Source organism: Nocardia brasiliensis IFM 10847, from assembly GCF_000710915.1.
Taxonomy (GTDB): domain Bacteria; phylum Actinomycetota; class Actinomycetes; order Mycobacteriales; family Mycobacteriaceae; genus Nocardia; species Nocardia brasiliensis_A.
In genome coordinates, this window is record NZ_BAUA01000009.1 from 57672 (window position 1) to 104557 (window position 46886).

The 46886-nt window shown below is 67.7% G+C and carries 43 protein-coding genes (1 of these 43 only partly in view); 12 read left to right on the forward strand and 31 right to left on the reverse strand.

Features of this window, described 5'->3' with window-relative positions; translation table 11 throughout:
• From NBRGI_RS02190 to NBRGI_RS02215, 6 genes are all read right to left on the reverse strand, one after another.
• On the reverse strand, positions 1-2637 hold the 5' portion of the coding sequence (locus tag NBRGI_RS02190) for a non-ribosomal peptide synthetase (RefSeq protein ID WP_029892560.1). It extends 1683 nt beyond the left edge of the window; the window shows 2637 of its 4320 coding nt (coding positions 1-2637); the start codon lies at positions 2635-2637; its stop codon lies off the left edge, out of view.
• Positions 2634-4307, reverse strand: coding sequence for a condensation domain-containing protein (locus NBRGI_RS02195; protein WP_029892561.1), 1674 nt, complete (start codon positions 4305-4307; stop codon positions 2634-2636). The genes NBRGI_RS02190 and NBRGI_RS02195 overlap by 4 nt, the downstream gene beginning before the upstream one ends.
• 155 nt (positions 4308-4462) lie before the next feature.
• Entirely contained in the window at positions 4463-5470 is a 1008-nt protein-coding gene (locus tag NBRGI_RS02200; protein ID WP_235210823.1) for an ABC transporter substrate-binding protein, read from the reverse strand.
• Positions 5471-5497: 27 nt separating this feature from the next.
• Positions 5498-9667 (reverse strand): non-ribosomal peptide synthetase, encoded by a 4170-nt coding sequence (locus NBRGI_RS02205; protein ID WP_029892563.1) that lies wholly within the window; start codon positions 9665-9667, stop codon positions 5498-5500.
• A 73-nt stretch (positions 9668-9740) separates the two neighbouring features.
• Positions 9741-10694, reverse strand: a complete 954-nt coding sequence (locus tag NBRGI_RS02210; RefSeq protein WP_029892564.1) for a methionyl-tRNA formyltransferase — start codon at positions 10692-10694, stop codon at positions 9741-9743.
• Positions 10695-10725: 31 nt separating this feature from the next.
• The gene (locus NBRGI_RS02215) at positions 10726-12033 is read right to left on the reverse strand and encodes a SidA/IucD/PvdA family monooxygenase (RefSeq protein ID WP_029892565.1); all 1308 of its coding nucleotides are present in this window, start codon (positions 12031-12033) and stop codon (positions 10726-10728) included.
• Between the two features lie 199 nt (positions 12034-12232).
• On the opposite strand from NBRGI_RS02215, the gene NBRGI_RS02220 reads away from it, so the two are divergent.
• The 3 genes from NBRGI_RS02220 to NBRGI_RS02230 all read left to right on the forward strand — a co-directional run bounded on the left by NBRGI_RS02220 (position 12233) and on the right by NBRGI_RS02230 (position 15062).
• Positions 12233-12694, forward strand: a complete 462-nt coding sequence (locus NBRGI_RS02220; protein ID WP_029892566.1) for a hypothetical protein — start codon at positions 12233-12235, stop codon at positions 12692-12694.
• A gap of 102 nt (positions 12695-12796) precedes the next feature.
• Entirely contained in the window at positions 12797-13504 is a 708-nt protein-coding gene (locus tag NBRGI_RS02225) for a siderophore-interacting protein (protein ID WP_029892567.1), read from the forward strand.
• Between the two features lie 157 nt (positions 13505-13661).
• Positions 13662-15062, forward strand: coding sequence for an alpha/beta hydrolase family protein (locus NBRGI_RS02230; RefSeq protein ID WP_029892568.1), 1401 nt, complete (start codon positions 13662-13664; stop codon positions 15060-15062).
• Positions 15063-15073: 11 nt separating this feature from the next.
• Here NBRGI_RS02230 and NBRGI_RS02235 read toward each other — a convergent pair whose 3' ends face one another.
• Both NBRGI_RS02235 and NBRGI_RS02240 read right to left on the reverse strand, forming a co-directional pair.
• On the reverse strand, positions 15074-16810 hold the full coding sequence (locus NBRGI_RS02235) for an ABC transporter ATP-binding protein (protein WP_029892569.1): 1737 nt from the start codon (positions 16808-16810) through the stop codon (positions 15074-15076).
• Complete coding sequence (locus NBRGI_RS02240; protein ID WP_029892570.1) at positions 16807-18654, reverse strand: ABC transporter ATP-binding protein; 1848 nt, start codon at positions 18652-18654, stop codon at positions 16807-16809. Before NBRGI_RS02240 ends, NBRGI_RS02235 begins: the two co-directional genes overlap by 4 nt.
• A 188-nt stretch (positions 18655-18842) precedes the next feature.
• Here NBRGI_RS02240 and NBRGI_RS02245 point away from each other — a divergent pair, with 188 nt between their 5' ends.
• From NBRGI_RS02245 to NBRGI_RS02265, 5 genes are all read left to right on the forward strand, one after another.
• Positions 18843-19289, forward strand: coding sequence for a TIGR03667 family PPOX class F420-dependent oxidoreductase (locus tag NBRGI_RS02245; RefSeq protein WP_029892571.1), 447 nt, complete (start codon positions 18843-18845; stop codon positions 19287-19289).
• Between the two features lie 55 nt (positions 19290-19344).
• Positions 19345-20274 carry an RluA family pseudouridine synthase gene (locus NBRGI_RS02250; RefSeq protein ID WP_029892572.1) on the forward strand — a complete coding sequence of 310 codons (930 nt, stop codon included), beginning with the start codon at positions 19345-19347 and terminating at the stop codon, positions 20272-20274.
• Between the two features lie 168 nt (positions 20275-20442).
• Positions 20443-21186, forward strand: a complete 744-nt coding sequence (locus NBRGI_RS02255; RefSeq protein ID WP_029892573.1) for a CPBP family intramembrane glutamic endopeptidase — start codon at positions 20443-20445, stop codon at positions 21184-21186.
• A gap of 274 nt (positions 21187-21460) precedes the next feature.
• The gene (locus NBRGI_RS44875) at positions 21461-24493 is read left to right on the forward strand and encodes a hypothetical protein (protein ID WP_051727435.1); all 3033 of its coding nucleotides are present in this window, start codon (positions 21461-21463) and stop codon (positions 24491-24493) included.
• 250 nt (positions 24494-24743) lie between these two features.
• Positions 24744-25283 (forward strand): hypothetical protein, encoded by a 540-nt coding sequence (locus tag NBRGI_RS02265; protein ID WP_036557093.1) that lies wholly within the window; start codon positions 24744-24746, stop codon positions 25281-25283.
• Positions 25284-25336: 53 nt separating this feature from the next.
• Here NBRGI_RS02265 and NBRGI_RS02270 read toward each other — a convergent pair whose 3' ends face one another.
• Entirely contained in the window at positions 25337-27532 is a 2196-nt protein-coding gene (locus NBRGI_RS02270) for an MMPL family transporter (protein WP_029892576.1), read from the reverse strand.
• A 34-nt stretch (positions 27533-27566) separates the two neighbouring features.
• On the reverse strand, positions 27567-27998 hold the full coding sequence (locus NBRGI_RS02275; protein WP_158439747.1) for an EXLDI protein: 432 nt from the start codon (positions 27996-27998) through the stop codon (positions 27567-27569).
• A gap of 233 nt (positions 27999-28231) precedes the next feature.
• Between NBRGI_RS02275 and NBRGI_RS02280 the strand changes: the two genes are divergently transcribed.
• Complete coding sequence (locus tag NBRGI_RS02280; RefSeq protein ID WP_029892578.1) at positions 28232-28561, forward strand: DUF6247 family protein; 330 nt, start codon at positions 28232-28234, stop codon at positions 28559-28561.
• Between the two features lie 287 nt (positions 28562-28848).
• Here NBRGI_RS02280 and NBRGI_RS02290 read toward each other — a convergent pair whose 3' ends face one another.
• The 16 genes from NBRGI_RS02290 to NBRGI_RS02365 all read right to left on the reverse strand — a co-directional run bounded on the left by NBRGI_RS02290 (position 28849) and on the right by NBRGI_RS02365 (position 38304).
• Positions 28849-29988, reverse strand: coding sequence for an MFS transporter (locus NBRGI_RS02290; protein ID WP_235210827.1), 1140 nt, complete (start codon positions 29986-29988; stop codon positions 28849-28851).
• 295 nt (positions 29989-30283) lie between these two features.
• Positions 30284-31099, reverse strand: a complete 816-nt coding sequence (locus tag NBRGI_RS02295; RefSeq protein WP_200882107.1) for a phosphatase — start codon at positions 31097-31099, stop codon at positions 30284-30286.
• A 191-nt stretch (positions 31100-31290) separates the two neighbouring features.
• Positions 31291-31728, reverse strand: coding sequence for a PIN domain-containing protein (locus NBRGI_RS02300; RefSeq protein ID WP_029892581.1), 438 nt, complete (start codon positions 31726-31728; stop codon positions 31291-31293).
• Positions 31725-31979, reverse strand: a complete 255-nt coding sequence (locus tag NBRGI_RS02305) for a DUF6364 family protein (RefSeq protein ID WP_029892582.1) — start codon at positions 31977-31979, stop codon at positions 31725-31727. The genes NBRGI_RS02300 and NBRGI_RS02305 overlap by 4 nt, the downstream gene beginning before the upstream one ends.
• Before the next feature lie 127 nt (positions 31980-32106).
• Positions 32107-32379 carry a 30S ribosomal protein S17 gene (rpsQ, locus tag NBRGI_RS02310; RefSeq protein ID WP_029892583.1) on the reverse strand — a complete coding sequence of 91 codons (273 nt, stop codon included), beginning with the start codon at positions 32377-32379 and terminating at the stop codon, positions 32107-32109.
• Entirely contained in the window at positions 32376-32615 is a 240-nt protein-coding gene (gene rpmC, locus NBRGI_RS02315; protein WP_014981663.1) for a 50S ribosomal protein L29, read from the reverse strand. Before rpmC ends, rpsQ begins: the two co-directional genes overlap by 4 nt.
• Positions 32615-33031 (reverse strand): 50S ribosomal protein L16, encoded by a 417-nt coding sequence (rplP, locus tag NBRGI_RS02320; protein ID WP_014981662.1) that lies wholly within the window; start codon positions 33029-33031, stop codon positions 32615-32617. The genes rpmC and rplP overlap by 1 nt, the downstream gene beginning before the upstream one ends.
• A gap of 4 nt (positions 33032-33035) precedes the next feature.
• Complete coding sequence (gene rpsC / locus NBRGI_RS02325; RefSeq protein WP_029892584.1) at positions 33036-33842, reverse strand: 30S ribosomal protein S3; 807 nt, start codon at positions 33840-33842, stop codon at positions 33036-33038.
• Positions 33843-34247 (reverse strand): 50S ribosomal protein L22, encoded by a 405-nt coding sequence (gene rplV / locus NBRGI_RS02330; protein ID WP_029892585.1) that lies wholly within the window; start codon positions 34245-34247, stop codon positions 33843-33845. It lies immediately after the preceding gene.
• Positions 34244-34525 carry a 30S ribosomal protein S19 gene (rpsS, locus tag NBRGI_RS02335; RefSeq protein WP_014981659.1) on the reverse strand — a complete coding sequence of 94 codons (282 nt, stop codon included), beginning with the start codon at positions 34523-34525 and terminating at the stop codon, positions 34244-34246. The genes rplV and rpsS overlap by 4 nt, the downstream gene beginning before the upstream one ends.
• 15 nt (positions 34526-34540) lie before the next feature.
• Positions 34541-35380: a 50S ribosomal protein L2 gene (rplB, locus tag NBRGI_RS02340; RefSeq protein ID WP_014981658.1), complete on the reverse strand. Its 840-nt coding sequence runs from the start codon at positions 35378-35380 to the stop codon at positions 34541-34543.
• Positions 35381-35413: 33 nt separating this feature from the next.
• Positions 35414-35719: a 50S ribosomal protein L23 gene (gene rplW / locus NBRGI_RS02345; RefSeq protein ID WP_014981657.1), complete on the reverse strand. Its 306-nt coding sequence runs from the start codon at positions 35717-35719 to the stop codon at positions 35414-35416.
• A complete protein-coding gene (gene rplD, locus NBRGI_RS02350; protein WP_029892586.1) occupies positions 35716-36390 on the reverse strand; it encodes a 50S ribosomal protein L4 in 675 nt (224 codons plus the stop codon). The genes rplW and rplD overlap by 4 nt, the downstream gene beginning before the upstream one ends.
• Entirely contained in the window at positions 36387-37052 is a 666-nt protein-coding gene (gene rplC / locus NBRGI_RS02355) for a 50S ribosomal protein L3 (protein ID WP_014981655.1), read from the reverse strand. Before rplC ends, rplD begins: the two co-directional genes overlap by 4 nt.
• A 14-nt stretch (positions 37053-37066) precedes the next feature.
• A complete protein-coding gene (gene rpsJ / locus NBRGI_RS02360; protein ID WP_003938093.1) occupies positions 37067-37372 on the reverse strand; it encodes a 30S ribosomal protein S10 in 306 nt (101 codons plus the stop codon).
• A gap of 515 nt (positions 37373-37887) precedes the next feature.
• The gene (locus NBRGI_RS02365; protein WP_029892587.1) at positions 37888-38304 is read right to left on the reverse strand and encodes a hypothetical protein; all 417 of its coding nucleotides are present in this window, start codon (positions 38302-38304) and stop codon (positions 37888-37890) included.
• A gap of 184 nt (positions 38305-38488) precedes the next feature.
• Here NBRGI_RS02365 and NBRGI_RS02370 point away from each other — a divergent pair, with 184 nt between their 5' ends.
• Positions 38489-38965 carry a hotdog fold domain-containing protein gene (locus NBRGI_RS02370; protein WP_029892588.1) on the forward strand — a complete coding sequence of 159 codons (477 nt, stop codon included), beginning with the start codon at positions 38489-38491 and terminating at the stop codon, positions 38963-38965.
• Positions 38966-39011: 46 nt separating this feature from the next.
• On the opposite strand, the gene NBRGI_RS02375 is transcribed toward NBRGI_RS02370, so the two are convergent.
• Together NBRGI_RS02375 and NBRGI_RS02380 are read right to left on the reverse strand one after the other, a co-directional pair.
• A complete protein-coding gene (locus tag NBRGI_RS02375) occupies positions 39012-39947 on the reverse strand; it encodes an esterase/lipase family protein (RefSeq protein ID WP_029892589.1) in 936 nt (311 codons plus the stop codon).
• A gap of 1 nt (position 39948) precedes the next feature.
• Entirely contained in the window at positions 39949-40953 is a 1005-nt protein-coding gene (locus NBRGI_RS02380) for an alpha/beta hydrolase (protein WP_029892590.1), read from the reverse strand.
• Between the two features lie 232 nt (positions 40954-41185).
• On the opposite strand from NBRGI_RS02380, the gene NBRGI_RS02385 reads away from it, so the two are divergent.
• Positions 41186-42376 (forward strand): lycopene cyclase family protein, encoded by a 1191-nt coding sequence (locus NBRGI_RS02385; RefSeq protein WP_029892591.1) that lies wholly within the window; start codon positions 41186-41188, stop codon positions 42374-42376.
• Here the strand turns inward: NBRGI_RS02385 and NBRGI_RS02390 are convergent.
• The 3 genes from NBRGI_RS02390 to NBRGI_RS02400 are packed head-to-tail and all read right to left on the reverse strand — an operon-like array spanning position 42346 to position 45016.
• Entirely contained in the window at positions 42346-43215 is an 870-nt protein-coding gene (locus NBRGI_RS02390) for an ABC transporter permease (protein ID WP_029892592.1), read from the reverse strand. The two genes, NBRGI_RS02385 and NBRGI_RS02390, sit on opposite strands and share 31 nt — an antisense overlap.
• Positions 43212-43994, reverse strand: a complete 783-nt coding sequence (locus tag NBRGI_RS02395) for an ABC transporter permease (RefSeq protein ID WP_148310650.1) — start codon at positions 43992-43994, stop codon at positions 43212-43214. Before NBRGI_RS02395 ends, NBRGI_RS02390 begins: the two co-directional genes overlap by 4 nt.
• Positions 43995-44032: 38 nt before the next feature.
• Positions 44033-45016, reverse strand: a complete 984-nt coding sequence (locus NBRGI_RS02400; RefSeq protein ID WP_029892594.1) for a daunorubicin/doxorubicin resistance ABC transporter ATP-binding protein DrrA — start codon at positions 45014-45016, stop codon at positions 44033-44035.
• Positions 45017-45380: 364 nt separating this feature from the next.
• Here NBRGI_RS02400 and NBRGI_RS02405 point away from each other — a divergent pair.
• On the forward strand, positions 45381-46886 hold a 1506-nt coding region (locus NBRGI_RS02405), incomplete at its 3' end, for an aldehyde dehydrogenase family protein (protein WP_063726217.1).

Consider the following 46886-nt stretch of genomic DNA (forward strand, 5'->3'; position numbering starts at 1 on the left):
CTCGCGCAACACGACCGTCGCCTCGTCGGGCTCGACCCGATATCCGTTGATCTTGACCTGGCTGTCGATGCGACCTTCGTAGACCACCGTGCCCGCGGTGGTCCGGCGCACCAGATCTCCGGTGCGGTAACGTCTTGCGCCCGCGCCGGCGACGAAGGCTGCCGCCGTGCCGGCGGGCCTGCCGAGATAGCCGAACGCGAGTTGCGCACCGGAGAGGTACAGCTCGCCGTGACCGCCCGGCGGCACCGGGCGCAGTCGATGATCGAGCACCTCGGCCGACAGGTTGTCGAAGGTGCGGCCGATTGTCGGCGACGCGTGCTCGTGCACGTCGGCCATCAGCGCTTCCACCGTGGTCTCGGTCGGGCCGTAGAAGTTGATGACCCGGGTGGTGGGCAGGCGGCGCAGACGGGTCCAGGTGTCCTGGCTGATCGCCTCGCCACCCAGCGCGAGCACCAGCAGCGGGCACTGTTCCCCGTCCTGGCCGGCGCGTTCGGTGAACAGCCCGGCGGCGATCAACCGGTTCAACATCGACGGCGAGGTGTCGAAGATGTCGATGCGCTGCTGCTCGATCGCCGCGACGATCTGCTCGGCGTCGGTGCGTACCTTGTCCCCCAGCAAGACCACTGTGTGCCCGCTGAGCAGCGCTACCGTCGGCTGCCAGGCGGCGTCGAAACCGGTCGACCAGCCGTGCCCGATCCGCAACTGCCGTCCGGTCTGCGCGGTGAGCGGCGCGAAGATCCGGCGCTCGTGGTTCGACCAGTGATTCAGCAGCGCGCCGTGCGGGACCACCACACCTTTCGGGCGGCCCGTGGTCCCGGAGGTGAACACCACGTAGCAGGGCGCGTTCCGATCCTGCTGCGGCACCGGCACATTCGCCTCGACCGGGCTGGCCGCACCGAGCACCCGCAGCACACCGCTGTCGTCCGGTACCGCGTGCACGAACTCCCGTCCCTGCTCGCGGACGAGCCGCAAGGTGTCGGCCAGCGATTCGTCGCCGAGCACGACGCCGACGTTCGCCACCTCGAACATGTAGGCCAGCCGGTCCGCGGGCGTCGCGGCGTCCACGTGCACGCACAGCGCACCGGCGAGGCCGATCGCGAACGGCGCGTGCAACACTCGGCGATCGCGGGGCAGTACGACCGCCACCGCGGCGCCGGGCCGCACACCCGCGGCGCGCAGGCCCTCGGCCAAAGCCGCTACGGCCGAGCCGAATTCCGCGAAGGTCTGCGCTCCGGCCGCGTCGACCACGGCTACCTGTTCAGCGGCCCGGTCCGCGGCCGCGAGCAATGCCGCGGGCACCGAGGGGTACGGCACCGGCGACTGCGGCGCGACGGCCAGCGCGGCGGGTTCGTCGGCCAGCAAAAGGTCGATATCGCAAGCGCGCTCGGCGTCGACCATCCGCCGGATCACCGCGAGCACCCGGCGCGCCAGCTGATCCGGATCGAACCGGTCCACCAGGTCCGGGCGGATCTCCACCCGGGTGATGAGCCGCTGGTCCTCCAGCACCGGCACCACCGCGATCGGATAGTGGCTGGGTGAATCGATCCGGCGCGGCCGCATCGTGGCGCCACCCGTCAGCTGCATCGAGGTGGTGATCTCGCCGAGCGGAGTGTTCTCGAAGACCAGCAGCGTGTCGAAGAGCTGTCCCGCGTCGGCGTGTTTGGTGATCTCGGCGATGCCCAGGTATTCGTGCGCCCGCAACTGGGCCACGGTGCGTTGCAGCTCGGCTCCGATCCGCGCCGGCGAGCGCTCGTCCATCCGCACCCGCACCGGAATGGTGGTGACGAGCGCGCCGACCAGCCGATCGGCGTGCGGCAGCGACGCGTCGCGCCCGGAGGTGGTCTGCCCGAACACCACGTCGTCGCGTCCGGTGAGACCGGAAAGCACCCGGGCCCAAGCCATTTGGCACACGGTGTTCATGGTGATGCCGTGTCCGCGGGCCCAGTTCGCGACCAGTTCGGTTTCCGCGCGGTCGAATTCGGCGGACCCGAGCACCGGGATGTCCCCCGGCGCGGGCGGCGCGAGCATCGGCATCGGCGACAACCCGGCGAGCGCCGCGGTCCAGGCCGCGATGGAGGTTTCGGTGTCGCGGGTGGCCAGCCAGGCCGCGTGCTCGCGCAGCGGCGGCGCGGGCGGCAGCGCCGATCCGCGGCCACCGTACAGCGCGATCAGATCGGCGAAGATCAACGGGATGGACCAGCCGTCGACCACGATGTGGTGTGCGGTGCAGATCAATTCGTAGGAGTGTTCGGCGACCCGCGCCACGGTCACCCGGAACAGCGGGCCGTTGTCCAGGTCGATGCGCACCCGGCCTTCGTCCCAATAAAGCTGCTGGGCGGCGGCTTCCGGGTCCGCGGCCGCACGCAGATCCACCTCGCGCCAGCCGATCCGCCCGTCCGAGGTGATCACCAGCACCGGGTGCGGCAGGCCGTCGGTCAGCACGGCCGCGCCCAGGTGCGGATAACGTTGCAGCACTGCGTCGAACGCCACCCGCAGACCGGGGAGATCGAGCAGGCCGTCGATCCGCGCCGCGAACGTCACCAAGTACGGATCGACCTCGCCCGACATGGTGCTGACCGAATAGAGGCCACGCTGTAGCGGCGACAGCGCTACGACGTCGAGGATCTCGGTGCTCACTTCGCGCCGAACTTCTTGCCGAGCGCCGCCAGCGCGGCGGGGTCCAGGCCGGACGCGCTCATCGGCGCCGCGGCAGCCGGGGCGGGCACCGCCGCGGCGGGCTCGCCCTCGGCCAGTTGCGCAGCGAGTTCGTGCACCGTCGGGAAGGCGAAAACGGTCTGCACGTCGAGCACGTATCCCTGCTCGGCCAGATCGGTGACCAGGCGCAGCGCGGCGATCGAGTCGCCGCCCAGCGAGAAGAAGGTGTCCGCGCGGCCGACCTCGTCGTCCTCGTCGAGCTCGAGCACCTTGCGGATCGCCGCCGCGACAACGCGTTCCGCGTCGGTTTGCGGCGCGCCGCCGAGCCCGGGGCCGCCCGCCAGGTCACCGGCCGCACCCGGCTCGGTGAACAGTGTCGTGCCGATGGCCACGTCGGTGGCGTCGGCCCATGCCGCGCAACGGCTTTCGAGATGTGCGGCGAGATCGTCGAGGGCGCTGCGGCCCGACAGGGCCGGGAACTCGAGGGTGACGGTGGCGCCGTCGGAGTCGATCGCGACGTCCACAACGAGGTCCACCCCATAGGGGCGGGCGGTGCGCCGCTGCAGTTCGCGCACGGTGTATTCGGGCGTGCTGAGCGCGATCGGACCATCGGCCCGCACCCCGACGAGCACCTGGAAGAGCGCGCCGGTCACCACCGCGCCGGTGCCCTTCAGCTGATGGGTGAGCCGTTCGATCCTGGTCTGCGCGTGGGACCGGGCCTCGGTGGCGCAGGCCGCGGTCGCCTCGACGAGTTCCCGGGGCGTGCCCGTCCGCACCGAATCCAGCCGCAACACCACCTGATTGGCGGTATTGCCGAGGACCGTGCCCGACTCCGCCGGGGCGGGCGCGACCACACCCACCGGCACATCGTCGCCGAGACCCGCCTCACTGAGCGCCCTGGCCGCGAGCGCGGCGAAGACCACGTCCGCGTCGTGCTCGCCACGCAAGCGGTCGAACGTGGACCGCGCAAGACGGAAGGACCGGCGCGGACCCTCCGAGCCGGGCTCGTCGTGGAGGATCGGGGTCGCGCGTTCGGGCAGGTCCGCGAGGCGCGCCGTCCAGTAGGCCAGGTCCGGGTCGTCGGCGGCGGTGCTGCCCAGCGCTTTCAGTTGCGCCGCGACCAGGCTGCGGTACTGCGCCGCGGCGGGCTCGGCCTGGCCGTGCTCGTAGGCCGTGAAGAGCGCGGCCGCCAGCAGATCCACTGTGCGGTCGTCGGCGGCGACCGGATGCACCGTGATCGAAACGACAACACGTTCGGGCAGCGCGTAGCTCCGCAGGCGGATCGGGAGGTCGTGCACCAAGTCGAAGCGATGCACCGCGTCCGAGCGCAGCGCGGCGTCCAGCGCGGTCTCCTCGATACGGACGGTCTCGACCACGGTGTCCGGAACGGCGACCACGCGCTGATAGGGCACGCGGCGGTCGTCCGGGAAAACCGTGCGCAGAATCTCGTGCTCGGTCAGCAGCGCAACGGCTGCCTGCTCGAACGCCTCGTCGTCCAGATCGCCGCTGACCTCCAGCGCGACGAACAGATTCGCGGCGGCGGTGCGCCGCAGGCGTTCCGGCAGCAACACGGCCTGCTGCGCGAGTGACAGCGGCGTGCCACGATCACCAGTGGTGGCCCTGGTCGCGTTTCGCACCAGCGAATCTGACATTTTCGATCCTTCCGAGCACCGCGGCAACCACCTGGGAAACCACCGCGGCCACTATCTACCGATCAACCAATCGGGGGCGGACAGCGCGCAGCTATCCACCCCCGAATTAAAGTTAGCCTATCCTAAACCAGCTGTGGTCAGCGGACCAGCCGTGCCTACTTGCTCACAGCCGCGAACGTCGGATCCAGCTTGTCCAGCACAAAAGGCACCGACAGCGGCGTCGGGGTATTGATCGCGCTGATCGTCGTCACGTCGACGAAGGCAATACCGTTGCGCTGCACCGACGGCAACGCGTCGTAGCCGGGCAGCCGCTTGAACTTCTCCTCGAACGCGGGCAGCGCGCCGCAGACCAGCATGTCGGAGGTCAAGTCCCCCAACCGCTCCGGCGACAGCGCCAGACGGCCGCCGGCGGGCGCCTCCTGCGCGATCTTCTCGGGGATCGACATGCCGAGCCGATTGAACAGCGTGGCCGAGCCGTCCTTCGGGTCGGCCAGCACCATCAACTGCGCGGGACCGGTCAGCATGCAGGTGAGGAAGGTCTTACCGCGCAAACCCGGATACCGGTGCGCCACCCCGTCGATCCGCCCGTTGACGTCGGCGACCACCTTGTCCGCGTCGGCCTGCCGGTGCAGCACCTTGCCGAGCGTCGCGAGCTGATCCGACCACTGGTCGACCTGCGCGTTGGGGGTCACCGGTCCGATGGTCGGCGCCAGCTTGGACAACTTCTCGTACATCGCCTTGTCGACCATGAAGCCGGGCACCAGGATCAGGTCCGGTTCCAGCGCGGCGATCTGCTCCACCACATCGGAGCCCATGCTGAGCACCTTGGCCTCGTTCAACGAATCCGGCACCCACGGCACCTTCGACTTGCTGCCCATCGAGACGTTGTCCGCGTAGCCGACCGGTGTCACGCCCAGCGCCAACGTGGCGTCGAGCCACTGGTTGCCCAGGGTGACAATCCGTTTCGGGGTGCCGCTGACGGCGGTCTCACCCAGCGAATGCGTGATCGTCACCGCACCGGACGCCTCGTCGCTCTTGTCGTCGGAACCACAGGCGGCGGAGGTCAGCAACAGACCCACCGCGAGCACCGCGAAAACACGGCCGACCATGCCGCGACCCCGTCCCGCCGTTCTTCGGCCCAGCTTCATTCCGTCACTCCTCATATCCGATCCTCGCCGCAAGAGGCAAGGCTAAGCAAACACCAGCCAACCATCGTCGGTCCAGGATGCACGATCGCCGGTGCGCACCAGCAACCCTGGTGCGAACGGGTCGGCCAGGAACGGCCCGGCCGCCTCGTCGTCCACCCGACCCAGTGCTGCACCACCGATGAAGACCTCACCGAGCACTCCTGGGCGCACCGGCCTGCCCTGCTCGTCGAGCACCAGCACCCGTGCGCCAGGTATCGGGCGCACCCGGCCGGTACCGTCCAACGGGCCACGCGCCACGGCGCCCACGTATTCCGGTACGGCGTAGGCCACGGTGCCGACAGAGCTCGGCGCCACCGCCGCTAACAGTGCGGGAAGCGTTGGCGCAGTGTCGGTTCCGGTGAGGTCCCAACGACAGACCGTCGTGGCGTCCGCGGCGGTGACCTGCGCTGTCCCGGCCGCGGTGCCGACCTCGGTGACGACGTGGGTCACTGCGAATTCCGCGATCAGCGCCGCCAATTCGGCGGGATCGGACCACTGCGCCGGTGTCGCGACGACCAGCTGCGCGCCGTCGGCAAGGGCCGCGAACAGTTCGACCGCCGCACGCGCATCGATGCGACGCACCGCGAGCAGCCGCACATCTCGTGCGTGATAGGCCGGGTCGGCGCGCCGGCACCGCCGATCCGCCGCCACCGCACGGCGATCCGCGACCGCTACCGCCAGCGCCGAGGCGGGCGGCAGGACACAGGTGTCCGCACCCGATTCCGCCGCGGCACCGAGCAGCGTCGTGACCAAGCGCACCAAGCGGTCGGCCGCGTCGTCGGCCGGTGCGAGTTCGTCGGGGCGACCGGCGGCCAAGCGGGCGAACAACTCGCCGTACGTCAACGACTTTGTGCCGCAATGGATCGCAGGCCGACTGGCGGGGAAGCTGTGCCCGCGGCGGATGACCTCGGCCAGGTCCGGCACGTCGACGAGGTCCACGCCGGTGGACCACTCGCCGAGCACCCGGTCACGTTCGGCGGCGGTCAATTCCTCCGGCGCCGCAACGGGAGTCGCCTCGATGAGCGCGGCCAACCCGGCCACCGTCGGATTGTCGAAAACCATCCGCACGTCGATCGCCACCCCGAATTCGGCACGCAGCCGCGGCACCAGGCGGTTGGCCAGCAGCGAATGTCCGCCGAGATCGAAGAACGAGTCGTCGGCGCCGACCCGGTCCAGGCCGAAGATCTCCTGATACAGCTCGACGAGCCGAATCTCGGTGGCAGTGCCCGGTTCTCGATAGCCATGGGCGATGCGGACCGGTTCCGGCAGCGCGGCACGGTCGAGCTTGCCGTGCTTGGTCAGCGGGATCTCGTCGATCAGCGTGAACGCCGCGGGCACCATGTACTCGGGCAGGCTCGCGGCCGCACGTGCACGCACCTGCTCGAGGTCGAGCTCGCCGGCGGCGGGCACCACGTAGGCCGCGAGCATGGTCCCGATCGACCGGTCCGCCACCGCGACGACCGCACAGTGCCCGACCCCGGGATCCGCCGCGATGGTGGCCTCCACCTCACCGAGCTCGATACGGAACCCGCGCACCTTCACTTGCGCGTCGGCGCGACCGACGAATTCGAGCACGCCGTCGGCGCCGCGCCGGGCCAGATCGCCCGTGCGATACAGCCGCGCGCCCGGCAGGAACGGATCGGCCACGAAACGGTCCGCGGTCGGTCCCGCCCGATGGAGATAACCACGCGCCAATTGCGCACCCCCCAAATAGATTTCCCCGATCACACCGTGCGGGACCAACTGCAATCGCTCATCGAGCAGGTAGCAGTACACGTTGCGATTCGGCACGCCGATCGGCACGATCCGGGTGCCCTGTGGACCGTCGACGGGCATATGCGTCGCGGAGACCACGGCTTCGGTCGGCCCGTAGTGGTTGCGCAGTTCCGCGTCGAAGACCCCGGCGAAGCGATCGGCCACCTCGCCGAGCAACGCCTCGCCGCCGACCGGAACATGGCGCAGCGCACGCCATTCGCTCACTTCGGGCAGCAGCAGGAAGGTGCTCAGCGTCGACGGCACCATGTGCAGCACGGTGATACCGCAACGGGTGATCAGGTCGGCGACGTACGGGATGTCGCGGAATGCGGCGGGCTTCGGAATCACCAGGCACGCGCCGACAGTCAGCGTGACGAAGATGTCCAGCAGCGAGGCGTCGAAACTCACCGGCGACGACTGCAACAGCCGATCCTCGGCCGTCATCCCCCACTCCGCACGGAAGCCGTCCAGGTGCTCGGCGATCGCGGCATGCGAAACCGCCACGCCCTTGGGCTTTCCGGTCGAACCCGAGGTATAGATGAGGTAGGCGAGATTGCCGGGGCGCAGCGCGCGGACCCGTTCGGGATCGGCCGGATCGTGGTCGGGCAACTCGACCGCGGACTCTTCCGCGGCCACCAGCTCGACCAAGCCGAACACCAACCGTGGGCGCGCGTCCCGGTAGAACTCCTCGATGCGCTCGTCCGGGTCGGCCGGATCGATCGGCAAGTAGGCGCCACCGGCTTTGAGCACCGCCAGCACCGCGACCACGAACTCGACCGAATTGCCCAGGCGCAGCGCGACCGCGTCCTCGGGGCCGACTCCCTGCCCGATCAGCCAGTGCGCCAGCCGATTCGCGCGACGATTGAGCTGGTCGTAGGTCAGTGCCACGTCGTCGGCACCGTCGTATCGCGGCGCCAGCACCGCCGGTGCGCCGGGGGTGGCCGCGACGGCACGTTCGAACAGCGCGACCATCGTGGTCGGCGGGGTGTCCACCAGCACACCGTGCGACTGCGCCAGCAACAGCGAACGATCTTGCGGCCCATACATATCCAGCTCGCCGACCCGGGCGCCCGGCGCGGTCAGCGCGCTGCCGAGCAGCCGGAGGTAGTGCGTGAGCAATTGCTCGACCAGCCCGGGTTCGACCTCGTCGGCCCAGTACTCGGCCTCGAGGTGGACACCGTGCACGTCGAACACGGCGGTGACCCGCAACGGCACCTGGGGCACCGAGCGGCCGAGGTCCAGCGCGGTGACGGTGATGCCGTCGAACTCGAATCCGCGAGGCGTCTCACGCACGCCGAAACCGACCCGCACCAACTGTTCCAGGCCGTCCCGGCCGTTGCCGCGGTCCGGGTTGATCTCGCGGATCACCCGGTCGATGCCGACTTCCTGGTGTGCGAACGCCGCGGCACAGTTGTCCCGGACGTCCGCGGCGAACTCCGCGAAGGTGTCGCCAGGCCGGACCGCCGCACGTAGTAGCACCGTGTTGCCGAAGTACCCGATCACCGAGACCGCGGACGCGTCCCGGGTGGACACGGGCACCGATACGAGGAAATCCGTTGCCGCCGTGTAGCGGTGGATCAGCGCGTGGAACGCGGCGAGCGCCACCGCGAACGGCGTCGAGTCGTGTTCGCCCGCGAACGCGTAGACCCGCGCGAGCAGTTCGGGCGGCACCGCGAGGACGCTGCGCCCGGTCCGGCGGTTCTCGGTATCCGCGACGATCGGCTTGCCCGGCAACTCGAGCGGATCGGGCAGCGGACGCAGTGTGCGGCGCCAGTATTCGACCGCCGCGTCCTCGGGCGTGCGGGGCGCCTCGCCGAGCACGGCGACATCCACGAACTGGGTGCCCGGGCCGGCCGGCGGCTCGGCGCCGTTGTACGCGGCGTTCAGTTCGGCGCGCAGCACACTCCACGAATCGTCGTCCCAGCAGATGGTGTGCGCGACCAGGATGAAGACGAACTCCTCGGCGCCGGTGCGCACCAGGGTGCAGCGCAGCGGCGCCTCGGCGGCCAGGTCGAAGGGACGGCCGAATTCACGGCGGGCCAACACTTCCGCGCGCCGGGCCCGGCTCGGTTCGACCAGCTCCGACAGGTCGTGTTCCTGCCAGGACGGCTGTACGTCCGGCCGCACGGTCTGGAACGGTTCACCGTCGGCCGCCAGACCGTACGTGGTGTGCAGAATGTCGTGCCGCGCGACGACCGCGCTGACCGCGGCCCGTAACCGCGGCACGGCCAACGGACCGGTCAAGCGGTACGCGACACAGATATTGAGGGTGTTGTCCGCGGGATCGCGGGTCTGCAGGAACCAGGCGCGGCGCTGGGCGGCCGACAGCGGGTACCGCGCACCCTCGCTGGTTTCGGGCGATGGCCGATCGGAGCGACTGTCCCGCAGGCGGTTCGGGGTGTTGGCAATGGTCGACATGATTCCTTCACCCCCCGGTTGAGCGTGGCTTCCCGGCTCACGGTCCGAGCCGCGAGCACCCCCTACGCAACCGTCAGCCGGCGACCGGCTCCGGCGTGGCGGTGAGATAGCCACCGCGCCTGAAGAATTCGGCGCCGTCGTGCTCCACGCCATCAGCCGTGCGGACCCGGGTCAGCACCAGGCCGCGATTGCGACCGCGTACCGGATCCGGCCCGCACACCACGGTGCCGCCGCCCTCCTGCACGATGACGCGCCCCACGGTGCCGCCGTAGCAGGCCGCCGACACCGACGCCGAGAGCACCTCGATCCGCTCACCCCGGTAGTAGGCGAACGCCCGGGGGTACGGCTCGGAGAGGGCGCGCACGAAACGCTCCAGATCGACCGCGCTCCACTGCCAATCGATCTGACTGTCCCGATCGGAACGCTTGTGGAAGTAGGTCCGTTCGGCTTTGTTCTGCGGACGCCAGACCGCGGTACCGGACTCGAGCAGGCTCAGGGCGTCGTGCACCGCGCCGGGAATGAGTTCCATCCCGGCGAGCACCAGTTCGGTTCCGGTGGCGTCCGGCGGAATCGGCAGCGAGCGCTGCACCAGGATGTCGCCGGTGTCCAACTGCTCGTCCATCCGGTGCACGGTGAGCCCGAACTCCGACTCACCGCTGATCAGCGCCCACAGTACCGGCGAGAACCCGGTGAACTTCGGCAACAGCGAATCGTGCAGATTGAGCGTCCCGTGCGGCGGCAGGGCGTAGAGTTCGGCGGGCATCCAGGTGTACCAGCTGTTCACCACGATGACATCGGGTTCGGCCCGCTTGACCAGATCGATCGTCGCGGCGTCGGCACGCTCGGTCAGGTGTACCGGGACGCCGTGCGCGCGGGCGAGCTCCTCGACCGAATCCGACCAGATCGCCTTATAGGACTGCGCACTGGCCGGATGGGTCACCGCTAGCACCACCTCGTGCTCCGAATCGAGCAGCGCCTGCAGGGTTTTGCGGCCCCAGGTCTGGAAGCCGAACGACACGATGCGCATGAACCGAACCTCATTCTCGAAATAAGTAAGGCTAGCCTAGCCTATTGGTTGCCCGTCGTGTTGCCGCCTGCGATATCGCCACGGATCGGGCGGGCGAGGAGGCGAGCACCCGATCGGACAACTCGCCGAGGCAGCTGAGGTTCGGAAAACCTGGGCCTTGCGCGAGGCCCGCGAGATTGGGCAGGTAGAGCTTGGTATCGAGCCCGGAGATCGCGAGATCGTGACCGATCGAGGCCTCGATCCGCGCCTGCGTGATCGGTCCGCCGATAGCCAGTTCGACCAGATCCGCCGCATCCGAATCGAACAATTCGAGGAACCACAAAGGTTGCCCGCCGGTTGCGTCGACCACGAGATCGAAGGTGTGCACCTGATCCGGACGTAGATCGTTGCGCAGTGTGAGCGCGACCCCCTCGCCCTGTTCGGCCACCCGCATCACTCGCCCCTGCACATGATGAACCCGGCTGTCGCCCAACAGGTTCTCCTGCACGCGCACCGAGAAGACACCGCGATCCGTGCGCCGCACGACATCCCGGCGCTCCTGAATACTCAGCGCCCGCCACTTCGCCGGGTCGCTGTAAAGCGAGTTCTCGAAGTAACTCTCGCCACGGGTATAGATGGTGGCCGCCGGTGAGATCACCGACACCGTGAGCACGTCGTGGCGCACCAGTTCGTCCATCGCCGAGCCCGCGGTTTCGCCGCCGCCGATCACCGCGGCCCGCGACGAAGCGGGCAGTCTGCGCTTACCGGCGAGATCCCAGAAGTCCGCGATGCTCAGCACTTTCGGATGATCGGCCAGTGCCCGGCGCGAATGCCCGGGGCCGGTGATCATCAAGCGGTCCGCGTCGATCTCACTGACCGCGCCGTCTGCGTCGGTCACGGAGACCGTCCAGCCGTCGGCGGCCGCGGAGATCTTGCGGACCGAACCGAGCACCAGCTCCAGCTCGGTCTTGCGGGCCACCCACTGCAGGTACTTCGCCCAGACGTGGTGGTGCGGACTAGGCCGCCCACGATCGACCCATTCGGCATAGGTACCGCGCTCGACCAGGAACGAGGTCCAGCTGAACGCCATCATCGCCTCGTTGATCGCGTGGTTGTGGCCACGCGCCCAGGTGGAGTGATACGGGAAGCCCACATCCTTCTCCGGACTGGTGCCGAGCCGGTGCTGACCGTCGGTCCAGCCGCCACTGGGCAACCAGTTGCCGCCCACCGCATGCGATTCCACGACGATGACCTGAGGTGCGGGCAGATCCAACGCACGAAGCACATGCGCTTTCGCCGCAACAGCCATCGCCTTCGGACCAGCGCCGACCACGAGAAGTCTGTCCACCGGTGCTCCCATCTGTGATTCCAGCCACCTCGCAGCTATCGGATCGGGCCGTCAGCTGCGATGACGTCGAGGCGGCCGGCCGACCGCACGACGTCAGGCGGGTGGCCCGCCCTAATATGCATAGGCTTACCTTATATTTATGGGCAGTGCCAGCACTGTGGCGAAGGACCCAGGCTCAGCACCACCACGCCCCAAAGGAATGGAAACGCACATGATCAAGCGCAATGCCCGCGTGGCTACCGCAGCAATCGCCCTCACCGCCGCCGCTCTCGGCGCCTTCGGCACGGTGGCCGCCGCCGCTCCCGCGACCGCAGCGCCGTCCATCGTGCGCACCGCCGCGCCATCGGCCGGCGAGCTCCAGTCCAAGCTCTCGCTCGTGTTGAACTCCGGCGCTTCGCGTTCCGCGCGCGCGGCCGAGCTCGAGGGCGGCGAGGCCGACCTCGCGGTGATCGAGCGCGTCGGCGGCGTCATGGGCAGCGTGCCCGGCCTGACCTGGGCGGTGCAGAACGCGAACGCCGCGGGCGACACCCTCAACGCCGACCTGATGGTGACCGTGCCCGGCTACGGCACCTTCCCGCCGATCCAGATCGCCTGGCGGCAGATCGACGGCGCCTGGAAGCTGACCAGCGAGTCCGTCGACACCATCGCGTACTACGCCGGACAGCAGCGCTGATCTCGTAGCGCCGCAACGACATCGGGCCCCGTGCCGAGCACGGGGCCCGATTCGTGCCCCCACCACGAGACTTTCGACTTTACTTAGGCTAGCCTTAGCCGCATGGGTAAAGGAGCCAACGGTCTCATCCTGAAGGCGTGGCGGGCGGACGACTACCGCTTCCGGGTCACCTCGACCGAGAGCATCACGGATAAATACCAGCGCATCGGCTTCACCGCCGGCGGTCTGCTGGCGAACCACCCGGTGCACCCCACGCAGTGGGTCAGGCTGTGGATCCCCGACGCCGAGAGCGACAAGCTGCACCAGCGCGGCTACACCCTGGTCGATCAAGATCCCGAGAACGACCACTTCTACATCGAATTCGCCCTGCACAGCGGTCCGGCCAGCGCTTGGGCGCAGCGCGCCGCGGTCGGCGACGAGATCGAGGCGTGTGTGCTCGGCTCGAATTTCCGGCTGCCCGAGGCGACGCCGAGCGAATACATCGTCTTCGGCGACACCGCGTCACTGCCCGCGATCAACTCGCTGCTCGACGCGATCGGCGACACCCCGGCCCGGGTCTGGCTGGAATGGCAGTACGAATCCGACACCACGCTGCCGGTGCGCAACAAGCCGCATCACCAGGTCACCTGGGTGCAGCGCATCGACGACGGGCGCCTACTGCGCGAACAAGCGCACGAGATGACGTGCGCGAAGGACGCGTTCGGCTGGGTCACCTGCGACGGTCACACCACGCGGTCCATCGTCAAGACGCTCAAGACCACCCACCAGCTGCCCAAGACGGCGATCAAGTCGCAGGCCTACTGGAAGTAGCACACCGCTGCGCCGTCCGGCGGGATTCGGTTCATCCCACGGGATGACTCGATAGCGACCTGCTGTAGACGCGCGATGACCTGCCCGTCGGCCAGGCTGGGATCCGGATGCACGACCGGTCCCCCGGGACCGGCAACGGAACGGGAGGTCACCTGTCATGTCGATGCTGGACGCGTTGCTCGTCGTCGCCGCGTTCGCGTTCGCGGTGACGGCGATCGCCTCGCCGTACCTCGCCCGCCGGATCGCCCCCTTCGCACTGCCCGCCGTGCTGGCCGGGGGTATGGCTCAGTGGCTGCTCGAAGGGTTCTACTGGCAGTTCGTACCGACGTATCTGCTCGTGGCCGGTGCCGCCGGTCTCGTTGCCCGGCAGGCGATCCGGCGGACGGACCGGCCGGGCACTCGATGGGCGATCGTCGCGCGCGTCACGGTCGGACTTCTCGTGGTACCCGCCATGGCGGCCTGGGCGCTGCTGCCGGTGCCCGACCTGCCGCGGCCGAGCGGGCAGTATGCCGTGGGCACCGAAATCTTCCGCTGGGTCGATCCGGATCGGCCCGAGCCGAGCTCGGACGTGCCCGCCGACCGGCGCAATGTCGTGGTGCAGGCGTGGTACCCGGCCGATTCCATTGCACCGGGCCGGCCTTCGGCCTATCTCGACGGTCACGGGCGACTGCCCGACCGGATCTCCGTACTGCCCAGCGCGCTGCTGCGCGGCTACGACCGGATCGAGACCCACGGCAGGCTCGAGGTGCCGATCAGTCCGGAACGGGACCGCTGGCCGGTGGTGTTGTTCTCGCCGGGATACAGTGCGCCACGGGCCATTTACACCGGGCTGCTCACCGACCTGGCCAGTCGTGGATTCGTCGTGCTGGCCGTCGACCATCCGTACGAATCCGCGGTCACCGAACTCGCCGACGGCACCATCGCGACCCCGCGCGAACGCTTCCTCGACGACGATCCGGACCAAATCCGGTACATGACCGGGCAACTCGATGTCCGCACCGCCGATCTGCGCTTCGTGGTCGACCAGCTGAGCAAGCCCGAACGCCTGGGACCGCGGCTCGGCGCGCGCCTCGACACCGAACACGTTGCGGCCATCGGCCATTCGTTCGGCGGCGCGGCCGCGGCCGCGGCGGTAGCGCACGACCCGCGGATAAAAGCGGGATCGAACATAGACGGCACGCTGTACGGCACGCTCCCCGAACAGGCGCTGGCCAAGCCGTTCCTGCTGCTGGAAAGCGACCACGAGGAGACCGGGCACAGCGTCGAGTACCTGGTCGGTAATCGGCGCCTGCTCGAACGGCTGCGGGTCGGCGGCTATCGCTACGAGATCGGGCAGGCGAATCACTACAGCTTCACCGACGTGCCGCGTTTCCTCGCCGATCCCGCCCGATTCCTGATGGCCCAGCTGATGGGCGGCTCGCGCGGACCGCGCGAAACACAACGCGCGACCAACGACCTCCTTACCGCGTTCCTGCAAACGCCACTGGGACTCGGCCAGGGCGATGTCGGCGCGGCCGCGGCCCACTACCGCAACATCCACGGCGGACCGGTGCCGTAGGACGACCCGGCTCAGACCGTGACCGGCTCCAGTCGCCATCCGGCGGCACGGGACCGCTCGTTCCAGAAGTCGGCGTAGCGTCCGTCCGCCGCCAAAAGCTCGGCGTGCGTGCCCCGTTCGACGATTCGGCCGCCGTCGAGGAACAGGATCTGATCAGCGTGCGCGATGGTCGCCAGCCGATGCGCGACCACGATCACGGTCTTGTCCTTGGTGAGCTGATGAATCCCGCGCACCACGACCGCCTCGCTGTGGGGGTCGAGCGCGCTGGTCGCCTCGTCCAGCAGCACGATCGGCGCGTCCTTGAGCAGCGCGCGAGCGATCGAAACCCGTTGCCGCTCACCGCCGGACAGCGCGACACCGCCTTCGCCGACCGCGGCGTCCAGACCGTCGGGCAGCCGCTGCACGATCTCGTCGACGCGGGCTGCCTGCGCCGCTGCCCAGACCTGCGCGTCGGTGGCCTCCGGCTTGCCGATCCGAATGTTGTCCGCCACCGAACGATTGAAGAGATAGACGTTCTGGAAGACCAGCGACAGCTGATCCAGCAGCGTCTCCGACGGCTGCTCCCGCACATCGTGCTCGCCGACGACCACCCGGCCCGCGTCGACATCGTAGAAGCGAGCCGCGAGCCGCAGCAGCGTCGTCTTGCCCGCGCCACTCGGGCCGACGATCGCCGTGGTCGTGCCCGCGGGCACGCTGAACGTCAGGTCGGCGACCACCGGATCGCCGGGGCGGTAACCGAAGCTCACGTTGTCGAACACCACCGCGGGCGCGCCCGGCGTGATCGCCGACTTCGCCTCCGGCAGTACGGGTTCGGTGAGCAGCCCGGTGACCCGGTCGACCGCGCCCGCGGCCGCGCGCAGTCCGTTGGCCAGCTGCGCGGCCTGATTCAGCGGCTCGATGAACCGCGCGCTGACCGCGATCAGCGCGATCGCGGCGGCGGCCGAGAGCGCGCCGTCGGTGAACCGGCTGATCACCACGTAGGCGAGTACCAAGAACACCGCCTGCACGAACAGCGCGAACACGATCAAGCCGGGCACCGCGGTGAACACCATTCGGGTGATCGCCGAACGCTGCTGGTGCAATGCGGAATCCAGGGCACGGTTGCCCGCACCGACGGCGCCGAACGCCCGCAGCACCGGCTGGGCCTGCGCGAATTCGACCACCCGCGCGTCCGCCTCGGCGGCCGCGGCATGCACTCGCTCGTCGGATTTGGTGTAGGCCCGGTTGGCCGTGCTGTTCACCACGAACAGCACGGGCGCCGCCAGCAGCATCGCCAGCGAGATACGCCAGTCGATGAACAGCATGCCCACCGCGACACCGAGCGGAACGATGATGCTGTTGAGCACCTTGGCGAGCAGATAAGCGACGGCGCCCTGGATTTCGCGCACGTTCTCCACGGCGATCCTGGAAAGCTTTCCGGCATTGGCGGTTTCGAACCAGCCGAGCGGCAACGCGTTCAGCTGGTCGCCGATGCGGGTCTGTACCTTCAGCTGCATGCCGACCGCGATCCGCAGGCCCAGCACGGCCTGGAGATAACCGAAGATCGCGACGCTCGCGACCGCCGCGATCATCAGCAACGCCCAGAACCAGGCCCGGCCGAGGTCGCGATCGAACAACGCCTCCAGCACCGGCACCAGCAGCAGATACGCGACCGCCTGGCTCAGCGCCTGCGCGGTGATCGCCGCGAACAATTTCGGTGTCAGCGGAGCGAACTCGTCGGGGACGAGCCCGAGCAACTTGCGGATCATCGCGCCGCCTCCTTTTCGATGAGGGAGACGGCGCCGAGCGCCGCCTCGTTGATTTCCCACAGGCGTTGGTAGGTGCCGCCGGCCTGGTGCAGGCTCTGATGGTCGCCCTGCTCGACGACGGTTCCGTTCTCCAGCACCAGGATTCGGTCCACGCCGGTGATGGTGTGCAACCGGTGCGCGATGACCAGCACGGTCCGGCCCGCGACGAGCACGGCGAGCGCGTCCTGCACGGCGGCCTCGGATTCCGGGTCGGCGAAGGCGGTCGCCTCGTCGAGCACCAGCACCGGACTGTCCGCGAGCAGCGCGCGGGCGATCGAGAGTCGTTGCGCCTCACCGCCGGACAGGCTGGCGTCGACCCCGATCTCGGAATCGTAGCCGCGCGGCAACGCCATGATCCGGTCGTGGATCTGCGCCGCCCGCGCGGCGCGCTCCAGGGCTGCGTCATCGGCATCCTGATCGGCCAAACGCAGGTTCTCCCGAATCGTGCCGCGGATCAGCCGCACGTCCTGGAAGACGAATCCGACGGTGCGATACAGCTCTTCGGTCGAGTAATCACGAATATCGCGACCCCCGATGGTGATTCGGCCCGAGTCTACGTCGTAGAAGCGCGGCACCAGCTTGCCGAGCGTCGATTTGCCCGAGCCGCTCGGGCCGACCAGCGCGGTGATGGTGCCCGGTCGCAGTTCGAGATCGAGATCGCGCAACACCGGGTGATCGCTGCGGTAGCCGAAGCCGACACCCTCGAACCGGACCACACCCGGCTCGTCGCCGACAGCCGACGCGGTGCCACTCCCGGTCACCAACTCGGGTGTCTGCTGCAGTTCGTGCAGGCGCAGTGCCGCCGCGCCGGCGGCGCGCAACGCCTGGCCGCCGTAGCCGAGGCCGAGCAGGGAACTACCGAGCCCCAGACCGACCAACAGGAACGGCAGCACGTCGAGCGGGGCGAACCAGTCGAGCCCGACGCCCGCCAATCCGGCGACCACGATGAGCACCATCACGAACACCGGGGCCAGCGTGATGTCGGAGGCAGACTGCAACCGGATCATCGGCGTCTTCCACCGATCCAGGCTGCTGGCCTGGCCCTGCGCCGCCGCCTGGAATTCGCTGTGCGCCTTGCCCGCTTGACCGAACGCGCGCACCACCTGGATACCGTCGACGAACTCGACGGTCGCCTCCTGGACGCGGCGCTCCCACCGGTTGTAGACGGCCAGCCGATCCCTGCTGTCCTGGTCCATCATCTTGCTGAGCGAGATCGCGTAGGCCACCAGGGGAATCAGCAGCACGAGGGTGAGTCGCCAGTCGACGGTCACCAGGTAGCCGAGGGTCACCAGCGGCACGATCAGCGCGCCGACGAACTCCAGCCGCGCGTGCGCGACCAGATAGTGCAGTGCTTCGACATCGTCCTGGAGATACTTCTTCACCTCGCTGGAGGTGCGCTCCCCGAACCAGCCGAGCGGCACCCTGGTCAGCTTGGCCGCGAGCGCCCGCCGGACGGTGAGCTGGTAGCCGGCGTCCACCAGATGCGACCAGGTGAGCGCGACCGCCTGCAGCAGTCCGCGCACCAGCAGCACGAGCATCGCCACCCACACCAGGCGCCAGACCCGATCGGTGTCGACCTCGGCGGCGAGCAGCTCCCGACAGGCTTCGACGATCAGCACGAACGGCACGACGGTGCACACCGAGGCCACCGCCATGATCAGGCTCGCCAGCGTGAGCGTGCGCCGGACCGGGGCAAGGATTTCCTTGCGCGCCTGCGCCTCCTGCTTCTTGCGTGCCTTCTGTACCGCTCGGGGCGGTCGGTTCCCCGTCTCCGCCGCAGGCAGCGGCGCGACCTCCACCGTCATATCTCTTCGCCTCTCGACCATCATCAGATGTCTCGCCCGGAATCGGACTCATCCAAACACAGAACGATCCGAGAAGATAGGCTAGCCTAAGTTCGCTGGTCCCTGGCCATCAGGCACTCAGGCTCGACCGCCAGTGATTCGTCTCGGGTCCACGGAATCACCCCGAACAGAGCGGCGTTGTGCCACCTATGACCACAACGGCCTCCGACTCCACCCCGGTCCTCGACCCCGGCACCGACTTCGGCGCGCGGGTGGCCGAGCGCCTCGGCACCGAACAGGTGATCTGGCTGACCACCGTCGGCGCCACCGGCACCCCGCAACCCAATCCCGTCTGGTTCCAGTGGCGCGACGACGAATTCCTACTGTTCAGCAAGCCCGGCCAGGCCAAGCTGCACAACCTCGTCCGCAACCCGCGGGTCGCGCTGCACTTCAACAGCACCGTTTACGGCGGCGACGTCGTCGTGTTCACCGGCACCGCCAGGATCGACGAGAACGCGCCGAGCGCAGCGGAAGTCGCCGCCTTCACCGCGAAATACCGCGACGGACTGGTTGACCTCTCGATGACCGCCGAACAGTTCTACGCGGAATATTCGACCGCCGTGCGCATCCGACCGGATCGGTTACGCGGCTTCTGAGTCGCGCGCAGTCCGCCGCAGCCGGGAAAACCGGCGACGACTAGGGTCGATGCCGATGAGAAGGCGGCAACAACCGCCGTTGCCCAAGCGGCACGGCCTAGACCCGGCCCGGCTCCGGCTGCCGGAGGACGGCGACTGGGTGACGATTCGCGACCACCTGGTGCAACGACTACCCCGAGTGGATCCGGCACGCATCGATGAGTTGCTCCGCGATGGCGGGATCGTCGATCTCGACGGTCCGATCGCACCGGACGCACCCTATGTACCCGGCGGGGCGGTGTGGTTCCACCGCGACCTCCCGGTCGAGACGGACGTGCCGTTCGAGATCACCGTCGTACACCGCGACGACGCGCTGCTGGTGGTGGACAAGCCGCACTTCCTCGCGACCATCCCGCGTGGTCAGCACATCCTGCAGACCGCGTTGGTGCGGCTGCGCCGAGACCTGGAGCTGCCCGACCTGATTCCGGCGCATCGGCTGGATCGGGTCACCGCGGGACTGGTGATGTTCATCATCGATCCGGCGCGACGCGGGGCATATCAAACGATGTTCCACAAACGCACGGTCCGCAAAGAGTACGAAGCGATCGCGCCGTACGATCCCGCCCTCGCCTTGCCCCGGGTCGTACGCAGCCGGATCGTGAAAGAGAAGCATGTCCTTGCCGCGCAGGAGGTCGCGGGCGAGCCGAATGCCGAGACCGAGATCGAGTTGCTCGAGCACCGCGACGGGCTCGGCCGCTACCGGCTCCGGCCGCTGACCGGGCGCACCCATCAACTCCGGCTGCATATGAACAGCCTCGGCATCCCGATCCTCGGCGACGACTTCTATCCGGTGCTCACCGACAAGCCGGTCGACGACTTCACCCGCCCGTTGCAGTTGCTCGCCGCGACACTGGAATTCACCGATCCGATCAGCCGTGCGCCGCGCCGCTTCGAGACCACCCGCACGCTGCAGGCCTGGACCGATCCGGCCGGGTGGGCCGGCTGACCCACTGACGGTCAGCCGGCCCGGACGTCCGGCGCGGTGGCTCGAGCCGCGCCGGGCGTGGGAATGGCGGCCGCACGCCGAGACCGGTGGATCGGCCGAATTCGGGTAGACCGACCACAAATGACCGATCGATCAGCACCCATGGCGACCATCCGTACACTAGGCGGGATGCTCGCACCGGAACTCGCGGACGAGGCCCCGCCCCGCCACAAACTGCACGCCTATCTCGATGTGGCGGTCGTGGTCCTCGCACTGGCGGGCACCAATCTCATCGCCCACTTCACCACCGCTTGGGCGAGCATCGTGACCGTGCCCGTCGCCGCCGTGGTTTTGCTGGCGCTGATGCGCAGACGGGGAATGCACTGGCACGAGCTGGGGCTTTCGCCGCGGCAATGGAAACGCGGGACGCTCTACGCCCTCGGCGCGGTAGGCGTGGTGCTCGCCGCGGTCGCCATCGGCGCATTACTGCCCATCACCCGCCCCTTCTTTCTGGCCGATCGCTACGCCACCATCTCCGGCGCGCTGATCGCCTCGATGATCGTCATTCCGCTCCAGACGGTGATCCCCGAGGAACTGGCGTTCCGCGGGGTACTGCACGGCACGCTGGACCGGGTCTACGGCGCGCGCGGCGTCTTCGCGGCCGGTTCACTACTGTTCGGGCTGTGGCATATCGCCTCCTCACTCGGCCTCACCAGCAGCAATCGCGGTCTGGCCGGGTTCGTCGGCGGCGGCCTGGCCGGGCAGATCGCCGGCATCCTGCTCGCCGTGCTCGCCACCGCGGCCGCGGGCGTCGTCTTCACCTGGCTGCGCCGTCGCAGCGGCAGCCTGCTCGCCCCGATCGCGCTGCATTGGTCGGTCAACGGCGCGGGCGCGCTCGCCGCCGCCATCGTGTGGCACACCACCCTCAGCTGAGCATTTCCCCGCGCTGAAATCAGCCATCCCGCAGCGAAATTCCACGCCCCTCGCCGCGTCCGGATATCGGCGTGTTGCCCGAACCGGTGTGTCGGGAGTGAAAGGTGTGTTTACCGGGACGTTCCGCGGGAGCGCCTTTTCGGTGCGGACAATTTCGCACATGTTTTCGAGCGTCGGCGTTGACCGTGGCCGGTGGCCGGTTTAGTCTCACTCCGATCACACATACGTTCGAGCAAGTAGGTCTGCTGCACGATCTGCTCCGGGAAGGCTCGCGATGCGCGACGAACAATCGACCGGCAGTTCCGAAATCGCCGCGTTGGCGCAGCGGGTCGAAACCGCCCGCGGAAAATTGCCACTGCAACACGATGCCGCCCTGTTCGACGTGTTGTCCGAAGACGAGATCGTGGCAGAACGCGAACTCGCGGAATGGGTTCGCGCGCAACGGCGCAAACAGCGCAAGCGCGCCGTCGAAGCGGAACTGGCGGCCGAAAAGCGCGACCGGCGCACCGCGGCCCGCATTCGCCGATCCGATGAAGACGACGCACGGTGGCATCGGCGCGCACTGGCCGCGCGACGGCGAGTGTCCAGCCAAGATGCCCGGCTCGCGCAGTTGTACCGGCGGGCCGAATGGTCATCCCGTGCACTGATCGCGGTGGTCGTGCTCGGCATGGTGTGGGCCGGCGTGAACGTACAGCACAACCTGGTGCCGAGCGGCGACATGTCCGACCCGCTATACTGGCTGAGCTACGGCATCGAGGCGATGATCTCGATCCCGATCATCACCATCATGGTGGCCGCCACCACCGCCGCCCGCTGGGGACGCGAACTCGCCCGCGGCAAAGTGGTGTTCTTCGAAACCGCCTTGCTCGGCACCACCATCGCACTCAACGCGGGACCACATCTGGCATCGGGCTCCTACGGGCAAGCCGCGGAATACGCGATCGCACCCGTGATGGTCGGCGTCGTGATCTGGTTGCACGCCTGGGTTTCCGCCCGCTACGCACTACTCATCGACGGCGCGGCCGTGGTGGATCACGAGCCCGGCATGGTGCGCCGGCCGGCCGAACGCGGCTTCACCCTCGATGCCCCCGACGACCTCGCCTGGTTGCCCACCCGGGAAGCCAACGGTGGACAGTTGAGCAGCGGGCTCACCCCGGCCGATCGGGCCGCCGTTCCGTCCGTCGACGGCGACCAACTGCGGCATCCGTCCACAGCCGCCGGTCAGACGACCGACATTCGCGCGACGCAGGGGGTTTCGAGCGCCGACGAGCATGCCGGCACGGTCGGCAGCCACTCGAGCGGGGACGTCTCCGCCCTCCGCTCGACCATCAATGGCCATGCGGCGCAGGGGGTCGCGGTGCCGAACGGCCACGCCCTCACCGGAGTTTCCGACGAGCTGTCGGCGGCATCCGGGCCTCTCGGTTCGGCGACCGATGGCCGTGCAGCACAGGGACTCGCGGTAGCCGACAGCCACGCCGCTCCAGGGCTTTCCGACGACTACCAGCTGTCGACGGCATCCATCCCTCTCGAAGCAGCGGCCGATCGCCATGCCGGCCCCGCCCAGCCGGCCCGCGGTCACGCCACCACGGCGACCGATTCGGCCGCCAACGGTCGTGCGGCGCAGGGGCTTACCGGCGTCAACGGTCACGAGCCGACACACTCGGCCGAGTCGGCGGCATCGTCGGCCAATGGGCATTCGTTGCGTGCGGCCGCTGGTCACACCGTGTCCGTGGTCAACGGGCAGGCGCACGGACCCACCGGCCCGCTCACCAATGGCCGCGCAGTCCAGGGTCTTTCGTCCAGCGCGGGCACCAATGGCACCGCGATGCATGGGCTTTCCTCGGCCGGCGGGCACCCGTTGCCGCCGTCGACCGGGTCGGCTGCCGCGGGGGGTGCCGGGCGGACGGTGCACGGGACCGACCAGCCGGTGGAGCACCCTGCCACGGCCCTCAATGGGGATCGAGAGCACGCGAGCCTGGGCGATGACGGGCAGCCGCGACGGTTCGCGTTCGAGGCGACCTCCGATCACGAGCGGTCGACACGAGGCACTTCGCCCGACGATGCGAGTGCATCTCCAGCGGGGCACGGAGTACCTGCCTCCGCGGCCCCGGTGACCAACGGACATGTGGTGCCCGAACTTTCGAGCGGCAGCAGGCGGCCCCTGTCGGCTTCCGCAGGGCCAGCAGGCTCGGCGACAAATGGACACGCGTTGCCCGGGACCAACGGCCAACGACTGGATCCCCACTTCGGGCCGCACGGCGCGACGGCCAATGGCTATGCGGGGCAGGCGATTCCCGAGGATCGCCAGGCAGCGCCCACGTTCCCGACGCAGCATCACCTGGAGTCGCGGACTTCCTCGACCGGCGACCTCGATGCGATCCCTGCGACTGAGCCGAATGCGTCTGGTGCACGGGAGATGAACGGGCACGACATGCCGCACACGCCCGAACCGAATCAGCACACCGGTAACGGGCAGGCCGTCACGTCGGTGAACGGGTACATCCGGCCCGCTGAAACACGACCGGTACAGGCCACGCCACCGATCAACGGCGTCGGCGCACAGCCTGTCTCAGCTGAGCAGAACGACACAGTGCAGCAGCCCCGGACCAACGGCCACGCCGTGACGAACGGTCATGCCGTCAACGGGCGGACCGGCGCGGCCAACGGTCGGCCGCTGACCAATGGGACGAACGGGCATGCCATTGCGCTGTTCCCGATGCACGAGGTGGCTCGCGAACAGACCGGTCCCGGCACCGCGGTCCCGCCGGTGAACGAGCCCAGCACCGAAACGCCGCGCGGCGACGATCCCGAAGAGCCTCACCCTGGGGACCCCATCAGGAAGGCCGCCGCAACCATTGCCGACACGGTCGCCCAGGCGATCTCGGGTGAACCCGCCCCCAAACCGGCCGCTCGCCGAAAGTCCGCTGCGCCCAACGGCGCTCGGGCGGAGGCCGAGATCGAGCAGCTGGTTTTCGAGGAACCCGCCGAGCCGTCCCGGCCGCGCGCTCGCGTCGAACCGAGCAGCATCGTCGCCCGCGCCCCGATCGAGCCGGAACCCGAGATGCTCGACGACGAGGACGAAGACGAGTTCGACGAGGACAACGAGATCGCGGTGATAGCGCACGAGATCGTGCGTCGCCGCATGTCTGACCTGCCCGCCGCGCAGCTCGCGGAGATCCTGCGTCTCGCCGACGAGGCCTGGGCGACACCGGGCATCGCGAACGAGGTCGGCGTGTCCCGCGCCGCCGTCGATCGCGCCGTCGAGGCGGCCATGAAGGTCCGCAGGCCGTACGCGATCAGCGGTTAGCCGGTACTTCCCGCACCCCTTCTGCCTTCCCGCACCCGAGACCGCTTGCCGGCGTGGGTGCGCGGACACGAGAAGGGGTGCGTGTGCATTCCCCTCGCGATACCTCGGTCACACCATCTATACGGCACCGTATAACACGCGCTAGCCTCCATCTATACGCAACCGTATAGATGGATCGAACGGATCGTCGCACGCGCCGACCAGGTCGATCCGACGCCGGAAACGGCGTTCGCAGTCGAAGGAGCCTGCCGTGCCGAATCAGTCCACCACCGTCCCGACCGGCGACCGGAAGGACGCGCCCGCAAGCGAGTTCGAGCCCGCCGTGCGCGAACTCCAGGACATTCCCGCATCATTGCGCGCGCTCGGCACCCTCGCCGACGCCGACTACTCCGACGCCTTCACCCTGAGCACCGACGCCGGCCCGAAGTGGACCCCGGATCAGTGGGCGCGTGCGGCCTTCGAAGACGTCGCGGGCCTTGGCGGACAATTCATCTGGCGTGTGCTGCTCGGCATGCGGCTCGCGTGGCGGCGCTCGTCCACGCATATCGCCGGATGGCGGATCGTGGGGCACGGGGACGACTGGATCCGACTCGAAGCGCACTCGTGGATGCTCGTCGGGCAGCTCGTGATCAAAGTCGAGAAACAGCAGGTCACGCTGCTGACGGTCATCCGATACGACCGCCCGCTCGCCGCGACCGTCTGGCAGCGGTTGTCCGGCAAGCATCGCGGGCTGGCCCCCGGCCTGCTCCGCGACACGCTCGCGAAACTGGCGGCAGGCTCTCGCGACTGAACGACGAAGGCCGCCCCCCGGATCAACCAGAGGGCGGCCCTTGTCATTTCGGGCTACTGCCGTCGCTCGCCGACGTTGGACCAGCCACTGCCCGCCGGAGCGGGATCGCGCCTGACGTCCGGCCGTTCCCCGCTCCCGGTGGCGGGGTCCGCACCGCTGGGCCGCTCGTCCCCGTGCCCCGGCCACCAGGCCCGGTGCCCGAGCAGCGCCGTCAGCGCCGGCGTGAAGAACATCGCCATCACGAACGCGGCGATGCCGATGCCGACCGAGATGGCGAAGCCCATCTGCGAGAGCACGTTGTTGCCCGCGAGCATCATCGAGGCGAATGTGCCTGCCAGGATCACACCAGCCGCCGCGACCGTCGGCCCGGTGTGCCGCAGGCTCAGTGCCGCAGCCTGTTTCGGGTCATGGCCTTCGCGCGCTTCCTCCCGCAATCGGGCGACCATCAGGATGTTGTAGTCGGTGCCGAGCGCGACCACGAACAGATACATGATCAACGGCAACGTGAAGATCAGCCCGGAGTTCCCCTGGATGTGCTGGAACACCAGCACCGCGGCGCCGAGCGTCGCGGCGAAGCCGAGGAACACCGAGGCCATCAAGTACCACGGTGCGACCAAGCTGCGCAGCAGCAGACCGAGCACGATCATGATCAGGATCGCCGCCACCGGGAACACGATCAGATAGTCCCGATTCATCGCGTCCTGGAAGTCGACGAAGACCGCGGTCAGTCCGCCGACGGCCGCCGTCGTGCCCGCCGGAGCCGCCGCGTGCGCCGCATCACGCAGCGGGCCCTCGACAGTTTCCAGCGCGGCGTCCGATTCCGGTGCGGCAGTAAGGGTTACCTGGAACTCGGCGATCGCCTTGTCCTGGGACAACCGCGGCTCGCCCACCTGTCCGACGCCGGGCACCTCGGTCAGCGCCGAGCGGAAGGTCGTGAGCTGCTCGACCGTCAAAGCGCCATCGGAGCGGAGCAGAACATCCGAAGGCTGCGTCGCGCCGGCGGGCATGCCCTTGAGCAATTCCTTGTTGTAGACCACCGATTCGGAGGCATCCGACGTCGAGCCGGAGGTCAGGTCGAAGGTCGGGTTGAATCCGACGGCGAGAATGCCGAGCGCGACGAGCAGACCACCTGAGGCCAGCGCGAACGCGGCGGGACGCCGCCCCAGCGCCGCGCCGATCGCGGCGAAGCGCGCCCCCTTCGGCTCGGCCTGCCAGGCCTTCGACGGCCAGAACACCTTGGTGCCCAACAGCGAAACAACCGCGGGAATCAGCGTCAGACCGGCGAGCAGGGCCACCGCGACCGCGATCGCCAGCGCCGGACCGAGCGCCCGGAACATGCCGAGGGTGGACAGCGTCAGCGCCATGAAGGCGATGATCACCGCGCCCGCCGCGGACGTGATCGCCTCGCCGACGCGGGTCACCGCGCTCACCATCGCGGTCTTGGGATCCTCCCCCGCTCGCAGCCGTTCCCGGTACCGGAACATCAGGAACAGGATGTAATCGGTGCCCACGCCATACAGCACGACGAGCAGGATGGCGGTGACCGAGCTGTCCACTTGCAGATCGAAAGCCTTGGCCACCATGGCGATCAGGCCGTTCACCAGGCTGGAGACCGCGCCGATGGTGATGATCGGCAGCAGCGCGATGACCGGGCTGCGGAAGATGATCAGCAACAGCACCAGGATCAAGACGATCGTGGCGATGCCGATGATCGCCATACCCTTCTCACTCGACTCCGTCTGGTCGAGCATCTGCGCCGCTTGGCCGGTGATGCCCGCCTTCAGGTCGCTACCGCGCACCTGGTCCTGCAGCGCCGTGCGCAATGCCTTGACCGCGTCGCTCTGCGTGGTGTCGCCTGCGCTGGTCACCTTGGTCATCTGCACCGCGATGATCTGGATGAGCTTGTTCTCCGACGGCGGGACCACCTGTAATCCGGTGACATCCTTGATATTCGCCGCCGTGAGCTTTGCGCCGATCGCCGCGACCGAGGCCGCGTCGCCCTCGCTCAGCGGCGCCTCGTCGGCGCGCTCGAACACGATGATCGCCGCGGGGGCCGCACTCTGTGGAAAGGCCTTCTGCTGCATCTCCATCGCCTGAATGGACTCGTAATGCGAAGGCAGAAACGCGGATTGGTCGGTGGTGGACTTCAGTTGCGGTGCCGCCGCGACCACGCCGACGATGATGAGCAGCCAGAGGCCGATCACCTTCCACGGATGGTGAACAACCAGGCGCCCGAGTCGAGCAAACATGGGGGACAGTTCCTTTCGGTATCCGAGCCGTGGCTCAGATGTCGAGATCCTCGATAGGGGGATGTTCGTTCACCGCGTCGAGCGTGCGGAAAATCTTGGGCGGGACCAGATCTCGCAGTTCCTCGACGGTGTCCACGATGTCGAGCGCGTAATCGCTCCAGGTGCACCGTTCGAGATCCAGACCGCGCCAATTGGTCTTCTTGAGTTCCTGCACCCAATCGCTCATCAGCGACAGGTCGGTCCAATCGGCCGCCTGCCGATGCACGACGTACTTGCCTTTCCGGGTCGCATAGAGCCGAACCAGCTCCACACCGGTTTTGCTGAACTGCTTCGCCTCACCGAGCTTGCGCCCGTGAAACCGCTGCTTGCGCGTCCCGCCGGGACCGACCGGCAGTACGACCTCAGGCAGTTCCGCCGACTCCTTCCGGAAGTCGACCACCTCCACCTGCTGCGATTCCTCAACCATGATCAACTCCATTCGTTGATGCGCATGCGCGCATAGTTCCATCCACGACGCACCAGCCACCCCGACCCCCACCTCCTACAACCCGAGACGGTCCAGCACCCTCCCCCACCGTCCGACCTACTATAAGTAGATGTATACGTATAACGCAAGACCCAAACCAAACCCACCAAACCCACAGCTCTGGAGAGTCGCAACCCCGCGATCGCCATCGACGTCCGGCTATCGTTAGTGGCATGACTGCCACGTATGCCTACGACGAACAGCCGAGCAGTGGACACCCGCTGCGCCCCGGCGCGTCGCCCCAGGACATTCGCTCGGCACTACTGGCCACCGACCGCGCGGAGTTCGACAGCGCGTACGAGCAGGCTCTTGTCGCTGCCCGGAAAAGCCTCGATCTGACCGAACTCTTCCGCACCCTCGAACACTGGCGGCGCACCGCACTTCTGCAGAGCGACCGCGAAAGCTATCGCAACGTCGTGCGTAAAGCGGCCGAGCTGATCACGGGTGCCGCGATCCCCGAAGACGAACCGCTAGAAGTCACCCGCGCCAAAGCCGGCATGTAGGTGTACAGAGTTGAGAACGACCCTGACGTAGCTCAACAAATCGCAGCCCTCCCGATACCCGCCCTCGCATCATTCGCGGAGCTGCGAGTCACCCTCGAAGTCAGCCCGTGGAGCGGCGATTCGGTCAACCGCGCGAATCCCGATGCACCGGTACGAACGCTGCCGTTCGGGGTGCACCACGAAGGACTCGCGACCTACCTTGTCGTAAAACAACGCCGCGAGGTCCATCTGCTCATGATTCAGTGGATCGGCGACCTGGGCTGATTACGTAGCAACCGTGTCGAGATTCAGGATGCGATTTCGCTGACCGGCGTGGGACGGTTTGCCGGGTTGGGGTTGCGGCGGTTCATGAGGCGGACGAGGAGGGCCAGGCCGGCGCCGAGGGCGGTGCCGAGGAGTGCGGCGGCGGCGAAACCGGCGGAGAAGCCGCCGGCGTCGATGGCCAGGCCGGCGAGTGAGCTGCCGATGCCGTTGCCGAGGGTGAGGGCGGCGCCGTGCCAGCCGATGGCTTCGCCCCGGCCGCCCTCAGGGACGATGCGGCTGACCTGGTCGAGCGAGGCAGTGATGGTCGGCGCGCAGAACACGCCCGCGATGAGACCGGTGATGGCGAGGGAGATCGGGCCGACGACGAAGGCCATCGGCAGGGTGACCACGCCCAAGCCGAACAGGAGCAGGTAGGTGGAGATCGCGCGGTGCAGGGCGCCGTAGACCAGCCCGCCGATGATCGATCCGAAACCCCAGATGGCCAGGACGATGCCGAGCCACTGTTGCGCGTCGAACTCGCGCATCGCGGAAACGAAGGTCAGCTCGGTCGCGGCGAGTACCGCAATGGCAACGCTCGCGCCGACACACAGCGCGACGAACTCGACCCGGAACCAGCTACGGCGCGGTATCGCGGGCGCATCGGCGGCGGGGTCGGCCGAGCGCAGCGGTGGATTCATGATCCACAGCAGCACGCCGGCGAGCACGAGACCCATTTGCGCACAGAACAATACGATCGTCGTCGACCAGATGCCCGCAGCGGCGACGCCGATGATGGGGCCGACCATGAAGGCGGCCTCCACCGACACCGCTTCCAACGCGAGCGCGGGCTGCCGGTTCTGCTCGGTGGTCGCGGCGATCACCGCCTGCCGGACCACCGAAAAGATCGGGACACTGAACAATCCGGCGATCGCGGCCAGAATCAACAACGGCACATAGTCGACGAACGGCGCGATCGACCAACACACCGCCTCGACCACGATGGACGGCAGGATGGTGCGCCGCAACCCGAACCGATCCAGCAGGCGGCCGCGCCAGGGTCCGCTGAGCGCGATGCACACGGTGACAACCGTGCTCAGCGCGCCGGCCTGAGCGTAGGACCCGTCCAGCGTCTGCACCACATGCAACGCGAGCAGCACGGCGCCCGCGAAAAATGGGATACGCACAAGGGATCCGAGCAGGAGAACATTGCGCACCGCCGCGCTCGCCAAAACCACCCGATACGCCCGCACCGACCGAGCTTGGCACGCCCCGGGCACCCACCGCTACCGATTTATCCCATGAATTCTGCCACCCACGGGAACGAGCTGCGGGCAACTGGCACGCCAGTCGACGACGCCTTGGCCGAACAGCGAATTGGCGGCTCGGTGGCAGTGCAGGACGTGTCAAATCGCCCGAGGCAAACCGGTTCTCACGCTCATGAGCATGCCCGGCCTCGGCGTTCTCCGGCGCGCGAACGCCTCAGGAGGCCAGCCCCGCGCGGTCGAGCAGGTAGGTGGTCAGCGGTTCGTAGTACTCGGGGAAAACACCGTCGTCCAACGGGACGGTGACGGCGATCTTGCCTTCGGCGTGCCCGGCGAAGAGCGCGGGGTCGTTCGAGTCGGCGAAGCCGACGGTGTCGATACCGGCTTCGCCGGCCGCCCCGGCCCAGCCGTGGTCGGCCACGACGAGGTCGGGCCAGCCCGCTCCGTCGGCGAGTTCGTGCAGCATCGCCTGCATCGGCTGCGGGTCGTGCGTGTGTTTCAGATAGCCATTGGTGCCGAGCGCGGCCACCCGTGATGTGTAGACGATTTCGCGACGGGCCGCGCCGTTGGGCGTCGCGATCCGGTACGACCAGCCGGCGGCCGGGGTCAGGACCGTACATCCGTTGGCGCGCAACGCATCCTCGACCGCGCGATAGACACCCATGAGCGTTCCCGGATGCCCGGTCGCGAGCAGCACCGTTTCCTGGCGTTCGGCGGCACGGCCGATGCGGGTGCCCATCGCGTCGAGCGCGTCGAGGGTGAGTTCGGGATCGATGGTGTCCTGCCCGTGCCGATGCCGCGGATCCGGGTTGACGCCGCACAGTTGCGCCATCATCGCCAGTGTTTCGGTGAACGACCAATCCTTCAGCGCCAGTCCGAATTGGTAGGCCGGGTCTTTGTCGACCATCCTGCGGTAGTGCGCCAGGTTTCCTTCGCGCGGTGTCGCGACCTCCCCGGCGATCTTGGCTTTCAACAGGTGCTTGCGCAGCAACATCCGGTCGTTGGGCTGTCCTGCTTCCCGCGTGGATTCCACTGGTCACACCTCCGCATCGACCGACTGCGCGAGCTCCGGCACGCGAAGCCCCGGCTTGCCGCAACACAATCCGACAGTACAAGGCACGACGGACATCCCGCAGAACGTCGGCATGTCACAGGCTGAGTACGGCATGCAGATTTCACATTCGGCGACAACTCGAGTCGGCGTGAACTCCGTGACGAACCAACCTATTTCGGCAGATCGACGAACGGGTTGCGCACTTCCAAGTCCGCGAACTTCCGCCCGTGCTGCAGATCTTCCGACAGCAGGTACTTCGCGCCGGACTGCACGGCGGCCTCGACGATCAACGCGTCCCACCAGGACACGGTGTGCGCCTCCTGGAGGAACGAAGCGTTCACGACGATTAGCGGATCCATATCGAGGGCGCACCATTCGCCGTACAAAGCGACTATGCCACGGGCCTTCGCCTGACTCATCCGCGGCGTCAGCTTACGAGTGGCAATGCTGTAGAACTCCTGAAGTACCTGGGTACTGAGTGCGCCGGTTTTACGGCTCCACAGGCTCTCCAGGATGGTCTGCGCAATCCGATGATTTCGGCCGGCATCCGTATCGTGCGCATAGACGAGGATATTGGTATCGATGAAGGTGCGCCCGAGGTCCGTCACGAGTACCTGCTCTCCCCCCGGTCATACAGCTCATCACGACTCCAGGTGATCTTCCCGCCATGCCCTGTCGCCTCCGCCATGGCTTGCAACGCAAGCGTTTTCGCATACTCGTAGCGATCGACATCCCGGACGAGCTCGCGCACCTGCTGCGCGAGCAGCGCGCTGATGGAAGTGCCCCGATGGGCAGCGACCAGCTTTGCCTGCGCGATCACCTCTTCATCCAGCTGGATGGTCAGGTTCCTTTTGGACATGCCACAGGATATCACGTGGAGCACGTGAGAATCACGTGGATTCCGGACCGCGCGCGACACAGCGGCTACGACAAAGGCCCGCCTCCCGAAACGGGAAGCGGGCCTTCGACATTCGGACCGAGGAGGCTTACTTGGCCTTCTCCAGCACCTCGACCAGACGCCAGCGCTTGGTGGCCGACAGGGGTCGGGTCTCCATCAGCTGGACGCGGTCGCCGATGCCGGCGATCTCGTTCTCGTCATGCGCCTTCACCTTGGAGGTGGTGCGAATGATCTTGCCGTAGAGCGGGTGCCGGTTACGGTCTTCCAGCTCGACGACAATCGTCTTGTTCATCTTGTCCGAGACAACGTAGCCGGTACGAACCTTGCGGCTGTTGCGCTCTTCCACTTTCTGCTCGCTCATGCCGCGTCTCCCTTGTCAGCGGGTCCGGTGGCCAGACCGAGCTCGCGCTCGCGCATGACCGTGTAGATGCGCGCGATCTCGTGACGGACCACGCGCAGCCGACGGTTGTTGTCCAGCTGACCCGTCGCCATCTGGAAGCGCAGGTTGAACAGCTCTTCCTTGGAGTCGCGCAGCTTCTGCACCAACTCTTCTTCGGTGAGCTCGCGGAGCTCTGCGGCCGGTGTTTCAGTAGCCATCAGAACTGCTCCTCCCTGGTCACGATCCTGCACTTCATCGGGAGCTTGTGCATCGCGCGGCGCAGGGCCTCGCGAGCGATCTCCTCGTTGGGGTAAGACATTTCGAACATCACGCGACCGGGCTTGACGTTCGCGATCCACCACTCCGGCGAACCCTTACCGGAACCCATGCGGGTTTCGGCAGGCTTCTTGGTCAGCGGGCGATCCGGGTAGATGTTGATCCAGATCTTGCCGCCACGCTTGATGTGGCGGGTCATCGCGATACGCGCCGACTCGATCTGCCGGTTGGTCACGTAGGCCGGCTCCAGCGCCTGGATGCCGAACTCACCGAACGCCACCGAGGTGCCGCCCTTGGCCATGCCGGAACGACTCGGGTGATGCTGCTTGCGGTGCTTGACCTTGCGAGGCATCAGCATTGCGTCAGCCCTCCTGTGTCTCTGCCGGTGCGTCGGCCACCGCGGTGGCGGCGCGTCCGGCCTCGGTGCTGGTCGCCGTGGTACCGGCGGAACCGGAGCGACGCGGGCGAGACGGACGCTCACGGCGCGGACGATCGCGATCGCCACCGGCCGGCGCGCTCGCGGCAGCCAGCTCACGCTTGCCACCGACGATGTCGCCCTTGTAGATCCAGACCTTCACGCCGATGCGACCGAAGGTGGTCTTGGCCTCGTAGAGGCCGTAGTCGATGTCGGCGCGCAGCGTGTGCAGCGGCACCCGACCCTCGCGGTAGAACTCCGAGCGCGACATTTCGGCGCCACCGAGGCGGCCCGAGCACTGCACGCGGATGCCCTTGACGTTCGGCGAACGCATGGCCGACTGGATGGCCTTGCGCATCGCGCGACGGAACGCCACACGGTTCGACAGCTGCTCGGCCACGGCCTGAGCAACCAGCTGCGCATCCGACTCGGGGTTCTTGACCTCGAGGATGTTCAGCTGCACCTGCTTCTTGGTGAGCTTCTCCAGCTCGGCGCGGATGCGATCGGCCTCGGCGCCACGGCGGCCGATGACGATGCCCGGACGAGCGGTGTGGATGTCGACGCGAACCCGGTCACGGGTGCGCTCGATCTCCACCTTGGAGATGCCCGCCCGCTCCATGCCGGTGGCGAGGAGCTTGCGGATGGCGACATCTTCCTTCACGTAGTCCGCGTACTGCTTGTCCGCGTACCAACGCGACTTCCAGTCGGTGGTGATACCGAGGCGGAAGCCATGGGGGTTGATTTTCTGTCCCATTTACTTTGCCCCTCCCTTCCGGCGGTTACGAGTTGCTGCTCCACCGGCGGCGGGGATGCTCTCGACCTCGATGGTGATGTGGCTGGTGCGCTTGCGAATACGGAACGCACGGCCCTGGGCACGCGGCTGGAACCGCTTCATGGTCGCGCCTTCGTCGACGTAGGCAGTCGAGATCACCAGGGTCGACGGGTTGAGGCCGAGGTTGTTCTCGGCGTTGGCCGCGGCACTGGCGACGACCTTGGCGACCGGCTCGCTCGCGGCCTGCGGCGCGAACTTCAGGATCGCCAGGGCGTCCTCGACGCGCTTGCCGCGGACCAGGTCCACGACACGGCGTGCCTTCATCGGGGTTACGCGAACATGCTTCGCCGTCGCGCGGGCGGTCGGGTTCTGAGTCTCAGTCGTCATCGCCGCTTGCTCTTCCGGTCTTCCTTGACGTGGCTCTTGAACGTCCTGGTCGGCGCGAACTCACCGAGCTTGTGCCCGACCATGTTGTCCGAGATGAACACCGGCACGTGCTTGCGACCGTCGTGGACGGCGAAGGTGTGGCCGATGAAATCGGGGATGATGGTCGAACGACGCGACCAGGTCTTGATGACCTGCTTCGTGCCCTTTTCGTTCTGCACGTCCACCTTCGCGAGGAGGTGGTCGTCGACGAACGGGCCCTTCTTGAGGCTGCGTGGCATTTCTTACCTCCTCCTTCAGCGCTTGTTCTTGCCGGACTTGCGGCGGCGGACGATGAGCTTGTCGCTCGGGCGGTTGGGCTTGCGGGTGCGGCCTTCCGGCTGACCCCACGGCGAGACCGGGTGGCGACCACCGGAGGTCTTGCCTTCACCACCACCGTGCGGGTGGTCGACCGGGTTCATGACGACACCACGGACCGTGGGGCGACGACCCTTCCAGCGCATACGGCCGGCCTTGCCCCAGTTGATGTTCGACTGCTCGGCGTTGCCGACCTCGCCGACGGTGGCGCGGCAGCGCACGTCGACGCGGCGGATTTCACCGGAGGGCATACGCAGCGTGGCGTAGGTGCCTTCCTTACCGAGCAGCTGGATGCTGGATCCGGCCGAACGGGCCATCTTCGCGCCACCGCCCGGACGCAGTTCCACGTTGTGGATCGTGGTACCGGTCGGGATGTTGCGCAGCGGCAGGTTGTTGCCCGGCTTGATGTCGGCCGTGGGGCCGGACTCGATCGGGGTGCCCTGCACCACGCCCTTGGGCGCGATGATGTAGCGCTTCTCGCCGTCCACGTAGTGGAGCAGCGCGATGTTCGCGGTGCGGTTGGGGTCGTACTCGATGTGCGCGACCTTGGCCGGGATGCCGTCCTTGTCCAGCCGACGGAAGTCGATCAGACGGTAGGCACGCTTGTGGCCACCACCGCGGTGCCGAGTGGTGATGCGACCGTGCGCATTACGGCCACCCTTGCTGTGCAGCGGACGGATGAGCGACTTCTCGGGGGTCGACCGAGTGATCTCAGCGAAGTCCGAAACGGACGACCCGCGGCGACCCGGGGTTGTCGGCTTGTACTTACGAATTGCCATGAGTTCTTCTCTGCTTTCTGGATTCCCGTCCGCTTACGCGACCGGGCCTCCGAAGATCTCGATGGGCTTGCTGTCGGCCGAGATGGTCACGAGCGCGCGCTTGGTGTCCTTGCGCTTGCCGTAACCGAAGCGGGTCCGCTTGCGCTTGCCCTGACGGTTGGCGGTGTTGACGCTGGTGACCTTGACACCGAAGACCTTCTCGACGGCGATCTTGATCTGCGTCTTGTTGGAGTCCGGGTGCACCAGGAAGGTGTAAGTGCCTTCCTCGATCAGTCCGTAGGACTTCTCGGAGATGACCGGCGCCAGCAGGATGTCGCGGGGGTCGGCGATCGTGGTCACTTGCTCTCCTCCTGTGCTGCCTCGGCCGGGCCGTGCACGAAGGCGTTCAGAGCCTCGACGCTGAACACCACTTCGTCGCTGTAGAGCACGTCGTAGGTGTTGAGCTGGTCCGGTGCGATGGGCTGCACGTGCTCCAGGTTCGCCACGCTCTTCCACGCGGCCAGGTCCTCGCGGCCGACGACGACCAGGAACTTCTTGCGGTCCGACAGCTCGGCCAGGAAGCTCTTGGCGGTCTTGGTCGACGGGGTCTGCCCCGCAACCAGTTCGGTGACCACGTGGATACGTTCGTTGCGCGCCCGATCGGAGAGGGCACCACGCAGGGCGGCGGCCTTCATCTTCTTCGGGGTGCGCTGGCTGTAGTCGCGCGGCTGCGGGCCGTGCACGGTGCCACCGCCGGTGAACTGCGGTGCGCGGGTCGAACCCTGACGGGCGCGACCGGTGCCCTTCTGGCGGTACGGCTTCTTGCCACCACCGGACACCTCGCCGCGCGTCTTGGTCGAGTGCGTGCCCTGCCGGGCCGCGGCCAGCTGCGCGGTGACGACCTGATGCATCAGGGCGATGTTGGCGGTCACGTCGAAGATCTCCGCGGGGAGGTCGACGGTGCCGTTGGTCTTGCCGCCCGGTTCTTTCACCGGCAGCGTGAGGTTGGCCTTCTTCTCGAGGCTGGTCATGCGTGCGCACCACCCTTCACGGCGCTCTTGACGACGACGACGTTGCCGCGACGACCAGGGACGGCGCCCTTGATCAGCAGCAGGCCGTTCTCGACATCCACCTTGTGAACCGAGAGGTTCTGGGTGGTGACACGGTCGTTACCCATCCGACCCGACATACGCATGCCCTTGAACACGCGGCCGGGGGTGGCGCAACCACCGATGGAACCCGGGCGACGGTGCACGGCCTGCGCACCGTGCGAGGCGCCCTGACCGGCGAAGCCGTGCCGCTTCATGGTGCCGGCGAAGCCCTTGCCCTTGCTGGTACCGGTGACGTCGACGTAGGTGCCCTCTTCGAACACGTCGGCGTTGATCTCCTGGCCGACCTCGAAGGTGGACGCGTCGGCGACGCGGATCTCGGCGACGTGGCGGCGCGGGGTGACACCGGCCTTGGCGAACTGGCCGGAGACCGGCTTGTTCACCTTGCGCGGGTCGATTGCGCCGAAAGCGACCTGGACGGCGCTGTAGCCGTCGCGCTCCACGGTGCGGATCTGGGTAATAACGTTCGGTCCGGCCTTGATCACGGTCACGGGAACGACGCGGTTCTTCTCGTCGAACACCTGGGTCATGCCGAGCTTGGTGCCCAGGATGCCCGCCGCAGGCCTGTTCTTGTTGTCAGTCATATCTCGAGTCCCCGTCACTGAATGTTGACGTCGACGCTGGCCGGCAGGTCGATGCGCATCAGCGCGTCGACCGTCTTCGGCGTCGGGTCGAGGATGTCGATCAGCCGCTTGTGCGTACGCATCTCGAAGTGCTCGCGCGAGTCCTTGTACTTGTGCGGCGAACGGATGACGCAGTACACGTTCTTCTCGGTCGGCAACGGCACCGGGCCGACGACGCGGGCCCCGGTACGGGTCACCGTCTCCACGATCTTGCGTGCTGACGCGTCGATCGCCTCGTGGTCGTAGGCCTTGAGCCTGATGCGGATCTTCTGTCCCGCCACGCTAAGTGTCCTTTTCTCCGCTTTTACCTTCGTGATCCGGAAGCTGGCTTCCGTACCACCCTCTATTTGCACAGCCCGAACACACGAAGACGTCTCACGTGAGACCGCGATCAAGCACGCATGCTCGATCCTCGCCGCTGTTCATCTGTCATGGTTCTCCGGTCCACGCGGTCGGGCGTGTCGCCCCTCCGCTCATTCCTCGGCCCCGGATCGAACTTCACCTCAGGCCTGGAACAATGTCCCGGACGTACCCACGCCGGTCTCCCAGCGAGGTACACGATTTAGTGCTCACTCGCCTCGCCCGGCCGATCTCGTTTCGCTCGGAAACAGGCACGGCCCGGTGCAAGGCAACCCGAACAGTATGCCCGACGCGCTCGGCGACATCAAATCCGGCCCCCCACGCGCGCACTCGGACCAGACCATCCCCGGTCAACAGCGTAAAACGCGAAAACGGCGGTACGCAACGCACCGCCGCATCGAGGACCGGCCGGAGTCCGGCCGACGCACGCGCCTCCCTACAGGAACTGCACCACGAGGAAGTTCCGATTGACCTGACTCGGGTAGATGTTGCCGTCATAGAACCGCACCGGATCGACGATGCCGATGCTCACCGTGCCGCCGCGCGCGGCCGCCTCGGCGACGACGTCGGAGAAGTTCGCGTCGATGTCCTCGCCCGTGTGCGCGCCGGACAGCTGCGACGCCGGATCGGCGTCGATCAGCCCGCGATCCACCCAGAGCCCGTCGAGCATGCCGGGAATGGGGCTGTTCCGCAGTGCGGCGGTTTCCGCGCCGTTGAGGTCCAAGGCCCCGTAGATGCCTGCGCCGGGATCGAACTCCGGCACGATCGCCGCCGCCTCACCCGCAGTGGTCGCACCGAGCACGGCGAGTCCGAGCGCGGTGGCGACACCGGCGACGACAGTACGAATACGCATACTCAAAACTCCAGTTCACCTGCACACCAACAGAAATGGTGTTGGCCCCCAGTTGCGTGACAGCTCTGCGCAACGTCACAACCTAGCAAGCTGGGCGCTTGCCCGAAAAGTTCGGTATCACGATTTTGCGCGTGAGTTGCGGCACACTGGACGGACGGAACTTACTCCGCAGTAAGATGTGCGCATGACGAAAGAGACCGCGACCTACCGCGGCTGGAAGAAGCTGCCGGACAATCGGCTCGGGCACACGCTGTTCTCGCTGGGCATGGTGGCGCGGGTGCCGTACTTCGGCACGGTGCTGCCGAACGTGGTGCGGCTCGAGCCCGGACTGTGCGAGGTGACCTCGCCCAAATGGTTCGGCATCCACAACCATCTCGGCACCTTCCACGCCATCGCGGCGTGCAACCTGGCCGAGGTCGCGATGGGCATGCTGAGCGAGGCGACCGTGCCCGCGACGCATCGCTGGATCCCCAAGGCGATGAACGTGCAGTACCTGGCCAAGGCGGAGACCGGTCTGCGGGCCGTGGCCAAGCTGGCGGAGATCCCCGACTTCGCGACGATCACCCAGGGGCAGAACCTGACCGTCCCGGTGTCGGTCTACGACAAGCACGGTCTCGAGGTCGTGCACGCGGACATCACCACCTGGGTCACCCCGAAGTAGCCGGCCGCTCCGGCACCGGCGGCGACATCCGGCCGCGCACGCCGCCTCAGCAGGGCAGCGCCCGGCCGTCGTCGGCCAGTGCGCCGAGCACCGCGGCCGACGCGCGGGAATCCGCCAGCATCCCACCGTGATCGGCCTGGTCGGTCGGGCAACCGTCCTGCAGCCAGATATTGCGGTCGGCACCGGCAGGTGCGGCCAGCAGCGCGGTCTCCTGCGGGGTGATCACGGAGTCGGCGCGGGAGGCGATGGCCGTGTACCGCACACCGGGCACGGTCTCGCCCCCCGCGTTCAACCGGTTCAACAGAGGTGACCCGACCACCTGCTGCGTTCCCGGAGCTCCGAAGACCTGGGCCGCGATCTGCGCGTTGCCCAGGCCGATCGAGGCCAGATCGGGGTAGTTCTTCCGGAGCCCGTCCCAGGTCGAGCCCCGATAGGGCGTGCCGAGGGTCACCACCTGCTCGACCGCCTCCGGCCCGTGCGTGCGCAGATATTGCCGGATCACCGTGCCGCCGGTGGAGTGGCCGACCAGCGCGACCTGACGCGCGCCGGTGTCGGCGCGCACGGCCTGCACGACATCGCCGAGTTCGTTCGCCATCCGGTCGATATCGGCGACGCCGTAGATCGTGCGACCGAGGGCCGCGGCCCCGACCGGCCCGATACCCGTTGTGCTGGAACCGGCTTGGCCGCTGACCACATCCCGCAGGGCGGGCGCGGCACCGATGTTCGCCGCGTACACGCAATACCCTTCTGACCGCAGCAGCGGCGCGAGCAGCGCGTAACTGCGCACCGCGTCGGTGCCGGAACCGTGCACCAGCACCACCGGCTGCGGCCGGGCCTGCGACGGCCGGCAGGCCGCCTCGTTGGCCCCGCCGACCGCGGGAAACAGCGGTGCGGCCGTCGCGGCCGGAGCGGCGAGCAACGTCGTGCAGGCAGCCGTGAACATCAGGCCGGCGATCCGCACGGCCTGTCTGCGAAACCACATGTCAAATTCCCAACGGAGCGGCCAGAGTCGGCCAGGAGTTCTTGAACGCTTCTTCCCAATAGCCCCAGGAATGGGTGCCGTCCGGGCGGATGTCATAAGTCGCCGGAATACCCAGCGAATTCAGGCGGGTCTGCATATTGCGCGAGCAATAGTTGGTCGCCGCCTCGATGGCGCCGCCCTTGATGAGTTGCGCCGCGAAACCGTCGACACCGGGCAACGAATACTTGCCGTTCAGCTCGTCGTATTTTCCGGGAATGCCGCCGCCGCTGGAAATGTAGATGGATTTCCCGCGCAACCCTTCGGCCTGGACGTACGGATCATTGGCCGCCCACCGCGGATCTCCGGGCGGCCCATACATATTCGCCATGGTGGCCCACCCCCACGTCTCGACCGTGAGATGGACGAACTGCTGGCCGACCGGATCGCTGATCTGCGCGCAACCGCTGTAGGCGGCGACGCTGGCGTAGAGGTCGCCGGTGGTCGCGGCGAGCGCGAGTGTGGTGGTGCCCGCCATGGAGAAGCCGGCCAGCGCGTTGCGGCCGCTGCTCGCGAAGTACCGGTCGGCGATCGGTGGAAGTTCCCGGGTCAGGAACGTCTTCCACTTCTGCTTGCCGAGCCGCTTGTCGTCGGTCACCCAGTCCGCGTAGTAGCTGAACTGCCCGCCGATCGGCGAGACCACGTTGACGTTCTTCGGCGAAAGGAACTCCATCACATCGGTTTCCGTCGCCCAGGTGACGCCGTCGTCACCACCGCCCGCACCCTGCAGCAGATAGAGCACGGGCCGCGGCACGCTGGTGTCGAACGCGCGCTGCATATCGACCTGGATATCGCGATCCATTGCCGCGGAGTGAATTGTCAAAGTCGCCTTGCGCGCATCGTGCTGCTGCACCGCGACAATCGAGGATTCCGTGGGCTCCGCCTGTGCTCGGCCCGGAATTACCGCCGTGGCGACCGCTCCGACCGTGACCGCGAGCACACCAAGCCAGCGGACGTAGCTGCCTCTCATGATTCCCCTTCTCCAGAACACGAAACCGCCCGTGCTCCTGAGCCAGGCTAGCTTGCGGCACAACCACTTTCACGCCTCGAGTTGCTGGGACACCAATTCTGGGGGCAGGTCCGGAATGCAATTTTCGAGTCGCTTTATTTCACGTCGGCGACTTAGCGCGAGACCCGAATTCCGGGGCCCCGGTGGGCGGGGGCAGTTGCGTCGGTACGGCCGCAACGGATTGAATGCCTGTATGGGTGTCAGCGCGGTCGGAGATGTCGACGTTTGCGTGGTCGGGCTCGGCCCGACCGGCCGGGCACTGGCGCATCGGGCGATGCGCGCCGGGCTGCGTGTGACCGCCATAGATCCGCGCCCGGATCGGCTCTGGCCGCCCACCTTCTCCTGCTGGGTCGACGAACTACCGCAGTGGCTGCCGTCGAGCGCCGTCGCCAGCCGAATTCCGACGCCGACCGTCTGGACGACGACCGAACGCCGGATCGACCGTCCCTACTGCGTGCTGTCCAAGACCGGATTGCGCGATGCGCTCCCCCTCGACGACGCCACCGTGCTCGCGGACCGCGCCACCAGGGTCGACGCGCATCGCGTCGAGCTGGCCGGCGGTAACACGATCACCGCCGCAACGGTTTTCGACACCCGTGGCCTGCCCACCCTCGGGCAACGCCGGGCCGCGAGCGCGCACGGCATCTTCGTCGCCGCGGAAACGGCCGCGCCGATGGTCGCCGACCAGGAGGGACTCCTGCTGGACTGGCGGCCGGAGAACGGCGCGGGACCCGACGAGCCGCCGTCGTTCCTCTACGCGGTGCCACTCGGTGACGGCACAGTGATCTTCGAGGAGACCAGCCTCGGCCTGCGCGGCGGCATGCCGCAGCACGAACTGCGCAGGCGCACGCTCAATCGCCTTGCCGCGCACGGTATCCGGCTCACCGGCGACGAGCCGCACGAGGCCGCGCACTATCCGCTCGATCAGCCGCCGCCGAAGCGGGGCACGGCCGTCGCGGTGCCGTTCGGCTCGCGCGGCGGCATGATGCACCCGTGCACCGGCTACAGCGTCGCCGACTCGCTGGCCCTGGTCGACACCGCGGTCGCCGCCGTGCAGGCGGGCCGTGACCCGGTGGCCGAACTATGGCCGCGCCGAGCGCGGTTGGTGTACTGGATGCGAATGCGCGGCCTGTACGGCCTCGGCCGGTTGACCACCGAACAGTCCATCGCGATGTTCGACGCGTTCTTCAGCGCCTCCCCGCGCGGACAGCGCGCGCTGCTGTCCGCGCACGACGACTACACCGCGCTCGGCGCGGTGCTGTTCAACACCGTCGCGCACACCTGGCCGTTCCGCTGGCGCTACGACCTGGTGGGCTGGACCCACCGCAACCGCTGGCTCGGCTACGACTTCGATCAGGCGCCGGTCTCGGCGGCCCGGCGGTAGCCGCGGATCGCGGGGTAGGTGAACACCACGATCACGCCCAGGGTCCACAGCAGCGTCTTCATCAACGGTTCGGCGACCGGTCCGCCGTAGGACAGCCCGCGCATCGCATCGATCGCACAGCTCATCGGCTGGTTCTGCACCGTGGCCTGCAACCACTTCGGATAGGCGAAGGCCGGCGCGAAACCGGTGTTGAAGAACATCAGCAGGGTGTTGATGATGCCGATGACGTTCACCAGCATCACCCCCTCGGTGATGGTCGCCAACGCGGTGACGAGCACCGCGAACGCGACGCCGAACAGCACCGGAATCCCGATCAGCGCGAGACCCGCGAGCGGCCCGTTGAGGAAGCGGAACCCGAGCAGCAGGCCGACCACGATCACGAACAGCGTCGTGACCAGCACGCGCACCGCTTCGGCCAGCAGTCGCCCGGTCAACCCGGCGGCCCGGTGGATCGGCATGGTCCAGAACCGGCCCAGCAGACCGGTCATCTTCTCGCCCTTGAAACCCAGCGCACTCACGACCGCGCCGGACATGGCGGCGACCAGCGTCAGCAACGACACCTGGGCGTAGATGCTCGGCTGACCGGTGTAGCCGGTGATCGAGCGGCCGAGCACGATCTGGAACATCCACAGCGTCAACGCCGGATACACCAGGGTCTGGATCGTGGTCGCGGGGTCGCGCGCCCACACCAGCAGCAGGCGTTTGCACTGGATCAGGCTGTGCGTGGCCCAATTGGCCAGCGCGCTCTCGGGTTTCGCCGTCACCTCGGGCAACGGCGTGTTCCACGCGCGGTGCTCGGGGTCGGCCGGCGCCATGGTCGCCTCCGCTGAACTGGTCATGACCGCCTCACACTCGCCCAGATCGCCAAGGGGATGAACACCAGCGCGAGCCCGCTCACCCACACCAACGGCACCCACAACACCTGCCAGGTCACCCCGTCGGCCGCCATGTCGCGCAGGGCGAAGGAGAACTGGGAAACCGGCTGATTACGCACGAACCCGCGAATCCATTCGGGGAACTGGTTTTCCGGGACGAACCCGCAGGACAGCATGCCGAAGATCAACGTGGGCAGGGTCAAGGCCTGGCTCAGCGACTCCGGGCTCTTGGTCAGGCTGCCGAGCGCGTCCGCGCCGAGCGCCAGCGTGGTCCCGACCGCCAGCGAGAACGCGCAGAACAGCGCGGCCTGGCCGAAGCCCGCGACAAATCGGAAACCGATCAGATAGCCGAACAGGATCGCCGCGGCGAGCGAGGTGACCGAGCGCACCAGACCGGCCGCGATCCGCGCGGACAGCGGGACCAACATGCCGATCGGCATGGTCTGCATGCGGGTGCTCAAGCCGGTGAGCGCCTCGAAGGCGGACAGCTGGGCGTTCGACATCATGGTGAACGCCATCGTCTGCAACACGATGATCGGCATGACGTACTGCGCGTAGTCGATGCCGTGGAACTTCATCACGAAACGCAGGGGCAGATAGAAGCCGAGGGTGAACACCAGCGGCGTCACCACCGCGACGATCAGTTCCCCTTTGGTGGCCATGGTCCGGACGATGCGGCCGGTCAGCGCGCGCCACTGGGCGAACGAGGACAGCTTGGCCTCTGGTAGGTCCGCGAACAGCATGGCCGCGTCGGCGCCGGGCGCCGCGGCGGTGGCAGTGCTCACGGCTTGCCGCCCGCGTGGCCGGTGATGGACAGGAAGACATCGTCGAGCGAGGGCCTGCGCAACGCGATATCCGCCAGCGGGATGCCCGCGCTGTCCAGCCGGCGCAGCGCCTCGGTGAGGGTGGCCGCGCCGTCGCGCGCCGGGATGGAGAGCCGGTCGCTGCCGTTGAGGTCGGCCAGTACCGCTGCGGGCACCAGGTCGCCGAGTGCGTCCGCGGTCAGTTGCAGTTTGGTCGGGTCCAGCGGAACCACCTCGCAGTAGCTGCCGCCGGTCTTCTCCTTGAGCTCGTCGGCGGTGCCCTCGGCGATCACCGTGCCCTTGTCGATGACGATGATGTTGTCGCTGAGCACGTCCGCTTCTTCGAGGTACTGCGTGGTGAGCAACACCGTGATGCCCTGTGCCTTGAGCGCGTTGACCAGATCCCACACGCCTTGGCGGCTGCGCGGATCGAGGCCGGTGGTCGGCTCGTCGAGGAACACCACCTCGGGTCGCACCACCAGACCGCAGGCGATGTCCACCCGGCGGCGCATACCGCCGGAGTAGTGGCGCACCGCACGCCGGCCCGCGCCGACCAGATCGAATTCCTCGAGCAGGGTGTCGGCTCGCTTGCGCGCGACGGACTTGCTCAGTCCCATCAGCCTGCCGAACAGCTCCAGGTTCTCCCGGCCTGACAGGTTCTCGTCGAGGGCGGCGTACTGGCCGGTCATCATGATCGAGCGCCGCACCCCAGCCGGGTCCTTCTGCACGTCGTGCCCGGCGACCACCGCGGTGCCGGAGTCGGGGCGCAGCAGGGTGGACAGGATCTTCACCATCGTCGTCTTGCCCGCACCGTTCGGGCCGAGGATGCCGAGCACCGAGGCCCGCTCGGCGACGAAGCTGACGCCCTGCAGTGCGTGCACGTCGCCGAACGACTTCCGGACATCCGCCACACGGACCGCTGGCTCATTCGCACGCAGATCTGCTTGGTTCAAGCTCGGCATCAACTCTCCACTATCGGCAATTGCGGCGATTCTCGGTCGCCGGAGCGCGCGCGTATACGTCCCGAATGGTGATCCGTAGCGCTGGGCGTGATGTTACCGGTCTGCGAGGTTCCGGCCGGGCCACCCGCGCAGTACCCAACTGGACCCCGAATTAATTGTGTCCTTACTCACATTTACCGATCCCGGTCCGGCGTCGGGCGGATCGGCGCTGGTGGACGTGGTCAAGGGCAGCGCGGTGGCGACGAAGGAGCCTTTACGGTCCGTCCCGGCGACCATAGTCTGCTATTCGGGGGAACACTCACTCGTCCGCGGCGGCCGCCGGTAACCGGTCCGTTCGCCGATTTCGATACTGCGAGAGGTGATCATGGCCGAGTCCGCGCAGCCCCGGGTGGCAGCGCAGCCGGGAGGATCGGGCCGACCGAACGTGCTGACGTCCTACGACCCGCGCACCGGCGAAACCGTCGGGAACTACGCCATCATGGGCGCGGGTGAAATCAACCGAACGGTACGAGGTGCGCGCTCGGCCGAAAAATGGTGGGCCGAACTGGGATTCAGCGGACGCAAGCGCTGGCTGCTGGATTGGAAGCACGATATCGCACGCCGCGCAGGCGAATTGGTCGAGATCCTGTCCGAGGAAACCGGAAAACCGGAGGCGGACGCGGCGATCGAGGTGATGCTGGCGGTCGAGAACCTGGACTGGGCGGCGCGCAACGCCGGCCGCGCGCTCGGCAGGCACAAGCTCGGGTCCAGCTGGCTGAGCCGCAATCAGCGCGCCTCGGTGGGCTATCTGCCGCTCGGCGTGATCGGCGTGCTGGGCCCCTGGCACAACCCGGTGTTCACGCCCATGGGTTCGATCGCCTACGCGATGGCCGCGGGCAACACGGTGGTGTTCAAACCGCACGAGCTGACCACCGGGGTCGGTGTCTGGCTGGCCGACAGCTGGTCCAGGCTGGCGCCGAATCAGCCGGTGCTGCAAGTGGTTACCGGCGACACCGGCACCGGCAACGCGCTGTGCCGGGCCAAGGTGGACAAGATCGCCTATGCCGGTTCCGAATCCGGCGCGCGCGAGGTGATCGCGCTGTGCACCCAGACGATGACGCCGGTGGTAGTCGAACGCAGCGGCAAGGGCAGCATGGTGGTGCACGTCGACGCGAAGCTCGACGATGCCGCGGAGGCAGCGGTTTTCGGCGCGATGGCCAACGCGGGACAGAACGCCACCGGCATCCAGCGCGCCTACGTGGCCGAGTCGGTCTACGAACCGTTCCTGGAGCTCGTTGCCGCCCAGGCGAGCAAGCTGCGCCCCGGAGCGGACAAGCGCGCGTCCTACGGCCCGATGATCCTGGAGTCACAGGTCGAGGTGGTGCGCAAGCAGATTCGCGACGCGCTCGCCCGCGGCGGCCGCGCCGTGGTGGGCGGCCTCGATTCGATTCGCGAACCCTATATCGAGCCCGTGGTGCTCACCGAGGTCCCGGAGGACAGCACGGCGATCACCGGCGAGGGCATCGGTCCCGTGCTGATCGTGAACAAGGTGACCGGCATGGACGATGCCGCCCAGCGCATCAACGCGGTCGGCACCGACGTCGCGGTCTCGGTGTTCACCAGGGACGTGCGCGAGATCGAGCAGTTCGCCGAGCAGCTCCGGGTGGGCGTGGTCACCATCAATTCCTCGTCGGCCTACGCCGGCATTCCCGCGCTCCCGTTCGGCGGCGTCGGCGAATACGGGCAGGGCCACAGCCACGGCGATCAAGGCCTGCGCGAGTTCAGCCACACCCTGGCCATCGCCCGCAAGCGCTACAAGGCACCGGTCGACCTGTCCACCTTCGACCGTCATCCGCGCCATCTGCGATTGGCCAGAGCCATCTTCCGGCTG

Coding starts and splice junctions, on each gene's coding strand:
- NBRGI_RS02230 (WP_029892568.1), top strand. CDS start 13,662: ATGTCGATGCTGGACGCGTTGCTCGTCGTCGCCGCGTTCGCGTTCGCG.
- NBRGI_RS02210 (WP_029892564.1), bottom strand. CDS start 10,694: ATGCGCATCGTGTCGTTCGGCTTCCAGACCTGGGGCCGCAAAACCCTG.
- rplB (WP_014981658.1), bottom strand. CDS start 35,380: ATGGCAATTCGTAAGTACAAGCCGACAACCCCGGGTCGCCGCGGGTCG.
- NBRGI_RS02395 (WP_148310650.1), bottom strand. CDS start 43,994: ATGCTGTTCGCGGACCTACCAGAGGCCAAGCTGTCCTCGTTCGCCCAG.
- NBRGI_RS02245 (WP_029892571.1), top strand. CDS start 18,843: ATGACCACAACGGCCTCCGACTCCACCCCGGTCCTCGACCCCGGCACC.
- rplV (WP_029892585.1), bottom strand. CDS start 34,247: ATGACGACTGAGACTCAGAACCCGACCGCCCGCGCGACGGCGAAGCAT.
- rplD (WP_029892586.1), bottom strand. CDS start 36,390: ATGACCAGCCTCGAGAAGAAGGCCAACCTCACGCTGCCGGTGAAAGAA.
- rpsQ (WP_029892583.1), bottom strand. CDS start 32,379: ATGAGCGAGCAGAAAGTGGAAGAGCGCAACAGCCGCAAGGTTCGTACC.
- NBRGI_RS02250 (WP_029892572.1), top strand. CDS start 19,345: ATGAGAAGGCGGCAACAACCGCCGTTGCCCAAGCGGCACGGCCTAGAC.
- NBRGI_RS02400 (WP_029892594.1), bottom strand. CDS start 45,016: ATGCCGAGCTTGAACCAAGCAGATCTGCGTGCGAATGAGCCAGCGGTC.
- rplP (WP_014981662.1), bottom strand. CDS start 33,031: ATGCTGATGCCTCGCAAGGTCAAGCACCGCAAGCAGCATCACCCGAGT.
- NBRGI_RS02205 (WP_029892563.1), bottom strand. CDS start 9,667: ATGTCGACCATTGCCAACACCCCGAACCGCCTGCGGGACAGTCGCTCC.
- rpmC (WP_014981663.1), bottom strand. CDS start 32,615: ATGGCTACTGAAACACCGGCCGCAGAGCTCCGCGAGCTCACCGAAGAA.
- NBRGI_RS02220 (WP_029892566.1), top strand. CDS start 12,233: ATGATCAAGCGCAATGCCCGCGTGGCTACCGCAGCAATCGCCCTCACC.
- NBRGI_RS02240 (WP_029892570.1), bottom strand. CDS start 18,654: ATGACGGTGGAGGTCGCGCCGCTGCCTGCGGCGGAGACGGGGAACCGA.
- NBRGI_RS02235 (WP_029892569.1), bottom strand. CDS start 16,810: ATGATCCGCAAGTTGCTCGGGCTCGTCCCCGACGAGTTCGCTCCGCTG.
- NBRGI_RS02390 (WP_029892592.1), bottom strand. CDS start 43,215: ATGACCAGTTCAGCGGAGGCGACCATGGCGCCGGCCGACCCCGAGCAC.
- NBRGI_RS02380 (WP_029892590.1), bottom strand. CDS start 40,953: ATGAGAGGCAGCTACGTCCGCTGGCTTGGTGTGCTCGCGGTCACGGTC.
- NBRGI_RS02385 (WP_029892591.1), top strand. CDS start 41,186: ATGGGTGTCAGCGCGGTCGGAGATGTCGACGTTTGCGTGGTCGGGCTC.
- NBRGI_RS02370 (WP_029892588.1), top strand. CDS start 38,489: ATGACGAAAGAGACCGCGACCTACCGCGGCTGGAAGAAGCTGCCGGAC.
- NBRGI_RS02280 (WP_029892578.1), top strand. CDS start 28,232: ATGACTGCCACGTATGCCTACGACGAACAGCCGAGCAGTGGACACCCG.
- NBRGI_RS02270 (WP_029892576.1), bottom strand. CDS start 27,532: ATGTTTGCTCGACTCGGGCGCCTGGTTGTTCACCATCCGTGGAAGGTG.
- NBRGI_RS02365 (WP_029892587.1), bottom strand. CDS start 38,304: ATGCGTATTCGTACTGTCGTCGCCGGTGTCGCCACCGCGCTCGGACTC.
- NBRGI_RS02215 (WP_029892565.1), bottom strand. CDS start 12,033: ATGGGAGCACCGGTGGACAGACTTCTCGTGGTCGGCGCTGGTCCGAAG.
- rpsC (WP_029892584.1), bottom strand. CDS start 33,842: ATGGGACAGAAAATCAACCCCCATGGCTTCCGCCTCGGTATCACCACC.
- NBRGI_RS02255 (WP_029892573.1), top strand. CDS start 20,443: ATGCTCGCACCGGAACTCGCGGACGAGGCCCCGCCCCGCCACAAACTG.
- NBRGI_RS02195 (WP_029892561.1), bottom strand. CDS start 4,307: ATGTCAGATTCGCTGGTGCGAAACGCGACCAGGGCCACCACTGGTGAT.
- NBRGI_RS02375 (WP_029892589.1), bottom strand. CDS start 39,947: ATGTGGTTTCGCAGACAGGCCGTGCGGATCGCCGGCCTGATGTTCACG.
- NBRGI_RS02305 (WP_029892582.1), bottom strand. CDS start 31,979: ATGTCCAAAAGGAACCTGACCATCCAGCTGGATGAAGAGGTGATCGCG.
- NBRGI_RS02200 (WP_235210823.1), bottom strand. CDS start 5,470: ATGAGGAGTGACGGAATGAAGCTGGGCCGAAGAACGGCGGGACGGGGT.
- rpsS (WP_014981659.1), bottom strand. CDS start 34,525: ATGCCACGCAGCCTCAAGAAGGGCCCGTTCGTCGACGACCACCTCCTC.
- NBRGI_RS44875 (WP_051727435.1), top strand. CDS start 21,461: ATGCGCGACGAACAATCGACCGGCAGTTCCGAAATCGCCGCGTTGGCG.
- rplC (WP_014981655.1), bottom strand. CDS start 37,052: ATGACTGACAACAAGAACAGGCCTGCGGCGGGCATCCTGGGCACCAAG.
- NBRGI_RS02225 (WP_029892567.1), top strand. CDS start 12,797: ATGGGTAAAGGAGCCAACGGTCTCATCCTGAAGGCGTGGCGGGCGGAC.
- NBRGI_RS02275 (WP_158439747.1), bottom strand. CDS start 27,998: ATGGTTGAGGAATCGCAGCAGGTGGAGGTGGTCGACTTCCGGAAGGAG.